The organism is Rhizobium sp. BK602, from assembly GCF_014195095.1.
Classification (GTDB): Bacteria; Pseudomonadota; Alphaproteobacteria; order Rhizobiales; family Rhizobiaceae; genus Rhizobium.
Genome location: NZ_JACIBC010000007.1, coordinates 288,357 through 344,291, shown reverse-complemented (window position 1 = coordinate 344,291; position 55,935 = coordinate 288,357). Strand labels below are relative to the sequence as shown.

Annotated in this window: 55 protein-coding genes (1 of these 55 cut by a window edge); 34 read left to right on the top strand and 21 right to left on the bottom strand. The window is 63.2% G+C overall.

What is annotated here, in order from left to right; genetic code table 11:
• Positions 1-178 precede the first annotated feature (178 nt).
• Complete coding sequence (locus FHX11_RS23355) at positions 179-1,285, bottom strand: RHE_PE00001 family protein (RefSeq protein ID WP_184361537.1); 1,107 nt, start codon at positions 1,283-1,285, stop codon at positions 179-181.
• Between the two features lie 172 nt (positions 1,286-1,457).
• On the opposite strand from FHX11_RS23355, the gene FHX11_RS23350 reads away from it, so the two are divergent.
• Positions 1,458-3,977: a heavy metal translocating P-type ATPase gene (locus FHX11_RS23350; RefSeq protein WP_184361534.1), complete on the top strand. Its 2,520-nt coding sequence runs from the start codon at positions 1,458-1,460 to the stop codon at positions 3,975-3,977.
• Entirely contained in the window at positions 3,974-4,360 is a 387-nt protein-coding gene (cueR, locus tag FHX11_RS23345) for a Cu(I)-responsive transcriptional regulator (protein WP_184361531.1), read from the top strand. Before FHX11_RS23350 ends, cueR begins: the two co-directional genes overlap by 4 nt.
• Positions 4,361-4,643: 283 nt before the next feature.
• Here cueR and FHX11_RS23340 read toward each other — a convergent pair whose 3' ends face one another.
• Positions 4,644-5,834, bottom strand: a complete 1,191-nt coding sequence (locus tag FHX11_RS23340; RefSeq protein ID WP_184361528.1) for an acetyl-CoA C-acyltransferase — start codon at positions 5,832-5,834, stop codon at positions 4,644-4,646.
• Positions 5,835-6,029: 195 nt separating this feature from the next.
• Here FHX11_RS23340 and FHX11_RS23335 point away from each other — a divergent pair, with 195 nt between their 5' ends.
• Positions 6,030-6,239: a type II toxin-antitoxin system VapB family antitoxin gene (locus FHX11_RS23335; protein ID WP_184361525.1), complete on the top strand. Its 210-nt coding sequence runs from the start codon at positions 6,030-6,032 to the stop codon at positions 6,237-6,239.
• Entirely contained in the window at positions 6,239-6,634 is a 396-nt protein-coding gene (locus FHX11_RS23330) for a type II toxin-antitoxin system VapC family toxin (protein WP_184361522.1), read from the top strand. The genes FHX11_RS23335 and FHX11_RS23330 overlap by 1 nt, the downstream gene beginning before the upstream one ends.
• Positions 6,635-6,757: 123 nt before the next feature.
• On the opposite strand, the gene FHX11_RS23325 is transcribed toward FHX11_RS23330, so the two are convergent.
• The 4 genes from FHX11_RS23325 to FHX11_RS23310 all read right to left on the bottom strand — a co-directional run bounded on the left by FHX11_RS23325 (position 6,758) and on the right by FHX11_RS23310 (position 10,108).
• Positions 6,758-7,063, bottom strand: a complete 306-nt coding sequence (locus FHX11_RS23325; RefSeq protein ID WP_184361519.1) for a hypothetical protein — start codon at positions 7,061-7,063, stop codon at positions 6,758-6,760.
• A 97-nt stretch (positions 7,064-7,160) separates the two neighbouring features.
• A complete protein-coding gene (locus FHX11_RS23320; protein ID WP_184361516.1) occupies positions 7,161-8,606 on the bottom strand; it encodes an MFS transporter in 1,446 nt (481 codons plus the stop codon).
• A gap of 168 nt (positions 8,607-8,774) precedes the next feature.
• Complete coding sequence (locus FHX11_RS23315) at positions 8,775-9,437, bottom strand: sulfite oxidase-like oxidoreductase (RefSeq protein WP_184361513.1); 663 nt, start codon at positions 9,435-9,437, stop codon at positions 8,775-8,777.
• 92 nt (positions 9,438-9,529) lie between these two features.
• Positions 9,530-10,108 carry a HutD family protein gene (locus tag FHX11_RS23310; protein ID WP_184361510.1) on the bottom strand — a complete coding sequence of 193 codons (579 nt, stop codon included), beginning with the start codon at positions 10,106-10,108 and terminating at the stop codon, positions 9,530-9,532.
• Positions 10,109-10,183: 75 nt separating this feature from the next.
• Between FHX11_RS23310 and FHX11_RS23305 the strand changes: the two genes are divergently transcribed.
• Positions 10,184-10,453 carry a type II toxin-antitoxin system prevent-host-death family antitoxin gene (locus FHX11_RS23305; RefSeq protein WP_184361507.1) on the top strand — a complete coding sequence of 90 codons (270 nt, stop codon included), beginning with the start codon at positions 10,184-10,186 and terminating at the stop codon, positions 10,451-10,453.
• Entirely contained in the window at positions 10,453-10,839 is a 387-nt protein-coding gene (locus FHX11_RS23300; RefSeq protein ID WP_184361503.1) for a type II toxin-antitoxin system VapC family toxin, read from the top strand. Before FHX11_RS23305 ends, FHX11_RS23300 begins: the two co-directional genes overlap by 1 nt.
• Before the next feature lie 3 nt (positions 10,840-10,842).
• On the opposite strand, the gene hutU is transcribed toward FHX11_RS23300, so the two are convergent.
• From hutU to hutI, 3 genes are read right to left on the bottom strand one after another with little or no spacing between them, the layout of a single operon-like run.
• The gene (hutU, locus tag FHX11_RS23295; RefSeq protein WP_184361500.1) at positions 10,843-12,528 is read right to left on the bottom strand and encodes a urocanate hydratase; all 1,686 of its coding nucleotides are present in this window, start codon (positions 12,526-12,528) and stop codon (positions 10,843-10,845) included.
• 1 nt (position 12,529) lies between these two features.
• Complete coding sequence (gene hutH / locus FHX11_RS23290; protein WP_184361497.1) at positions 12,530-14,065, bottom strand: histidine ammonia-lyase; 1,536 nt, start codon at positions 14,063-14,065, stop codon at positions 12,530-12,532.
• Positions 14,062-15,318 carry an imidazolonepropionase gene (hutI, locus tag FHX11_RS23285; protein WP_184361494.1) on the bottom strand — a complete coding sequence of 419 codons (1,257 nt, stop codon included), beginning with the start codon at positions 15,316-15,318 and terminating at the stop codon, positions 14,062-14,064. Before hutI ends, hutH (FHX11_RS23290) begins: the two co-directional genes overlap by 4 nt.
• A gap of 101 nt (positions 15,319-15,419) precedes the next feature.
• Here hutI and FHX11_RS23280 point away from each other — a divergent pair, with 101 nt between their 5' ends.
• Together FHX11_RS23280 and hutC are read left to right on the top strand one after the other, a co-directional pair.
• Positions 15,420-16,763 (top strand): formimidoylglutamate deiminase, encoded by a 1,344-nt coding sequence (locus FHX11_RS23280; protein ID WP_184361491.1) that lies wholly within the window; start codon positions 15,420-15,422, stop codon positions 16,761-16,763.
• An 83-nt stretch (positions 16,764-16,846) separates the two neighbouring features.
• Positions 16,847-17,566, top strand: a complete 720-nt coding sequence (hutC, locus tag FHX11_RS23275; RefSeq protein ID WP_184361488.1) for a histidine utilization repressor — start codon at positions 16,847-16,849, stop codon at positions 17,564-17,566.
• Here hutC and FHX11_RS23270 read toward each other — a convergent pair.
• Positions 17,530-17,727: a hypothetical protein gene (locus tag FHX11_RS23270; RefSeq protein WP_184361485.1), complete on the bottom strand. Its 198-nt coding sequence runs from the start codon at positions 17,725-17,727 to the stop codon at positions 17,530-17,532. The two genes, hutC and FHX11_RS23270, sit on opposite strands and share 37 nt — an antisense overlap.
• A gap of 150 nt (positions 17,728-17,877) precedes the next feature.
• On the opposite strand from FHX11_RS23270, the gene hutH (FHX11_RS23265) reads away from it, so the two are divergent.
• From hutH (FHX11_RS23265) to FHX11_RS23250, 4 genes are all read left to right on the top strand, one after another.
• Positions 17,878-19,368 carry a histidine ammonia-lyase gene (hutH, locus tag FHX11_RS23265; protein ID WP_184361483.1) on the top strand — a complete coding sequence of 497 codons (1,491 nt, stop codon included), beginning with the start codon at positions 17,878-17,880 and terminating at the stop codon, positions 19,366-19,368.
• A gap of 222 nt (positions 19,369-19,590) precedes the next feature.
• Positions 19,591-20,181, top strand: a complete 591-nt coding sequence (locus FHX11_RS23260) for a hypothetical protein (protein WP_246781129.1) — start codon at positions 19,591-19,593, stop codon at positions 20,179-20,181.
• A gap of 89 nt (positions 20,182-20,270) precedes the next feature.
• Entirely contained in the window at positions 20,271-20,504 is a 234-nt protein-coding gene (locus FHX11_RS23255) for an AbrB/MazE/SpoVT family DNA-binding domain-containing protein (protein WP_184361608.1), read from the top strand.
• A 1-nt stretch (position 20,505) separates the two neighbouring features.
• Positions 20,506-20,913: a type II toxin-antitoxin system VapC family toxin gene (locus FHX11_RS23250; protein WP_184361605.1), complete on the top strand. Its 408-nt coding sequence runs from the start codon at positions 20,506-20,508 to the stop codon at positions 20,911-20,913.
• Positions 20,914-20,928: 15 nt separating this feature from the next.
• On the opposite strand, the gene FHX11_RS23245 is transcribed toward FHX11_RS23250, so the two are convergent.
• Together FHX11_RS23245 and FHX11_RS23240 are read right to left on the bottom strand one after the other, a co-directional pair.
• The gene (locus FHX11_RS23245) at positions 20,929-24,087 is read right to left on the bottom strand and encodes an efflux RND transporter permease subunit (RefSeq protein WP_184361477.1); all 3,159 of its coding nucleotides are present in this window, start codon (positions 24,085-24,087) and stop codon (positions 20,929-20,931) included.
• Positions 24,087-25,214 carry an efflux RND transporter periplasmic adaptor subunit gene (locus FHX11_RS23240; protein ID WP_246781120.1) on the bottom strand — a complete coding sequence of 376 codons (1,128 nt, stop codon included), beginning with the start codon at positions 25,212-25,214 and terminating at the stop codon, positions 24,087-24,089. Before FHX11_RS23240 ends, FHX11_RS23245 begins: the two co-directional genes overlap by 1 nt.
• A 240-nt stretch (positions 25,215-25,454) precedes the next feature.
• On the opposite strand from FHX11_RS23240, the gene FHX11_RS23235 reads away from it, so the two are divergent.
• The 3 genes from FHX11_RS23235 (at position 25,455) to FHX11_RS23225 (ending at position 27,730) form a co-directional block, all read left to right on the top strand.
• Positions 25,455-26,075, top strand: a complete 621-nt coding sequence (locus tag FHX11_RS23235; protein WP_184361471.1) for a TetR family transcriptional regulator — start codon at positions 25,455-25,457, stop codon at positions 26,073-26,075.
• A gap of 117 nt (positions 26,076-26,192) precedes the next feature.
• Positions 26,193-26,762: a TetR/AcrR family transcriptional regulator gene (locus FHX11_RS23230; RefSeq protein ID WP_184361468.1), complete on the top strand. Its 570-nt coding sequence runs from the start codon at positions 26,193-26,195 to the stop codon at positions 26,760-26,762.
• A 50-nt stretch (positions 26,763-26,812) separates the two neighbouring features.
• Complete coding sequence (locus FHX11_RS23225; protein WP_184361465.1) at positions 26,813-27,730, top strand: oxidoreductase; 918 nt, start codon at positions 26,813-26,815, stop codon at positions 27,728-27,730.
• Between the two features lie 57 nt (positions 27,731-27,787).
• On the opposite strand, the gene FHX11_RS23220 is transcribed toward FHX11_RS23225, so the two are convergent.
• Positions 27,788-28,258 carry an Lrp/AsnC family transcriptional regulator gene (locus FHX11_RS23220; RefSeq protein ID WP_184361462.1) on the bottom strand — a complete coding sequence of 157 codons (471 nt, stop codon included), beginning with the start codon at positions 28,256-28,258 and terminating at the stop codon, positions 27,788-27,790.
• Positions 28,259-28,407: 149 nt separating this feature from the next.
• On the opposite strand from FHX11_RS23220, the gene FHX11_RS23215 reads away from it, so the two are divergent.
• Positions 28,408-29,157 (top strand): tryptophan 2,3-dioxygenase family protein, encoded by a 750-nt coding sequence (locus FHX11_RS23215; RefSeq protein WP_184361459.1) that lies wholly within the window; start codon positions 28,408-28,410, stop codon positions 29,155-29,157.
• 15 nt (positions 29,158-29,172) lie between these two features.
• On the opposite strand, the gene mntR is transcribed toward FHX11_RS23215, so the two are convergent.
• Positions 29,173-29,628, bottom strand: a complete 456-nt coding sequence (gene mntR, locus FHX11_RS23210; protein WP_184361456.1) for a manganese-binding transcriptional regulator MntR — start codon at positions 29,626-29,628, stop codon at positions 29,173-29,175.
• Between the two features lie 390 nt (positions 29,629-30,018).
• Between mntR and FHX11_RS23205 the strand changes: the two genes are divergently transcribed.
• The 4 genes from FHX11_RS23205 (at position 30,019) to FHX11_RS23190 (ending at position 34,160) form a co-directional block, all read left to right on the top strand.
• Positions 30,019-31,374, top strand: a complete 1,356-nt coding sequence (locus FHX11_RS23205; protein WP_184361453.1) for an Nramp family divalent metal transporter — start codon at positions 30,019-30,021, stop codon at positions 31,372-31,374.
• Between the two features lie 148 nt (positions 31,375-31,522).
• On the top strand, positions 31,523-33,331 hold the full coding sequence (locus FHX11_RS23200) for a M23 family metallopeptidase (RefSeq protein ID WP_246781119.1): 1,809 nt from the start codon (positions 31,523-31,525) through the stop codon (positions 33,329-33,331).
• Between the two features lie 68 nt (positions 33,332-33,399).
• A complete protein-coding gene (locus FHX11_RS23195; RefSeq protein WP_184361447.1) occupies positions 33,400-33,702 on the top strand; it encodes a type II toxin-antitoxin system Phd/YefM family antitoxin in 303 nt (100 codons plus the stop codon).
• Positions 33,699-34,160, top strand: coding sequence for a type II toxin-antitoxin system VapC family toxin (locus FHX11_RS23190; protein ID WP_184361444.1), 462 nt, complete (start codon positions 33,699-33,701; stop codon positions 34,158-34,160). Before FHX11_RS23195 ends, FHX11_RS23190 begins: the two co-directional genes overlap by 4 nt.
• Before the next feature lie 76 nt (positions 34,161-34,236).
• On the opposite strand, the gene FHX11_RS23185 is transcribed toward FHX11_RS23190, so the two are convergent.
• Genes FHX11_RS23185 through FHX11_RS23175 form a run of 3 tightly spaced genes read right to left on the bottom strand, consistent with a single transcriptional unit; the run spans position 34,237 to position 37,969 of the window.
• Positions 34,237-36,525 (bottom strand): xanthine dehydrogenase family protein molybdopterin-binding subunit, encoded by a 2,289-nt coding sequence (locus tag FHX11_RS23185; protein WP_184361441.1) that lies wholly within the window; start codon positions 36,523-36,525, stop codon positions 34,237-34,239.
• Positions 36,522-37,505, bottom strand: coding sequence for a xanthine dehydrogenase family protein subunit M (locus tag FHX11_RS23180; RefSeq protein WP_184361438.1), 984 nt, complete (start codon positions 37,503-37,505; stop codon positions 36,522-36,524). The genes FHX11_RS23185 and FHX11_RS23180 overlap by 4 nt, the downstream gene beginning before the upstream one ends.
• Entirely contained in the window at positions 37,502-37,969 is a 468-nt protein-coding gene (locus FHX11_RS23175; protein ID WP_184361434.1) for a (2Fe-2S)-binding protein, read from the bottom strand. The genes FHX11_RS23180 and FHX11_RS23175 overlap by 4 nt, the downstream gene beginning before the upstream one ends.
• A gap of 322 nt (positions 37,970-38,291) precedes the next feature.
• Between FHX11_RS23175 and FHX11_RS23170 the strand changes: the two genes are divergently transcribed.
• Positions 38,292-38,924, top strand: coding sequence for a TetR/AcrR family transcriptional regulator (locus tag FHX11_RS23170; RefSeq protein ID WP_184361431.1), 633 nt, complete (start codon positions 38,292-38,294; stop codon positions 38,922-38,924).
• 106 nt (positions 38,925-39,030) lie between these two features.
• Positions 39,031-39,408 carry a DUF427 domain-containing protein gene (locus FHX11_RS23165; protein WP_184361429.1) on the top strand — a complete coding sequence of 126 codons (378 nt, stop codon included), beginning with the start codon at positions 39,031-39,033 and terminating at the stop codon, positions 39,406-39,408.
• On the opposite strand, the gene ugpC is transcribed toward FHX11_RS23165, so the two are convergent.
• The 4 genes from ugpC to FHX11_RS23145 all read right to left on the bottom strand — a co-directional run bounded on the left by ugpC (position 39,405) and on the right by FHX11_RS23145 (position 43,649).
• Positions 39,405-40,475 carry a sn-glycerol-3-phosphate ABC transporter ATP-binding protein UgpC gene (gene ugpC, locus FHX11_RS23160; RefSeq protein WP_184361426.1) on the bottom strand — a complete coding sequence of 357 codons (1,071 nt, stop codon included), beginning with the start codon at positions 40,473-40,475 and terminating at the stop codon, positions 39,405-39,407. The two genes, FHX11_RS23165 and ugpC, sit on opposite strands and share 4 nt — an antisense overlap.
• 20 nt (positions 40,476-40,495) lie before the next feature.
• Positions 40,496-41,344 carry a carbohydrate ABC transporter permease gene (locus tag FHX11_RS23155; protein ID WP_184361423.1) on the bottom strand — a complete coding sequence of 283 codons (849 nt, stop codon included), beginning with the start codon at positions 41,342-41,344 and terminating at the stop codon, positions 40,496-40,498.
• Positions 41,337-42,275 (bottom strand): sugar ABC transporter permease, encoded by a 939-nt coding sequence (locus FHX11_RS23150; protein WP_184361420.1) that lies wholly within the window; start codon positions 42,273-42,275, stop codon positions 41,337-41,339. Before FHX11_RS23150 ends, FHX11_RS23155 begins: the two co-directional genes overlap by 8 nt.
• Positions 42,276-42,347: 72 nt before the next feature.
• A complete protein-coding gene (locus FHX11_RS23145) occupies positions 42,348-43,649 on the bottom strand; it encodes an extracellular solute-binding protein (RefSeq protein WP_184361417.1) in 1,302 nt (433 codons plus the stop codon).
• Positions 43,650-43,869: 220 nt separating this feature from the next.
• On the opposite strand from FHX11_RS23145, the gene FHX11_RS23140 reads away from it, so the two are divergent.
• From FHX11_RS23140 to FHX11_RS23085, 12 genes are all read left to right on the top strand, one after another.
• Complete coding sequence (locus FHX11_RS23140; protein WP_184361414.1) at positions 43,870-45,075, top strand: ROK family transcriptional regulator; 1,206 nt, start codon at positions 43,870-43,872, stop codon at positions 45,073-45,075.
• A gap of 40 nt (positions 45,076-45,115) precedes the next feature.
• Positions 45,116-46,216 (top strand): Gfo/Idh/MocA family oxidoreductase, encoded by a 1,101-nt coding sequence (locus tag FHX11_RS23135; protein ID WP_184361411.1) that lies wholly within the window; start codon positions 45,116-45,118, stop codon positions 46,214-46,216.
• Positions 46,217-46,240: 24 nt separating this feature from the next.
• Positions 46,241-46,882 (top strand): ThuA domain-containing protein, encoded by a 642-nt coding sequence (locus tag FHX11_RS23130; RefSeq protein WP_184361408.1) that lies wholly within the window; start codon positions 46,241-46,243, stop codon positions 46,880-46,882.
• A 160-nt stretch (positions 46,883-47,042) separates the two neighbouring features.
• Positions 47,043-47,441: a VOC family protein gene (locus FHX11_RS23125; protein WP_184361405.1), complete on the top strand. Its 399-nt coding sequence runs from the start codon at positions 47,043-47,045 to the stop codon at positions 47,439-47,441.
• 121 nt (positions 47,442-47,562) lie between these two features.
• Positions 47,563-48,594: a CorA family divalent cation transporter gene (locus FHX11_RS23120; protein ID WP_246781118.1), complete on the top strand. Its 1,032-nt coding sequence runs from the start codon at positions 47,563-47,565 to the stop codon at positions 48,592-48,594.
• 818 nt (positions 48,595-49,412) lie between these two features.
• The gene (locus FHX11_RS23115; RefSeq protein WP_184361399.1) at positions 49,413-50,495 is read left to right on the top strand and encodes an ABC transporter ATP-binding protein; all 1,083 of its coding nucleotides are present in this window, start codon (positions 49,413-49,415) and stop codon (positions 50,493-50,495) included.
• Between the two features lie 12 nt (positions 50,496-50,507).
• Positions 50,508-51,578 carry an ABC transporter ATP-binding protein gene (locus tag FHX11_RS23110; RefSeq protein ID WP_184361396.1) on the top strand — a complete coding sequence of 357 codons (1,071 nt, stop codon included), beginning with the start codon at positions 50,508-50,510 and terminating at the stop codon, positions 51,576-51,578.
• A 2-nt stretch (positions 51,579-51,580) separates the two neighbouring features.
• Complete coding sequence (locus FHX11_RS23105) at positions 51,581-52,453, top strand: sugar ABC transporter permease (protein ID WP_184361393.1); 873 nt, start codon at positions 51,581-51,583, stop codon at positions 52,451-52,453.
• 38 nt (positions 52,454-52,491) lie between these two features.
• Positions 52,492-53,373, top strand: coding sequence for a carbohydrate ABC transporter permease (locus tag FHX11_RS23100; RefSeq protein ID WP_184361602.1), 882 nt, complete (start codon positions 52,492-52,494; stop codon positions 53,371-53,373).
• Between the two features lie 11 nt (positions 53,374-53,384).
• A complete protein-coding gene (locus FHX11_RS23095; protein WP_184361390.1) occupies positions 53,385-53,672 on the top strand; it encodes a DUF2160 domain-containing protein in 288 nt (95 codons plus the stop codon).
• 123 nt (positions 53,673-53,795) lie between these two features.
• On the top strand, positions 53,796-55,526 hold the full coding sequence (locus FHX11_RS23090) for an ABC transporter substrate-binding protein (protein WP_184361387.1): 1,731 nt from the start codon (positions 53,796-53,798) through the stop codon (positions 55,524-55,526).
• Between the two features lie 313 nt (positions 55,527-55,839).
• A protein-coding gene (locus tag FHX11_RS23085; RefSeq protein WP_184361384.1) for a 5'-nucleotidase, lipoprotein e(P4) family crosses the window boundary here: on the top strand, positions 55,840-55,935 show its start. Its footprint extends 765 nt past the window's final position; only the first 96 of its 861 coding nucleotides appear in the window; the start codon lies at positions 55,840-55,842; its stop codon lies beyond the right edge, outside the window.

Genomic DNA, 55,935 nt, shown 5'->3' with positions numbered 1-55,935 from the left:
TTTTCGCGTGGCCAGCTGCAACGAATCGTTACATTCGGTAAAAATCAGGGTTGTGGTTGTGATTGGACGAGCATTGGCCCACGGTTTCGTCATCTCCGGCAATCGGCGCCATCAGCCTCTGCATCCTGTGGTAGCAGGGCGACGGCGTGACCTCAGATTCCTCATCCGAGGGTCGGGATCAGAGCACACCCCAGCCGCGATACCGTCCGCGCCCTGTCATCTCGCGCACGCCGAGTTCCGACACCAGGTTCAAGGCGCCGCGGGAGGTGACGCCGACATGGCGGGCAATCATCTTGGCGGAAACGATCGGTCGCGACAGAACGATGTCGATGACGCCGGGCAGGCTGCTGTTCGAGCGCCGGTCCTTCAGCCGCCGCTCCATCTGCAGCTTGGCAAGCGACAGGCGGTCCAGCTCCTTCAGCCCACTATCGGCCGACAGCGCCATGGCTTCGAGAAAGGCTGTCAGCCGCGTGGTGCGGTCCGGCGAGCGGCGGCGTTCGTGGCGGATCGATTTCAGGCCGACATTCAGGCAGAAGAGATGCGAGGCGACCTTTTCCCGGCTGCGCAAATAGGCGCTGACCAACAGGCTGCCCAGCCAATGCTGCCGCCTCAGCGGCTCGATCCGCTCCCAGGCGTCGAAGAGCACGGCCGCGCCCAAGGCAGGCGGCAGAAGATCGGCCTGACGAATGACGGCGCGCCAGCTCTCCAGCCGCTCGTCCTCGTCCCAGTCCTCGTCATGGATCAGGCCGAGCGGATCGTTCACGGTCACCGCGCGGGGCTCCGGCACCTCACCGTTCAGCACCCGGTCGGATCGGGCAATGACGGCATCGATCTCGGAAAAGTCGACGCCGAAATCATCCTCTTCCTCCGGATCCTCGTCTTCGGTTTCCGCGATCTCTAGAGGCGCGGGACGGAAGATGCTGCTTTCCTCGGCCTCGCCGAGATCGCCGCGCAGGACGGCAAGGCCGGCCGTTTCCAGCCCCCAGTTGGGCTCGGCGTTCCACAGTCGCCGCCGCGACCGCAGCACGGCATGGGCGATGGTCAGCTCATGCGTCGGGGTGCGCGTATCCATGCGCGCATCATGCAGCACCAGATCCTCGACATGCACCAGCTCGCCGCCGACCCAGAGTGCGCCGACCGCATCGAAAAAATGGCCGCGCTCGCGAAAACCATCGCCAACCGCATGCCGCAGGACGCGCTCGTCCAGCCGCGCCAGCATGTCCTCCGCCCTGGCAATGGCAGGCAGGAGCGTCGTCAGCGGCAGATTGGAAATATCATATCGCATTGGAATCGCATGGCTGGTTCGATCTTGCGGAACTTATCATCCTCGCCCGCATCGAGATAGAAAGCACCCTCTTCCATCTGTGGACGGAGATCACTATTTTCCTCTTGACCTTCCAGTGACTGGAAGGTCCATAAGCCTATCCGACGCTCACATCCGGGCACTGGAGTCTTTCATGGCATTGCATGACGAACACGACCACAGCCATCACGGCCACGATCACCACCATCATCACGGCACGGACCAGGATGCGGTGATCCGCGATCCCGTCTGTGGCATGACCGTCGATCCGAACGCCGGCAAGCCGTCGCTGGACTATCAGGGCCGCACCTTCCATTTCTGCTGCGACGGCTGCCGCAAGAAATTCGAGGCCGCGCCGGAAAATTATCTGAGCGCGAAGGACCCGGTCTGCGGCATGACTGTCGACCGCGCCGCCGCGCGCCACTTCCTGAAGCACGAGGGCGAGAAATTCTACTTCTGCTCCGCCGGCTGCAAGAGCAAATTCGAGGCCGATCCGGCTGCCTATCTCAACGGCAACCGCCCGGCGGCGAAGCCCATGCCCAAGGGCACGCTCTATACCTGCCCGATGCATCCCGAGGTCGTCAGCGACCATCCGGGCGATTGCCCGAAATGCGGCATGGCGCTGGAGCCGATGGGCGTGCCCGCCGCCGATGAAGGTCCGAACCCGGAGCTTGTCGATTTCACCCGCCGGCTCTGGATCAGCGCCGCCCTGTCATTGCCGCTGCTTGCCATCAGCATGGGTCCAATGCTCGGCCTGCCACTGCGCGACCGGATCGGCGAATCCATCGCCACCTGGATCGAGCTTGCGCTGGCGACGCCGGTGGTGCTGTGGGCGGCCCTGCCCTTCTTCCGCCGCGCCTGGAATTCGCTCGTCAACCGCAGCCCCAACATGTGGACGCTGATCGGCCTCGGCGTCGGCACCGCCTATCTCTACAGCCTCGTCGCCACGCTGGCGCCCGGCCTGTTCCCCATGAGTTTCCGTGGCCATGGCGAAAGCGTGCCGGTTTATTTCGAGGCGGCCTCCGTCATCGTCGCGCTGGTCTTCGTCGGCCAGGTGCTGGAATTGAAAGCCCGTGAGCGCACGGGGTCCGCTATCCGCGCGCTGCTCGATCTCGCACCCAAGCAGGCCCGGCGCATCGGCGCCGATGGCAGCGAGGCGGATGTGCCCGTCGACGAGATCCAGGCCGGCGACCGGCTGCGCGTGCGCCCCGGCGAGCGTGTGCCCGTCGACGGTTCCGTGATCGACGGGCAATCGACCATCGATGAATCGATGATCACGGGCGAACCCCTGCCGGTCGAAAAGGCCAAGGGCGATGCCTTGACCGGCGGCACCATCAACAAGAACGGCACGCTGGTCATGCTGGCCGAAAAGGTCGGCACTGAGACGACGCTGTCGCGCATCGTCGAGCTCGTCGCCAAGGCACAGCGCTCGCGCGCCCCGATCCAGACCATGGTCGACCGCGTCTCCGCCGTCTTCGTGCCCACCGTCGTCGCGGCCGCCATCGTCGCCTTCGCCGTCTGGGCCTTTGTCGGACCGGAGCCGCGGCTGGCGCATGCGCTGCTGGCCGCCGTCGCCGTGCTGATCATCGCCTGCCCTTGCGCGCTCGGGCTCGCAACGCCGATGTCGATCATGATCGCCACTGGCCGTGGCGCGCAGGAAGGCGTGCTGGTGCGCGACGCCGAGGCGCTGGAGCGCTTCGCCAAGGTCGACACGCTGATCGTCGACAAAACGGGCACCCTGACCGAAGGCAAGCCGAATCTGACCGACATCGCCACGGCCGCCGGCATCGAGGAAGCGCGTCTTCTGTCGCTCGCCGCCAGCCTGGAGCGCGGCTCGGAACATCCGCTGGCCGAGGCTATCGTTGCCGGGGCCGAGGAACGTGGCGCGCGCTTCGTCGATATTTCCGGCTTCTCGGCGGTAACCGGTAAGGGCGTCAAGGGCCGCGCCGGCGACACCGTCATCGCGCTCGGCAATGCCGCGATGATGGCCGATCTTGGTGTCGCGACCGACGCCCTGAAGGCCGAGACCGAGCGTCTGCGCGGCGAAGGCAAGACGGTGATGTTCATCGCCATCGACGGCAAGCTCGCCGGCCTTGTCGCCGTCGCCGACCGCATCAAGCCGACCACGGCGGCCGCCATCAAGGCGCTGCATGAGAGCGGGTTGAAGATCGTCATGGCGACCGGCGACAATGGCAAGACCGCCGCCGCCGTTGCCAGAACACTCAACATCGACGAGGTGCGCGCCGACATGCTGCCCGAGAGCAAGAAGGCCCTGATCGACGAGCTGCGGGCCAAAGGCCATATCGTCGCCATGGCCGGCGACGGCGTCAACGATGCGCCGGCGCTCGCCGCCGCCGATGTCGGCATCGCCATGGGCACCGGCGCCGATGTCGCCATGGAAAGCGCCGGCATCACGCTGGTGAAGGGCGATCTCAACGGCATCGTGCGGGCACGCCACCTGTCGGAAGCGACCATCCGCAACATCAAGCAGAATCTCGCCTTCGCCTTCGGCTATAATGCGCTCGGCGTGCCGCTGGCCGCCGGCGTGCTCTACCCGGTCTTTGGCCTGCTCCTGTCGCCGATGATCGCGGCGGCGGCCATGAGTCTGTCCTCGGTCTCGGTGATCGCCAACGCGCTCCGGCTGCGGCTGGCAAAATTGGGAGTGTCCAGATGAATATCGGCGAAGCATCCGGCCGCTCCGGCCTGCCGGCCAAGACGATCCGCTACTACGAGGATATCGGCCTCATCCGCCCGGACCGGAGCGACAACGGCTATCGCGACTACGGCGCCGACGACGTGCACAAGCTGCGCTTCCTGCACCGCTCCCGCAGCCTCGGTTTCTCCGTCGACGAATGCCGGCAATTGCTGGCCCTCTACGAAGACAAGAGCCGCGCCAGCGCCGACGTCAAGGAGATCGCCAGCACGAAGCTCACCGAGATCGACCGCAAGATCCGCGAACTCACGGAACTGCGCCAGACGTTGGAGCATCTGGTGCACGCCTGCCATGGCAACGAGCGGCCGGATTGCCCGATCTTGGAGGAACTGTCGGAGGGGTGAGGCCTATCTCGCCCCTTGCGGGCGAGAAAGCAAAATCAGCATTTAGCTTTAGCTAAGTGCTAGATTTTGCAAGAGAGGGGGTAGGCAGGGACGCACATACTTTCCAGAAGCACAACGAACAAGACACGGACCCCCGCTCTTGCAATTTCAATGGCTTAGAAATTGCGCTGAGCTTTTGAAGCTGCCGAACCTATCGTGTCGCAATTCCTAAACCAGTGAAATTGCTTTCTCGCCCGCCAGGGGCGAGATAGGCCCCGCTTTTGCCGCCCCTATATCACTCCCCTCACCCAACCCTCTCCACCGCAATCGCCGTCGCCTCGCCGCCGCCGATGCAGAGCGCCGCAACGCCGCGACGCGCGCCCTGGCGCTCCAGCGCATGCAGCAGCGTCACGATCAGCCGTGCGCCGGTGGCGCCGATGGGGTGACCCAGCGCGCAGGCGCCGCCGTTGATGTTGAGGCGGTCGCGGGCGATGCCGAGGTCCTTGGCGGCGGCCATGGCGACGACGGCGAAGGCCTCGTTGATCTCGAAAAGGTCGACATCGCCGACCTTCCAACCGCTCTTGTCCAGCACCTTGCGGATCGCCGGGATCGGCGCGGTCGTGTACCAGGCGGGCTCCTGGGAATGGGTGGCATGCGCCTTGATCTCGGCAAGGATCGGCAGTCCCTCGCGCTCGGCGACCGAACGCCGGGTCAGGATCAGGGCGGCGGCGCCATCGGCATTGGCCGAGGCGCTGGCGGCAGTGATCGTGCCGTCCTTGCGGAAGGCCGGCTTCAGCGTCGGGATCTTTTCCGGCGAAACCTTCTGCGGATGCTCGTCCTTGGCGATCGTCACCGGCCCGCCCTTGGCGGCGACGGAAATCGGGGTGATCTCGGCCTCGAAAGCACCGGTCTCGGCGGCGTTGCGGGCACGCGACAGCGTCTCCACAGCATAGGCATCCTGATCGTCGCGGCTGAACTGATAGGCCTCCACCGCCAGCTCGCCGAAATCGCCCATGGAGCGGCCCTTCTCATAGGCATCCTCCAGCCCGTCGAGCATCATGTGGTCGAAGATGCGATCATGACCCATGCGATAGCCGCCGCGCGCCTTGGCCAGCAGATAGGGAGCGTTCGACATGGATTCCATGCCGCCGGACACCGCGATCGATGCCGAACCGGCGAGGATCAGGTCATGCGCCAGCATCGTCGCCTTCATGCCGGAGCCGCAGACCTTGTTGATGGTCGTGGCGCCCACCGCGTCCGGCAGTCCCGCGCCGCGCGCCGCCTGACGGGCCGGCGCCTGCCCCTGACCCGCCGGCAGCACGCAGCCGAACAGAACCTCATCCACCTTTTCCGCCGCCAGGCCTGCGCGCTCCAGCGCGGCGCGGATCACATGCGCACCAAGCTCCGGCGCCTGCAGGGAGGACAACTCGCCCTGGAAGCGCCCGAGCGGCGTGCGCGTGGCGGAAACGATGACGACGGGATCGATTGCGGACATGATGGCTCCTCCCAGTCTGCAGATACGGTGTCGATACTATTGCTAGCACGTTAGATGATGTTCGTCATATATAATATGCCGAAAATGCTCCCCCGGCAAAAGCTCCTCCCTCCCGATGCGCGATGACCACTGAGACGATTGTTCTCTCCGGCGATTTGCCCTATGGATATCCGTGTTTCACACATCGGATATCCCATGCCCCTCTACATCAAGGACGACGCCATCGATCGGCTGGCGCGACGCTATCAGGCGCTGACGAAAAGCTCCACCAAAACCGAGGCCGTGCGGCTGGCCTTGCAAAAGGCGCTGGACGAGGAACTCGCCAAGCCCGCGCTTGCCGATGTCGCCGCCGCCTTCTGCCGCAATCTGAAACAGAAGGCGGCCGAAAAGGCCGGGGAAGCCTGATGTTCATCGACGCATCCATATTGTCCGCCATGATGACCGATGAAGAGGAAGCCCGTCGCTTCGCCGCGCGCATGGAGGCGACGACGACCCGCATGACCTCGCCGATGGCGGCGGCGCGCGCGGCGATCGATGTCGCCGCCCGCCTCGGATTGCCGGCTATCGACGCCGGCGACGCCGTCCGCACCTTCCTGCAGCTGATGAACATCCAGCTGCTCGCCATTCCGCCGCGCGCCGCCTTTATCGCGGTCGAGGCGCAGGCGCTTTACGGCGAGGGCCACCATCCGGCAGCCCTCGGCTTCGACGATTGCATGACCTATGCCTGCGCCCGCTATTATCGCCAGCCGCTATTGTCGAAAGGCGAGCGGTTCAGCCGGACCGATATCGAACTGGCTTAAAGCAATTCCAGGAAAAGTGCGCAGCGGTTTTCCGTCCGGAGTTGCGTAAAAATAAAAGTTAGAACGTCTCAGCGATTCGATGAAGCGCTGAGACGTTCTAAACCACCCGATACGCCAGGGCCATCAGGGACAAAGCGAGGCCGGACCTGCGGTATATGTGTTCGAGCGCACGCCGACGGAGGCCGGCGCGGCCGCGCATTGCAGCCGGGAAATCGAATCGCCGGCGCGGATCGGGCCGGTGACCGAGGGATCGGTATTGATGGTGCCGTCCGGAAGGATCGCGTCCTTGGAATGGTCGACATTGCCGATATCGGTCTCGATCGTGTCGACCTTCAATCTCTTGGGATGATGCTTGTGCACCGGTTCGGCCATGGCGGCGCCGGACATTGCGATGACGAGGGCCGAAATAGCGAGAGTTTTGAGCAGCATGGGACTGCCTCCTATGGGAGTTGATGCCCCGTTTATATGGGAGCGGCCAAGCCGATTTACAGCGGCCGTCGGAGCAAATATCGCATGCTTTTGAACATCACGATCGCATCTTGATCCGATGCCGCGACACTTCCGCGCCGGCATCGGGCGGCAGGCTGAGAAAGCGCAGCGACGAGACCGCACCGATCAAAGCAATGACCAGGAAGGCCCAGCGAAAATCGACGAGCGCCAGCGTCTCGCCGCCATGGGCCGTGCGCGACAGATTGAGCACGGCCGCCGCGACCGCGACACCCAGCAACAGCGAGACCTGCTGCAGCATGCTGGACAAGGTCGAGGCGGAACTGCGTTGTGCGGCGTGGATATCGGCAAAACCGAGTGTATTCAGCGCCGTGAAGTTCATCGAGCGCGACAGGCCGGCCGCCAGCAGGAGACAGTAGATCAGCCAGTTCGAGGTCGACGGCGACACGAGCGCGAAGCCGCCGATGCTGGCGGACGAGATCAGACCGTTGACGACGAGCACATTGCGGAAACCGAAGGCTTTCAGCGTCTGCGTCGTGATCGCCTTCATGCCGAGATTGCCGGCGAAATAGACGAGCAGATAGGTGCCGGCATCGATCGCCGACTGGCCGAAGCCCACCTGGAAGAGCAGCGGCAGCAGGAAGGGCGTGGCGTTGATCGCCACCCGGCTCGCCGTGCCCGCCGAAAGCGTCGACATGGCGAACGTCTGGACCTTGAAGGCGGAGAGATCGAGAAGCGGTGCCTCGACCCGCATGAAATGCCGGGTAGCGACGACGGAAAACACCACGCCGGCGGCGATCAACCCGATGCTGGCCACAAGACCCGTCGTGCCCTGGACAATGAATTCCAAGCCGGCAAGCAGGAAGGTCAGCCCCGCCGCCGATTGAAAGAAGCCGGTAAGATCGAGCGGTGCGACCTTCTCTTCGCGCTGATCGGGAACAAAGCGCAGGACCAGCGCAAGCCCGACGATGCCGATCGGGATGTTGATCAGAAAGTTCCAGTGCCAGCTGAAATAGGTGGTGATGAAACTGCCGAGCACCGGGCCGATGACGGGGGCGGTCAGCGCCGGCCAGGTGATCATCGACATGGCATGCACGAGTTCCGACTTGCGCGCGTTTTTCAGCACGATGATGCGTCCCACGGGCGTCATCAGCGCGCTGCCGATGCCCTGCACGGCCCGCGCGATGACGAATTCGGTGAGATTGCCGGAGAGGCCACAGAACAGCGAGGCGACGGTGAAGAGGGTGATCGAGGCCAGGAACACCCGTTGGGCGCCGAAACGGTCGCCCGCCCAGCCGGCCAGCGGCACGAAGGCGGCCATGGTCAGCAGATAGACCGTGATCCCGATGCTCATGGACACCGGTTCGACGCCGAATGTCCTAGCCATCTGCGGCAGCGATGTCGTGACGATGGTGCCGTCGAGGATCTGCATGAAGAAGGCGACGGCGACGACGAAGGCAATGATGCGGGATTGCCGGCCGAAGCTCTCTTCGGCGGACGGTTCTGTTGTCTGGACAGCGGTCATGACATGGGATTTCAGGCGATGGCGTTGAAGGATCGCCGGATCCTGCCGGCGGCAATCATATGATCAATGCATACGCCCATTGCCGCCGGTTGCAAAGCCGCAATCGAACCCCGGAGCTATTAAAAAGATGCCCAACTCCATAAGAAAGGCGGCGGCGGAACGACGACCTCAATCGTCGGAATAACGCTGCTCGCGCCAGGGATCGCCATACATGTGATAACCGTTCTCCTCCCAGAAACCAGCCTTGTCGGCGCCGATCAGCTCGATGCGGGTGAGCCATTTGGCGCTTTTCCAGAAATAGAGATGCGGCACGACCAGCCGCATCGGCCCGCCATGCTCGCGCGTCAATGGCTGACCTTCCCAGGCAGTGGCGAGGATCGCGTCTTCGGCGGCAAAATCGGCGAGCGGCAGATTGGTCGTATAGCCGTCATAGCTGGTCAGCATGACGAAATGCGCCTCCGCCTTCGGCATGGCGAGATCGAGCAGGTCACGCGTCGACACGCCTTCCCAGCGGTTGTCATAGCGCGACCATGTGGTGACGCAGTGGATGTCGCTGACCTTGCTGCTCTGCTCGATGGCCTGGAAAGCCGCCCAATCGAGACTGAGCGGCGTCTCCACAAGCCCGCGCACATCGAGCCTCCAGCTCGACAGCGAGATCCGTGGCTGCTGGCCGAGATCGAGCACCGGCCAGTTCTTCACCAGATGCTGTCCCGGCGGCAGCCGTTCCGTCTCCGGCCGGCTGATCCGCCCCGTCAGGAATTTGCCCTCCGCCGCCCAACGGCGCTTGGAGGTGGTGAGCTTGCTGTCGGCGGGGATCTGGTCGTCGCTCATCAGGGCATCCCTTTGCTATGCGGCGATAGGATATCGGAGGCTGGCAGGTGTCAAGCGGGAGAGCGGAAGCCCGCCGACTGGCCATGCACTCCCTATACCGGCTCGATCTCGATCACAAACATCTGTGCTGATCCAGACACTGCAAATCGTGTCGCAGCAACCGCTTCAGCCACAAGGCAATCGCCCTCTGAAAGCTGTCGGCCGGCAATATCGACTTGGCCGCGATGGCAGAGAACCAGCACCGTCTCACCATGGACCGCAAGCTCGCCGGAACCATCGACGCCGACGCGGCGCACCGAATGCGACAACCGCCCCCGCCGCGTCATCACGTTGAGATCGGTGATTGTTCCGTCGATCAAGGTCGCCGTGGTCGGCGCGTCGGCCGCAAAGGGCAGCGGCTCGCTCGCCTGCACCAGACGCTCGGGCGCGCGCCCCTCGATGAAGAGGGTCATGCCCGCGCCATCGAGAATGGATAGCGTACGATCGATGCCCGGAAAGACCGAAAACGGCCCATCCGTGGCAACGGTCGCCATGCTGACGCGCCAGTCGAAGTCGGCAAGCCCGGCGCCGTCAGGCGAAACGGCGATCTCCACCGTCTCGCCACCGCCGTTTTTCCAGGGCATGCGACGGTGACTGTCGTGGCGGAGGATGGTGAATGTCTGAGCTACCATAGGTTCAAGTCCAGTCGTTGCAATTCGGGCAAGAGTAAACTAAGTTCAGCGGACTAAGTCCGCTTGGAGACCATCATGGAAACCGTCAATATACACGAGGCGAAGACGCACTTGTCGCGGCTGATCGAAAAGGCCGCCAAGGGTGAAGCCTTCATTATCGCCAAGGCGGGTAAGCCGATGGTGAAGGTTGTGCCTCTTGAAGAAAAGGAAGCGCCAAAGAAGCGCCGCATCGGCTTCATGGATGGCGAGATCGTGGTTCCCGAGGATTTCGACATCATGATGGCCGATGAAATCGAGGAGATGTTCCATGGTAATCTCAATGATTTCAAAAGCATCAAAGATTGATGAGATTTCTCCTGGACACACATATTCTGCTCTGGGCGACGGTCGCTTCCCAGCGACTGCCGGAGAAAGCCCGCGACCTGATTGAAGACCTCGACAATACGATTGCATTTTCGACCGCCAGCATATGGGAAGTGGCGATCAAGACAGGGCTGGCGCGATCCGACTTTGCAATCAACCCTCGCAGGCTCTATGAAAATCTGCTCGAAAACGGATATGAAGAACTACCCGTTCTCGGACAGCACGCAGCCGCGGTCGCGGATCTGCCCGATATTCACAAAGATCCTTTCGACCGAATTCTCGTCGCTCAAGCCTTTGTTGAAGGTATTTCCCTGATCACCGCCGACAAGACCGTCGCAAGCTACGGCGGTCTTGTGCGGTTGGTGTAGGCTTCAGTTCCCCAAAATCCCCGGCAGGCGCAGACCCTGTTGCTTGGCCCAATCAAGGGCGATGTCGTAGCCGGCATCGGCGTGGCGCATGACGCCGGTTGCCGGGTCGTTCCAGAGGACGCGCTCCAGACGGCGGGCGGCATCATCCGTGCCGTCGGCGCAGATGACCATGCCGGAGTGTTGGCTGAAGCCCATGCCGACGCCGCCGCCGTGATGCAGCGATACCCAGGTCGCACCCGAGGCGGTGTTGAGCAGCGCGTTCAGGAGCGGCCAGTCGGACACGGCGTCCGAGCCGTCCTTCATGGCTTCCGTTTCGCGGTTCGGCGAGGCGACCGAGCCGGAGTCGAGATGGTCGCGGCCGATGACGACCGGCGCCTTCAACTCGCCGTTCCTGACCATTTCGTTGAAGGCGAGACCGAGGCGGTGACGATCGCCGAGACCGACCCAGCAAATGCGTGCCGGCAGACCCTGGAAGGCGATGCGCTCGCGCGCCATGTCCAGCCAATTGTGCAGGTGCTTGTTGTCGGGCAACAGCTCCTTCACCTTGGCGTCGGTCTTGTAGATATCCTCCGGATCACCCGACAGCGCCGCCCAGCGGAACGGACCGATGCCGCGGCAGAACAGCGGGCGGATATAGGCCGGCACGAAGCCGGGGAAGGCGAAGGCATTTTCAAAGCCTTCTTCCTTGGCGACCTGGCGGATGTTGTTGCCATAGTCGAGCGTCGGCACGCCGGCATCCCAGAAGGCAACCATGGCCTCGACATGCAGCTTCATCGAGGCGCGGGCGGCGGCTTCGACGGCCTTCGGATCGCTCTCGCGCTTGGCCTTGTGTTCGGCCACCGTCCAACCGATCGGCAGATAGCCGTTCAGCGGGTCATGCGCCGAGGTCTGGTCGGTGACGATATCCGGGCGCGGACCGCCGGCCTTCATGCGCTTTACGAGTTCCGGGAAGATTTCGGCGGCGTTGCCGAGCAGGCCGACGGACTTGGCCTGACCGGCCTTCGTCCACTTCTCGATCAAAGCAAGCGCCTCGTCGAGCGTCTTCGCCTTCTCGTCGACATAACGCGTGCGCAGGCGGAAATCGATGCGGGTTTCGTCGGATTCGACGGCGAGGCAGCAGGCGCCGGCCATGACGGCCGCCAGCGGCTGTGCGCCGCCCATGCCGCCGAGACCGCCGGTCAGGATCCACTTGCCCTTGAGGTTGCCGTCATAATGCTGGCGGCCGGCTTCCACGAAGGTCTCGTAGGTACCCTGCACGATGCCCTGCGTGCCGATATAGATCCACGAGCCGGCCGTCATCTGGCCGTACATGGCAAGGCCCTTCTTATCCAGCTCGTTGAAGTGATCCCAGGTCGCCCAGTGCGGCACGAGGTTGGAGTTGGCGATCAGCACGCGCGGCGCATCCTTGTGGGTGCGGAAGACGGCGACCGGCTTGCCGGACTGCACCAGCAGCGTCTCGTCTTCGTTCAGCGTCTTCAGCGTCGCGGCGATACGGTCGAAATCGTCCCAGGTGCGGGCGGCGCGGCCGATGCCGCCATAAACGACCAGCTCGTTCGGATTTTCCGCGACGTCCGGATCGAGGTTGTTCATCAGCATGCGTAGCGGCGCTTCGGTCAACCAGCTCTTGGCGTTGAGTTCCGGGCCGCGCGGCGCGCGGATCTCGCGGATGTTATGGCGTGGGTTGGTCATGTCATATCTCCAGGGAAGGCAGGATATCAGCGGAAACGGATGCATTGAGTGCGCCGGAGGCGACGAGGTCGCTGGCGGCCTTAAGGTCGTTTGCCATGTAACGGTCCACCTCCAGCGTCGGCACGGCGGCGCGGATGGCGGCTATGGCAAGCGTCAGTTCAGAACTGGTGGTCAGCGGCGCGCGAAACTCGACACCCTGCGCCGCCGTCAGCGCCTCGATGCCGACGATAGCAAAGAGATTGTCGGTCATCTGCAGCAGGCGGCGCGCGCCATGGCAGGCCATGGACACATGGTCTTCCTGATTGGCCGACGTCGGCGTCGAATCGACGGAGGCCGGATGCGACATCTGCTTGTTTTCCGACATCAATGCCGCCGAGGTCACTTCGGCGATCATCAGGCCGGAATTCAGGCCGGGCTTCTTGGCGAGGAAGGCGGGAAGGCCGTAGCTCAGCGCCGGATCGACCAGCAGCGCGATGCGGCGCTGCGCGATCGCGCCGATTTCGCAGACGGCGATGGCGATCTGGTCGGCGGCGAAAGCCACCGGCTCGGCATGGAAGTTGCCGCCGGACACCACGGAATTGTCCGACAGCACGAGCGGATTGTCGGTGACCGCATTGGCCTCGATTTCAAGCGTACGGCCGACGGACCGCAGGAGGTCGAGGCAGGCGCCGTCGACCTGCGGCTGGCAGCGGATGCAATAGGGATCCTGCACCCGCTCATCGCCCTCGATATGGCTTTGACGGATGACGGAACCGGCGAGCAGGCCGCGAAGGGCGGCTGCGGTATCGATCTGGCCCTTGTGGCCGCGCAGCGTATGGATGTCGGGATGGAACGGCGCGGAAGAGCCCATGGCGGCATCCGTCGACATGGCGCCGGTAATGAGAGCGGCCTGTGCGGCCCGATGGGCGCGGAACAGGCCGGCCAGCGCGAGCGCGGTCGACACCTGCGTGCCGTTGATCAGGGCCAGGCCTTCCTTGGCGGCGAGCACGACCGGCGTCAGCCCGGCCTTTTCGAGTGCCGTGGCACCATCCAGCCGTTCACCGGCATAGAAGGCCTCGCCATGGCCCATCATCACGGCGGTCATATGGGCGAGCGGCGCGAGATCGCCGGATGCGCCGACGGAGCCCTTCTCCGGGATAACCGGCACGACGCCCTTTTCCAGCATGGCCTCGATCAGCCGCACCAGCTCGAGCCGCACGCCGGAGGCGCCACGACCGAGCGAGACCAGCTTCAGCGACATGATCAGGCGGACGACATTGTCAGGCAGCGGCTGGCCGACGCCGCAGCAATGCGACAGGATGAGATTGCGCTGCAGCGTGGCGACATCGGCGCTGTCGATCTTGATGGAGGCCAGTTTGCCGAAGCCGGTATTGATGCCGTAGACCGGCGCGTTGCCGGCCGCGATCTCGGCGATGCGCGCCGCCGCCTTGGCGATGCCGGCATCGAAGGACGCATCGAGCCTGGCCGGCTCGCCCGTCCAGTAGATCGTCGCCAATTGCTGCAGTGAGACGGAACCCGGATGAAGAGTGACGGTCATCGATCGAACCTTTCGCCCTTGAAGACATGCGCATGCAATGGATTGAAGCCGATGCGATAGACAAGCTCGGCAGGGCTTTCGATATCCCAGATGGCGAAATCGGCCGATTTGCCGGCTTCCAGCGTGCCGGTTTCGGCCAGCAGCCCGAGCGCACGGGCACCTTCGCGCGTGGCACCGGCGATGCATTCCTCGACGGTGAGGCCGAAGAGGGTCGCGGCCATGTTCATGGTCAGCAGCAGCGAGGTCAGCGGCGAGGTGCCGGGATTGCAGTCGGTGGCGATGGCGATGGCGACACCGGCCTCGCGCAACGCCTTGACCGGCGGCTTCTGCTTTTCATGGATGGCATAGAAGGCGCCAGGCAGCAGCACGGCGACCGTGCCGGCCGCCGCCATGGCCTTCACGCCGTCCTCGTCGAGATATTCGACATGGTCGGCAGACAGGGCGCCATAGGAGGCGGCAAGCTTGGCGCCACCGAGATTGGAGAGCTGTTCGGCATGCAGCTTCACCGGAATGCCGAGCGACGTCGCCAGATCGAAGACGCGGGCGATTTCGGCCGGAGAAAAGGCGATCCCCTCGCAGAAGCCGTCGACGGCATCGACCAGACCCTTGGCATGCGCCTGTTCCAGACCCGGCAGCACGACATCGGCAATATAGTCGCCGTTGCGGCCCTTGTAGTCGGCCGGCGTCGCATGCGCGGCAAGATAGGAAGTGACGATGCGAACCGGACGAACCTTTTCCAGTCCGCGCGCCGCCTGCAGCATCTTCAATTCGGATGGGATGTCGAGACCATAGCCGGACTTGACTTCGACGGTGGTGACGCCCTCGGCAAGCAGCGTATCGAGGCGCGGCAGGGCGGCTTCGATCAGCCCGTCGACGGACAGAGCCCGCGTTGCGTTGACGGAAGAGACGATGCCGCCGCCGGCGCGCGCGATCTCTTCATAGGTCGCGCCCTTGAGCCGCATTTCGAACTCGCGGGCGCGATTGCCGCCGTGAATGATATGCGTATGGCAATCGACGAGACCGGGTGTCACCCAGCGTCCCTCAAGATCAACGATCTCGGCATTGCCGACATCGGGCAGATCGCTTTCGCTGCCGGCGAAAACAATGCGGCCGCCCTTGGTCAGGATCGCGCCCTTCTCGACAAGGCCGAGTCCTGGCCCATCCTCTTTCAAGGTCGCCAGGCGGGCATTGCGCCAAAGGCGGCTCACGCCGTCGGACTTTATGCTCTCTTCGGAAAAATTGTTCCCACGCATCAGCTTTACGCCTTTCCTCATGGGGTCATAATGTATATACATAATAAAAAGGCTGACAAGAGGGATTTTGGACTCGGCATCCAAAAGGAAAGGGTTGGACCATGACGAAACTACACGCACGTTCGGCATTGCTTGGCGACGGCTGGCGGGAGAATGTCCGGCTGACGCTCGACGCCGGCCGTATTGCCGGCATCGAGGCCGGGGTTGCGGCGCAGGCCGGCGACGAGCGGCACGATGTCCTCGTGGCCGCCATGCCCAACCTGCACAGCCACGCCTTCCAGCGCGCCATGGCCGGCCTTGCCGAAGTGCGCGGCCCGGCGAATGACAGCTTCTGGAGCTGGCGCACCGTCATGTACAAATTCGCTCTGTCCATGACCCCGGATCATGTCGAAGCGGTCGCCGCCCAGCTCTATATGGAAATGCTCGAAGCCGGTTTCTCCCGCGTCGGCGAGTTCCACTACCTGCACCACGACAAGGACGGCAGCCATTATGCCAATATCGCCGAACTGGCCGAGCGCATCGGCGCGGCCAGCGCCGAGACCGGCATCAACCTGACGCTTCTGCCCGTCTTCTACGCCCATTCCGGTTTCGCAAGCGCCGCCCCCATCGACGGCCAGCGGCGTTTCATCAATTCGCTCGACAGCTTCGAGGCGCTGATGGCCGGATGCCGCACCGTCGTTAGCCGGCTTCCCGGCGCCGAGCTCGGCCTCGCGCCGCACAGCCTGCGGGCGGTGAATCCCGAGGAATTGACGGCACTCGTGCCGTTGGCGGGCGACGGGCCGATCCATATCCATGTCGCCGAACAGGTAAAGGAAGTCGAAGACTGCATCGCCTGGTCGGGCGCACGGCCGGTGCAATGGCTGCTCGATCACGCCCCGGTCGACGGACGCTGGTGCCTCATTCACGCGACCCATATGACCGACGACGAGACCCGGCGGATGGCAAGGAGCGGCGCGATCGCCGGCCTCTGCCCGATCACCGAAGCCAATCTCGGCGACGGCGCCTTTTCCGCACCGCTGTTCCTGCAGGAAGGTGGCCGCTACGGCATCGGCTCGGATTCCAACATCCTGATTTCCGTTCCGCAGGAGCTGCGGCAGCTCGAATATTCGCAGCGCCTGGCGCTCAAGGCCCGCAATGTCGTCGCAGCCCCCGACGGATCGACGGCGCGCGCGCTGTTCGACCACGCGCTGTCCGGCGGCGGCGCAGCGCTGAAGGCGCCGGCGCGACTTGCCGTCGGCCATCATGCCGATATCGTCTCGCTCGACGTCAGCGCCGTACCCTATCTCTCCGGCGATCAGATCCTTGACCAATGGATGTTTGCAAGCGGCGTCGCCGTCGATTGCGTCTGGACGCGCGGCGACAAGCAGGTCGAGGGCGGCCGGCACGTCAAGCGGCAGGCGATCTCGAGCCGGTTCCGCGCGGCCATGTCCGAACTCATCGGTTGAAAAGAACTTTTCCTCGCGGCGATTTGAGACTTAAATAAATCGGGCGGCGAATACCCGGATCTTACGAGGGAACGATCGGCGGCATGACCACAAGCAAAGAGGCGACCCTGCATCAGCGTATCCTCAGCGATATCGAGGGCCGAATCGTCTCCGGCGACTGGCCCCCCGGCTATCGCATTCCTTTCGAGCTGGCGCTGGCCGAGCAATATGACTGTTCGCGCATGACGGTGAACAAGGCGCTGACGCAGCTTGCCCGCGCCGGCCTGATCGAGCGGCGCAAGCGCTCGGGCAGCTTCGTCACCCAGCCGCGCGCCCAGTCGGCGGTTCTGGAAATCCACGACATCAAGTCGGAAGTCCTGTCACTGAACCTGCCCTACTCCCACGAGATCGTGAAACGGTCGCGGCGCAAGGGCCGTTCCGATGATGCACGGCGATTGGAATATGCCGGCTCGGTCTCGGTGCTGGAGGTGATCTGCGTTCACTATGCCGGGCGCCAGCCCTTCTGCCTGGAGGATCGCGTCATCAATCTCGACGCAGTCCCGGAGGCCGACGCGGTCGATTTCAACAAGCTACCGCCGGGGCCATGGCTGCTCAACCAGGTGCCCTGGAGCACGGCAGAACATCAGATCCGCGCCATTTCGGCGGAGAACGACGCGGCTTCCAGCCTGGATATCGCCAGGGGAACCGCCTGCCTCGTGGTCGAACGACGCACCTGGAGCGGCCTCGGCCCGATCACCCATGTCCGGCTCACCTATCCGGGTGACCGTCACTCGCTGGTGGCGCGCTTCACGCCCTCGAGCTGAGCGCCACCGCCGTTGGTTCCGCCGGGATCGGTCTGCATGGGAATGAGGCTTCCGGATTGGCGGGGCGGCTGCACGGGATTGACCAGCAGGATGCTGAGCGCAATCAGCACCAACGCAAGAATGAGGGTAAGGCCGATCAAAAATGGGCGGATCGCGATCATTTTGGTCCTCCAATTTCCCACGCCCAAAGTCGTAGCACGGCGGGAAGGGCATTTCGAGGCGAAGGCCTGTTGTGCGGCCAAACTCTCTACGAAACCTTAAAATTTGAACCATGACCCGGATTCCCGGGATTTCTCAAAGGCAATGCGGCCATGACCGTGACGATCGAAACCACCCTCACCTGGCGAGATATCGCCGATGTCGCAGCCGGCGAGACGCTCGCTCTGGACGATGCCGCCTGGGCCCGCATCGCACATGCGAGCCGCATCGTCGAAAGCATCGTCGAACGCGGCATACGCGCCTACGGCATCAATACCGGCGTCGGCGCCCTGTCGGATACGGTGGTCGATCGCCCTTCCCAGAGCCGCTTGTCGCGCAACATCATCCTCAGCCATGCCTGCGGCGTCGGCAGCCCGCTCGCGACCCGCGAGGTGCGCGCCGTCATCGCCGCCCAGATCGCCAATTTCGCCCACGGTCATTCTGGCATCAGGCGGGAAATCGTCGAGCACCTGCTCTTCTTCCTGCAACGGGATTGCGTGCCGGATGTTCCATCGAAAGGTTCGGCTGGCTATCTGACGCACAATGCCCATACGGCGCTGGTGCTGATCGGCGAAGGGTCGGCCCGGGTCGGCGGCAAATCTCTGCCCGGCCGCGAGGCGCTGGCGGCGATCGGTCTCGAGCCGCTGGTGCTCGGCGCCAAGGAGGGCCTGAGCCTCGTCAACGGCACGGCCTGCGCCACCGGCCTCTTCAGCCTGGCGCTTGCCCGCGCTGAGCGCCTTCTCGCCTGGGCCGACGCTGTCGCGGCGCTGACGCTGGAAGCCACTGGCGGACAGATGGCGGCCTTTGACGAGACCGTACTGAATCTGCGCCAATCGGCAGGCATCGCGGCCGTCGGCAGCGCCCTGCGGGAGCGGCTTCATGGCAGCGGGCTGATTGCCGCCGCTGTCGGCCGGCGCACGCAGGACGCGCTCAGCCTGCGGGCCATTCCGCATGCCCATGGCGCGGCGCGCGACGTCTTCGATTTTGCCGCCGGCGTCGCCGACCGCGAGCTTGCCTCCGTCACCGACAATCCCGCCATTTCGGGCACGCCGGAACGGCCGGTCGTCTCCTCCGAGGCGCATGCGGTCGCCCCCGCACTCGGCCAGGCCGCCGACAGCCTGGCGGTCGCGCTCGCACAGATCGCCGCGATGAGCGAACGGCGCATGGACCGGCTGGTCAATCCGCTCGTGAGCGGCCTGCCGCCATTTCTGGCAAGCGACGCCGGCAGCCATTCCGGCTTCATGATCGCGCAATATACGGCGGCGGCTCTCGCCAACGACAACCGCCGGCTCGCCGCGCCCGCCAGCCTCGACGGCGGCATGACCTCCGGCTTGCAGGAGGATTTTCTCGCCCATCCGACGGCAGCGGCCAACAAGCTGCTCGCCATCCTCGACAATGCCGAGCATATCCTCGCCATAGAGCTGATGGCGGCGGCACAGGCCCATGACTTCCTTGAAGCGACCGCCAGCCGTGCCCCCGGCACCGATGCGATCTACCGGCTGGTGCGCTCGCAGGTCGCCCATTATCACGACGACCGACCGCTGAACCGCGATATCGACGCAGTGCGGCAGCTCATATCCGAACGCGATCCTCCATCCGCGTAGGGTGACATGAACACCCGCGCGACGGAACACGCCGCTCTCACACTTGTTTGATTGGCGGCGCCGAGGGGCGATGCATAAGATCGCCCCGTTGTCGCCATTGCGCTGCCCGCCGGGCGATCCCCTCACGCAATGCAGCCTCGGCTGCCCGTCAAAACCCGCCAATCAATTGATGTCTCAAGGAGACTGCCCATGGACCGCAAGCTTCTGACGAAGGGCGCATTGATGCTCGCCGCCGGTGCCGCCGCAACGCTCCTGGCGCTGCAGGACGCCAATGCCGCCGAGCGCGTGCGCGTGCGCGGCACGATCGAAAGCCTCAGTGGCGATACGCTCGCGGTCAAATCCCGCGACGGCAAGGATGTCACCGTCATGCTGAAATCCGGCTGGACCGTCACCGGCGTCGTCAAGGCTTCGGTTGCCGATATCAAGCCAGGCGACTTCATCGGCGCCGCCTCGCAGCCGACCGACAGCGGCATCAACGGCGCCATCGAAGTGGTGATCTTCCCGGCCGCGATGAAAGGCACCGGTGAAGGCGACCGCCCCTGGGATTCGCAGCCGAACAGTTCCATGACCAACGCCACGGTTGCCAACGCCGTCAGCTCGGTCAACGGCCCGACGCTGACGCTGACCTACAAGGGCGGCGAGCGCAAGATCAGCATACCCGACGGCACGCCGATCGTGACGCTGACCTCGGCCAGCAAGGACGACCTGAAGGCCGGCGCCGGCGTCTTCATCACTGGCGAAGCCTCCGACGACGGCATGGTCTCCGCCGACCGCGTCGCCGTCGGCCTCAACGGCACGGTTCCGCCGATGTAAGCGGCTGCAAGCCCCCACCATGGACGACCGCCTTGAAAGCATGCCTCGAAAGTAATACCTCTATTGCAGAGATCATTACCGAGGCGCTTATGAGCACGACCGTAACAGCAAAAGGGCAGGTCACGATCCCGAAGGCCGTTCGCGAGTTGCTCGGGATCGGCCCTGGAAGCCGTATCGATTTTCGCCGCGCGGCCGATGGCAACGTCGTGGTCGTTCCGATCGATGAGGACAGGCAGCATAGCCGGTTCGCCAAATTTCGCGGCCATGCCGGCAAAGGCATGAGCACGGACGAGATCTTGGCCCTGACCCGCGGTGACGATTGAGGTGATCCTCGTCGATTCCAACATCCTGCTGGATATCATCACCGATGACCCCGTCTGGTACGGCTGGTCCCTTGACCAGCTCGACAGCGCCACCCTTCTCGGCCCGCTTTACATCAACGATGTGATCTATGCCGAAATCTCGGTACGCTACGACCGCATCGAGGATCTCGACGAGATGCTTGCCGAGACCGGCGTCAGCCTGATGCCGATCCCTCGCGAAGCGCTATTTCTGGCTGGCAAGGTTTTTGGCCAATATCGCAAATCGGGCGGGACGCGCAGCGCCGTCCTGCCCGATTTCTTCATCGGTGCTCATGCGGCGGTCGGCAGTCTAACCCTGCTGACACGTAACACGAGCCGCTTCCGGACCTACTTCAAATCCGTGACGCTGATCAGTCCGGCAGCGGAATGACGACGGCATGATCCGTTACTCCGCCGCCTGCGCATGCGTGCGGTGGCCGATGTCCTCATCCTCGTCGTCCACCTCGGGCTTCGGCTGTTTCCAGGCAATCAGGCGGTAGAACATCGGAATGAAGAAGGTAGCGATGAAGGTCGCCGCCAGCATGCCGCCGATGACGCCGGTGCCGATGGCATGGCGGCTGGCCGAGCCGGCGCCGGTGCTGATCGCCAGCGGCACGACGCCGAGGATGAAGGCGAGCGAGGTCATCACGATCGGGCGGAAACGCAGTCGCGCCGCCTCGAGCGCGGCTTCCGCCGCACTCATCCCGTCCTTGCGCTTCAGCACCGCGAACTCGACGATCAGGATGGCGTTCTTCGCCGCCAGGCCGATCAGGGTCACCATGCCGATCTGGAAATAGACGTCGTTGGTGAGCCCGCGCAGATAGGTGGCGAGCAGTGCACCGAACAGCGCGAAGGGGATCGCGGTGATGACGGCGAGCGGCAGGCTCCATTTTTCGTACTGCGCCGCGAGAATCAGGAACACCATGATGATGCCGAAGATCATCGCCTGCGTGCCCGCGCCACCGGTTTCCAGCTCCTGGTAGGCCGAGCCCGTCCAGGCGATCTGGAAGCCTTCCGGCAGGGTTTCCGCCGCCACCTGCTGCATCGCCTTGATCGCATCGCCCGAGGTATAGCCGGGCGCCGGGTTGCCGGTAATCTTGGCGGCGTTGAAGGCGTTGTAGCGTTCGAGCTGGTCCGGTCCGATGACGCGCGTCACCTTGATCAGCGTGTCGAGCGGAATCATCTTGCCGCTGTCGGAGCGGACGAAGACCTGACGCAGATCGTCGGGCGATTCGCGGAACGGCGCTTCCGATTGCAGGTTCACCTGATAATTGCGGCCGTACAGCGTGAAATCGTTGACATAGAGGCTGCCGAAGGTCGCCTGCATGGCATCGAAGACCGAGTTGATCGGCACGCCGAGCGCCTTGGCCTTCTCGCGGTCGAGATCGGCGCGGAACTGCGGCACGTTGGTATCGAGCGTGGTGCGCACGCCCGCCAGCTCCGGCCGCTTGGACGCAGCCGCCACGAGCTTCTGCGCCTGTTCGGAAAGCCCCGCGACACCCTTGCCGGAGCGGTCCTGGACATAGACCTCGAAGCCGCCGGTCGTCGAAAGACCCTGGATCGGCGGCGGGTTGAAGGCGAGCACCATCGCGTCCTTGATACCCATATTGGCCCCGATGATCGGCCCGGCCATGTTGCGGGCGTCGAGCTCCGGCGTCTTGCGCTCGCTCCAGTCCTTCAGCGTCACGAAGGCGACGCCGGCGCTGCTTTTCAGGCCGCCCGACAGCAGGTCGAAACCGGCGACGGCAAAGACATTCTCGACGCCGGGGATCTTCTGCGTGTTGACGACAGCCTGATCCATCACCGCCTGCGTGCGCGTCAGCGACGCCGCCGGCGGCAGGATGGCGATTTCGAACAGCGAGCCTTGGTCCTCGTCCGGCACCAGCGACCCCGGCAGGGTATAGAAGAGATATCCGGTCGCCCCAAGGAGGCCGGCGACCAGCAGGCAGCCGAGCACCATGCGCTTGAGGAAGAAGGCGACGCCGGCCGTATAGCCCCGCGTCAGCCGGTCGAAGGCACGGTTGAAGATACGGAAGGGCAGTACCGGCTCGTGATGGCCGGGCTTCAGGATCAGCGCGCAGAGCGCCGGCGTCAGCGTCAGCGCCACGATGCCGGAAATGGTGACCGAAATCGCGATGGTGACGGCGAACTGCTTGTACATCTGGCCGGCCAGCCCGCCCATGAAGGAGACGGGAATGAACACGGCGCAGAGCACCAGCACGATGGCGATGACCGGACCGGTCACTTCGCCCATCGCCTTGATGGCCGCCTTCCTGGGCGACAGTTTCTCCGTCGTCATCAGGCGCTCGACGTTTTCGAGCACCACGATGGCGTCGTCCACCACGATGCCGATCGCCAGAACCAGGCCGAACAGCGTCAGCAGGTTGATCGAGAAGCCGAGCATGTACATGCCGGCGAAGGTACCGATGATCGAGATCGGCACGGCGATGACCGGGATCAGCGTCGCGCGCCAGTTCTGCAGGAAGACGAAGACGACGATGATGACGAGCAGGATGGCTTCGATGAAGGTCTTGACCACCTCCTCGATCGATACCTGGATGAACTTCGTCGTGTCATAGGGGATCTGGTAGGAGATGCCCTGCGGGAAGGACTTCTGCAGCTTGTCCAGGCGCCCCTTGAGCGCCTTCATCGTATTCAGCGCGTTGGCGCCGGGCTGTAGATAGACGGCGATCGGGATGGCCGGCGTGCCGTTGAGGCTGCTTTGTACCGAATAGCTCTTGGTGCCGAGTTCGATGCGCGCCACGTCCTTCAGCCTGAGCGTCGCGGCATTGGCCGTCGAGCGCAGGATGATCTCGCCGAAGGCATCGACATCGGGCAGGCGTCCCTGCGTCGTCACCGTATAGGTGAAGGGCTGGGCGGTGTTGCTCGGCTGATCGCCGAAGCGGCCGGCGGCAAATTGCGAATTCTGCTCCTGGATGGCGGTCGCAACGTCGCTCGGCGTCAGATTATACTGCGCCAGCTTGTCCGGCCGTAGCCAGATGCGCATCGAATAATCGACATCGCCAAGCAGGTTGACATCACCGACGCCCGGAATGCGCTTGAGGTCGTCGATGACGTTGAGCAGCGCGTAGTTGCCGACATAGGCGCGGTCGTAGCGGCTGTCGGTCGAATACATCGCCACGAAGCCGAGGATCGAGGTCGAGCGCTTGGTGACGACGACGCCGAGGCGGGTCACGTCCTGCGGCAGGGTCGTGACGGCGCGCTGCACGCGGTTGTTGACGTTGATCGCGGCCTGGTCCGGATCGGTGCCGAGCGCGAAGGTGACGGTGATCTGCATCGCGCCGCTGTTGGAGTTCGTCGACTGCATGTAGAGCATGTCTTCGACGCCGTTGATCTGCTGCTCCAGCGGAGCGGCAACGGTCTGGGCCACCGTCTCGGCGCTGGCGCCGGGATAGGTGGCCGTGACGACCACCTGCGGCGGCGTCAGCTCCGGATATTGCGCGATCGGCAGGATGCGGATGCACACGGCGCCCGCAAGCAGGATGACGATCGAGATCACCGCCGCGAAAACGGGGCGATCGATGAAGAATCTGTTTCCCAACATCAGTTCTGCGCCACCTTGTTCGCGTCGCCAGGGGCGGCGGCTGCCGCCGCCTGCACGGGCGCGCCGGGGCGCACCTTGATGATGCCTTCGGTGATCAGCCTGTCACCGGCCTTGAGCCCGGAAAGCACGAGCCAGTTGCTGCCGACCTTCTGGCCGAGCGTCACCGGATTGACACGCGCATTGCCGTCCTTGTCGAGCGTGTAGACGAACTGGCCCTGCGGGCTCTGCATCAGCGCCACTTCCGGAATGGTGATGGCGTTGTCGAGCGAAACGCCGGTGACCTTGGCGCGCACGAACTGGCCGGGCAGCAGCCGGCGGTCGGGATTGTCGACCACGGCGCGGGCCTGCAGCGTGCCTGTCGAGGCATCGATGGTGGACGAGGTAAAGTCGACGGCGCCGTCATGATCGTAGGTCGAACCGTCGCCGAAGGAAATCTTCACGCCGAGATTGGGCGCCTCGCCCTTGGCCTTCTTCATGTCGATCAGCCGGCGCACTTCGGCGGCTTCCGTGTCCGAGAAGGAGAAATTGACATAGACGGGGTCGAGCTGGGTGATGCTGGTGAGCAAGCCGGTGTCGCCCGTCGTGCCGATCAGGCTGCCCTCGGAGACCTGCTCCAGGCTGGTGATGCCGCCGACCGGGGCGGTAACCTTGGTATAGTCGAGATTGAGTTGCGCCGTCTGCACCTGCGCCCTGGCTTGCGCCACCGAGGCTTCGGCCAGCTGGCGCGTGGAAATCGCATCGTCGCGCGCCTTCTGCGTGGCGGCATTCTGGTCGAACAGGCTGATGTTGCGCTTTTCCTCGCGCTGCGCCTGCGTCAATTGCGCCTCGGCCTGCTGCAACTGTGCCTGGGTCTGGGCCAGCGTCGCCTCGAAGGAAGCGGGATCGATGAGGAACAGGACGTCGCCCGCCTTGACCTCCGCACCCTCGACGAAATTTCTTTTCAACAGGATACCGCCGACACGCGCCCGCACGTCGACTTGCCTATAGGCCGCGATGCGCGCAGCATATTCATAAGTGAGCTGCACGGTTTCCGGCTTGACATCGACCACCGTCACCTGCGGTGGCGGCATCTGCCTGGCCTGCTGGGCAAGGGAGGGGAATGCGCCGAGAAACAGGAACCCGGCCATAAGAAAGCTGCTGCGCAAAAGGGAAAGGGGATGCGCCGTCATAAAAATCACCACGAGTTTCGACATTTTTATTGCGTCGCAGCATACAAACATACATGAATGATTGTAAACATCAAATTCACGTGACCTTTTGCATGAGCTCCGGGACGGCGCTGAAGTTTCCGAAGAATATCGTGTGAAATCAAACGAATGAGGCGGAATAAAATAAAACTGCCGCCTCCCGGAAGTGGGGAAGAACGAATGCGCAGAACCAAGGAAGATGCCGCCAAGACCCGCGAGGAGGTTCTGGCCGCAGCCGCAGCCGTGTTTTACGAGCACGGCGTCAGCGGCTCCAGCCTGGAAAAGATCGCAAGCCGTGCCGGCGTGACGCGCGGCGCGATCTACTGGCATTTCAAGGATAAGGCCGAGGTGCTGACGGCGCTGCACAGCGAAATTCGCCTGCCGCAGGAGACGATCGTCGATGGCGCCCTCGAACATGGGCATGACGATCCGCTCGGCCTGATCGAGGAGCAGTCGATCGGCGTGGTGCAGCTTCTGGCCGATGACGAACATCAGCAACGCATCTTCGCCATCATGATTCTCGGCTGCGAGTTCACCGAAATCCGCTCCGATGCCGCCCAGCGCATCATCACTGCCAATGCCGAGATGTACGAGAAGCTGAAGAAGCTGATCGACATGGCCGACCGGCAGGGCACGCTCGCCTCCTGCTGGACGGTCGACACCGCCGCACGCGCCTTCCAATGCTCCATGAACGGCCTCTTCGGCGAATGGCTGCGAACCAACAAGTCCTTCTCCGTGGTCGATGTCGGGGAAAGGCTGGTGCGCAGCCTGATCGGATCGATGCGGCGGCAAGCCGCCTGAAACGCGACGATCTGCCGAATTGAGCCGCGATCCGCATGATCGGGTCGCACCTCTTGACACCGGATGATCCATATCCATATAAATGAGTGACCACATACTCATTAATCCTGGAAGATCATGGCGCGCCCCCTCAGCGAAGAAAAACGACAGGCCCTTCTGACATCGGCCGCCGAATTGATCGCAACGCTGGGCACCGGTGCGTCCACCGCCAGGATCGCGCAAGCCGCCAATGTCGCCGAAGGAACGCTGTTCACCTACTTCGCAACGAAGGACGAGCTTCTGAACCAGCTGTTCGTCGAGATCGAAACCAATCTTGCCGGGGTCATGACGGCGCCCTATCCCGAGGATGCCGGGCCGCGCGAGCGTATCCGGCATGTCTGGACCCGGCTGATCGATTGGGGGTTGGCAAACCCGGTATGGCGCAAGGCGATACGCCATCTCAAGGTATCGGATCGGATCGCCACCGAAAGCCAGCATCGCTGCAATGCCATGCTCCATGAGACGCGCGCGATGGTCGAACAAAGCCTGTCCGGTCATGCCGATCCCGAGCGCGTCGCCTTCTATATCGACACGGTCCTGTTCGGGCTGGCCGAAATCGCGATCGAGGCCATCGAGGCCAACCCTGGGAATCACGAGCATGTCAGCCAGGCCGGCTTCGATTTGTTCTGGAAAGGCACCGCGGCCTAATTTTTTCATCAAAAAATGAGCATGTACTCACTCAATAAAAAGGTATCACCATGGCAAAACGGAGCGGATTCACGGAAGCCGATGTTTCCGACCAATCTGGCAAATGCTTCATCGTTACAGGCGCCAATACCGGCATCGGCTTCGAGGTTTCCCGCGTGCTGGCGGCGCGGGGAGCGCGGGTGCTGCTCGCCTGTCGCAACCAGGCAAAGGCCGAAACCGCAATGGCTGCGATCCGGCGGAAAGCGCCTGGAGCCGACCTCTCCTTCCTGCCGCTCGATCAGGCCGATCTTGCAAGCGTCAGGACCGCCGCCGAAGCGGCGGCCAGGGAGCCGCGCATCGACGCGCTCATCAACAACGCCGGCGTGATGACCCCGCCGCTTACCCGCACCAGGCAGGGTTTCGAGCTTCAGTTCGGCGTCAATCACCTCGGAACCTTCGCGCTGACCTCCCTGCTCCTGCCCAAACTGGCACAAACGCAGGGGTCTCGGGTCGTGGTCACCTCGAGCATCGCACACAGGGGCGCCAAGATCGACTGGGATGATCTGAACGCTGAGGTCAACTATTCCCGGATGCGGCGCTATTCCGCGAGCAAGCTCGCCAATGCCCTGTTCTTCCTTGAGCTGGACCGCCGACTTCGCGCCGACGGTTCGCCGGTCACGGCAGTCGGTTGCCATCCGGGAATGGCCGCCACCGAGTTGGGACGCTACATGGGGCCGGCCCAGTTGCTGCTGCCGCTGGCCAGGTTGCTCCTCAACACTGCCGCGATGGGAGCCTGGCCGGCGCTGCAGGCGGCCACCGCGCCCGTAGCGCCCGGCGGCTATTACGGACCAATCGGATTTCGCGAGGTGAGAGGCGTTTCCGGCGCGGCTTCGCGATCCGCCGATGCGCGGAATCCGGAGACCGCGCGGCGGCTCTGGGATGCATCCGTCGCCATGACGGGCATCGATCCCGGCCTGCGACCCGCGTGATGATGAGCCAGGTCTGCCGGACTGGTGTTATCGAACGGTCGGGAAGGGACTGCGTCTTTACTCGCCCACATGCCGCGCCGCCTCGGCCAGCGAGATCTCCGACTTGATCTCCCTGGTCGACATCGACGTCACGGTATGGCGCACGCCCGGCAGCCGGTTCAGCTCCTGACGCAGCAGCCGGTCGAGAGCCGCCATGTCGGTCGCCAGTATGTGCAGGAGATAATCGGCCTCGCCGGTCGTGGCGTGACAGCGCCAGATCAACGGGTGGCGGCGGACTGCCGCCTCGAAGGCATCGAAGCGCTCGACATCGATCGACACCTGCACGAAAGCCTCCAGTCCGAAGCCGAGCCGGGCGGGATCGAGCAGCGCCCGGTAGCCCCGGATCACGCCCGCCTCTTCCAGCGCCTTCACCCGCTTCCAGCACGGCGTCTTGCTGAGACCGACCAGATCGGCGAGCGCGGCAAAGGAGATGCGCGCGTCGGCCTCGAGAGCAGAGACAATCTTGTGATCGAGCGCGTCCAGTTCCATCGTTCCCTCCAGCTTAACATGAGGTAACAATCGTACTCCAGATATCCAATTTTGGATAACAAATAGGAACAATGTTCAAGCGGAAATTTCGTATCCTTCAGGAAGGCAAACATGCTTGGCGGCCGAAGGCCGGGATAAAGGGAACGAAGATGCTGAAAGAGGATTATTACGCGCGCATCGAATCGCCTGACATGCGCGACTATGGCGTTTACCTGCAATGCGACAAGCTGCTCGCCTGTCAGAAGCCACTGACCGGCATGGTCAATGGCGACGAGCTGCAATTCCAGATCGTCCACCAGGTGGAGGAGCTGTGGATGAAGCTCATCGCCTATACGCTGGTCGACGTGATCGCCTTCATGGAGGAGCACAACACCCACCGCGTCGTGACGCTGATGGGCCGTGTGCACCGCCTGATGCGGATGATGACGGCGCAGCTCGACCTGCTCGAAACCATGTCGCCCAAGGAATACCAGCAGATCCGCCTGCAACTGGGCAATGGCAGCGGCCAGGAATCGCCAGGCTTCAAGTTCCTGCTGCACATGCCGCCGGATCTCTGGCGGGTCTTCAAGGCCCATTACCTCGATGCGCCCGGCCTGACCGTCGAGGATGTCTATGACGAGAAATACGACCACGGCGACAGCTATGTCGTCGCCGAAGCGCTGGTGGAATATGACGAGCTATTCCAGAAATTCCGCGCCAACCACGTCTATCTGATCCAGCGCTCGATCGGGCTTGGCTCGAAATCGCTGAAGGGCCGGCCGGTCGATCTGCTGCAGGCCGGCGCCCGCCATCGCTTCTTCCCCGAGCTTTGGGACATCCGCGCCGAGATGACCGACCGCTGGGGCGGCCGATATGGCGTGGTGCGCGATTCCATTTCCAAGCCCCACGCCGCCGAATAACCTCCGGCCCGGCGATCAGCCGTCGCGCTGCATGGCGCGGCGGAAAGCCTCCAGCGTCTCGGCGCTGACGTGATGCTCTATGCCTTCGGCGTCGATGCGCGCCGTTTCGGCGCTGACGCCGAGCCAGCGCAGGAAGGCTTCGACCGTATGGTGGCGCGCGCGGATCTCCTGGGCGATCCTGTTGCCCGCATCCGTCAGGAAAACCCCGCGATAGGGCCGACGCGACACCAGCCCGTCCTCGCAAAGCCGCGCCAGCATCTTGGCGACCGTCGGCTGCGACACGCCGAGCCTTGCGGCGATATCCACCTGCCGCGCCTCGTTGCCGTCATCGATGAGATCGGCGATCAGCTCGACATAATCCTCCACCAGGGCGCCACGACTGGCCTCCCTGGTATGGCGGAACCCCTCGGAATGCGTTTCCGCATCCAGCAAGGGTTCGTCTCGTTGGATCGGCGGCTTTCTCGTCGGCAATCGGATGGGCTCCCAACTGAATAAAACTCGCTTTCATCTTTATAGCACCGGCTTCAAACTTGAAAGCGTCGGCATATGCGGACGAAGGCAATGCCCGTGGTTCCGCCACGGACAAATTCGCCGCCCAGTTACCCGCTCCCGGTCCGTGCCGCAACCGTCGAACCAGCTTTACCGACCGCCGGCCGTGGAGAACCATCGCGGCGCGATAGCAGCGACACCGACGCGGCAGCAGCTGATGTAGACCGGAAAACGCAACGACAGGACTGCGACAACAGCGCGATTCTGTCGCACCACAATGCCGAACCTATAAAATATAGCCTATTGCATAATGTTGATATCCGGCATATTTCTTTAGTCACCCCATAGTCCGATCCCCCCGGAGCCCCAAGTATGACGCAGATTCAGGATGCCGCGGCGCAGCGCGCATGGAAATTCGCCAGTCCGGACGAGGACGCCCGTCCAAGTCTTCCCGAAGTCAACGCCACGGTCCACGTCCCGCATACGGGCACCTGGATTCGCCGTCTGCTCGCCTTCATGGGGCCGGGCTACATGGTCTCGGTCGGCTATATGGACCCGGGCAACTGGGCGACCGATCTCGCCGGCGGCGCGCAATTCGGCTATACTCTGCTTTCGGTCATCATGCTGTCGAACCTGATGGCGATCCTGCTGCAGGCGCTCTCCGCGCGTCTCGGCATCGCGACCGGCCGTGACCTGGCGCAAGCCTGTCGCGATCACTATTCCAGGCCGGTCAATCTCGCCCTGTGGTTCGCCTGCGAACTGGCCATCATCGCCTGCGACCTTGCCGAAGTCATCGGCACGGCAATCGCGCTGCAATTGCTTTTCGGCATTCCGCTGATCGGCGGCGCGCTGATCACGGCGCTCGACGCCTTCCTGCTGCTGCTTCTGATGAACAAGGGCTTCCGCTTCCTCGAAGCCTTCGTCATCGCGCTCTTGATCGTCATCGCCACCTGTTTCGCCATCCAGATCGCCGCGGCCGCCCCGCCGGTCGCCGCCATTCTCGACGGCTTCGTCCCCTCGACGGAGATCGTGACCAATCACGAGATGCTCTACATCGCCATGGGCATCATCGGCGCCACCGTCATGCCGCATAATCTCTACCTGCATTCCTCGATCGTGCAGACGCGCGCCTACAAGCGCACCGACGAGGGCCGCCGCGACGCGATCAAATGGGCCACCACCGACAGCACCATCGCCCTGATGCTGGCGCTCTTCGTCAATGCCGCCATCCTGATCGTCGCCGCCGCCGCATTCCATGGCACCGGACATTCCGATGTCGGGGAAATTGGCCAGGCTTACGAACTGCTGTCGCCGCTGCTCGGCCTCGGCATTGCCTCGACCCTGTTTGCCGTGGCGCTGCTTGCCTCCGGCCTCAATTCCACCGTGACGGCGACGCTTGCCGGCCAGATCGTCATGGAAGGGTTCCTGCGCCTGCGTATTCCACAATGGGCAAGGCGACTTTTGACCCGTGGTCTCGCAATTATTCCGGTTGTGTTCGTAACCGCATTTTATGGTGAAAAAGGAACTGCCGACCTGCTCGTGCTGAGCCAGGTCATCCTGTCCATGCAGCTCCCCTTCGCGGTCATCCCGCTGGTCCAATTCGTCACGAACCCCGAGAAAATGGGCAGATTCGTCGTTCCGCGCAGCGTCGCCATCCTCTCCTGGCTGGTCGCCGCCATCATCCTGGCGCTGAACTTCAAGCTTCTCTACGACACTATCTTCGGTTGACGAATCACCCACGAGGCGCGATTTTGCGCCTCGTGGGTGATCACGGTAATTAACAGGCTGGTAATATTTGCCTAGATTTTGCCATGATTCCCCCTAGTTTGGGCCCACCGCTATCTGCAGGGTTTCCCAATTCATGGCCGAAAGTCCATTGCGCGTTCAATTTCCTGCAGAGGCTGCCATCCAGGCGCGGCCGCATCATGACTTTCATATCCCCTTCCTGCCTCGCTCCGCCCATCTTCGCCACCTGATCGCCATCGGCCTTGCCGGCACGGCCTCCTTTGGCCTTCTCGCGACCGTTCTCTATCCTTTGCTCGCCCATCATACGATCGAGCAGGCGGTGCCGGTGGCGCCGGCCCAGCTCGTTCAGTCGGAACCGGCCATGCCCAAGAGCAACCGGCTGGCTGCCAAGCAGCGTTTCGACGGCGCCCGCTTCGCGCAGGTGGCGGAAAAGCTGTCGAGCGGCGAGACCCGCATCTTCACCTATCACCGCACGACACTGGTCTTCAAAGCCGAGGATGGCGAAACGGCCAGCGGCGGCGCCACGGCCGTCAACGCCTCCTATGCCAATGAAGGCAAGGCGCAAGCCGCCCTGTTCTCGCCGCCGGCGCTCGGGGATATCCGCCAGGGCATCTATCCGCAGACCGCCCATTACGATGCCGTCCGGCGCTCGCGCTTCCCGGTCCGGGGCGTGCCGTTGAATGTCAGCGTGTCGAGAGCGACCGCGGGCGAGCCCGGCCGCGAATTCAAGCGCCTGGTTTCCATGCCGAAGGACCGGCAGGAACTGCAGGACATCCTCGCCTCCGCCGGCCTTGGCGGCGATGCCGGCGACGAGCTGCAGCGCGCTCTGGAGACCGATACGGTTTCGCCCGGCGACAGCCTGGAACTGCTCCTGGAAAAGAAGACCGCCGAGGCTCGGCCGAAACTGATCATGGCACGCCTGAGCGGCGAGAAAACGCGCGAACGGATCGTCGCCCGCGACGACGCCGACAGTTTCGTGCCGCTTTCGGACGACCGGCTGTTTTCCACCCTCTATAGCGAGAGCCAGGCCGAAGCCCCTGCCTCCACGGATGTGGCGGCCGTCGATCTCAAGGGCATCGACAGCGACGACCAGCGGACGATCGACGCCAAGCTGGAAAAGGCCGGCCTTTCCGAGGCGAGCGCCACCCAGCTCATCAAGCTCGCCAAGGCCAACGGCGTTTCCCTGACCGGCGGCGACAATGGCCCCGACAGCGTCGACTTGCTGTTCCGCAAGGCAGAGAACGACAAAAGCGAGCTGATGTTCATCGAATTCCATACCGATGGCGACACGCACCGCTATTATCTGCATAAGAACACCGGCGAAGGCTCCTCGGAATTCTACGACGAGGGCGGCCATTCCGTCGCCAAGGTGCTCGGGCATCGCCCGGTGCCCAACGGCAAGCTCGGCGATGGCTTCGCCTGGCGCATCCATCCGATCCTCGGCGTCAAGAAATTCCACAACGGCGTCGATTTCCGCGCGCCGATGGGCAGCCCCATCCAGGCCGCCGGCGATGGCATCGTCGAAAAGATCTCCTGGGAAACCGGCTATGGCAAATATGTCCGCATCCGCCATGACGGTGGCTACGAGACCACCTATGCCCATATTTCCGCGACACCGTCCGACCTGCATGTCGGTGAACGTGTGACGCAGGGCCAGGTCATCGCCTATGTCGGCTCCACCGGCTATTCCACCGGCCCGCATCTCTACTACGAACTGCGCGTCAACGGCCGTTACGAAAACCCGCTGACCACCGACCTTCCCGCCGGCACCAATCTGACCGGCAAGTCGCTCGACAGCCTGCGCTCGCAGGTGAGCCACGTCGACAATATCATGAGCTATCTCGACGTCCCCGGCCGCGACGCTCCGCCCCCACCCCCGCCCTTCTCGGGCTTCGATCAAGGCCCGGAAGCAGGCCCCGGTCACTTCGGCCGGCCGTGAGCCGCAATCATTTCTGGAAAATTGCCGCCACTCGGGCTATCATCTGACTATCTGATCAGTTGGAAGCCATGAGCAAACAAGACCGACAATTGCCGACAACCAAGAAGGCCGGCCCTCATCAGGGTGGCCGATGGAACCTGGAAACCGCAAAAGCGCGGTTCAGCGAGGTCGTGCGGCATGCCCGTGACGACGGTCCCCAACGCGTCAGCGTTCGCGGGCGCGAAGCCGTGGTTATCATGAGCGTCGAGGATTACGACCGGTTAGTCCCTGCCAAGCCCAGACTGCCCCTTGTCGAATTCATGGAAAGCCTCAGCCTTTCCGCATTGGATGTGGAGCGCGAAAGCGACACCGGCAGGGATGTCGAGCTTTGATCGGCTGGCTACTCGATACAAATGTCGTGTCCTCCCTGATCAACGCCAATGGAGCGCCCTCCGTGAAGAGTTGGGCGCGTTCCCAGCCGGAAGAGAGCCTCTTCATCAGCATCCTGACCATCGCGGAATACGACAAGGACATCTACAACTTGCCCGGCAACCATCCCGACCGGTCTCGCCATCTGGCATCCCGCGATGCCTTGCTGGAACGTTTTGGAGAACGAATTCTACCGGTCAGCAATCCCATCGTCCGGCGATGGGGCGTGATCTCAGGCACGATCAAGCGCGAGACGAAGCAGTTTCCATCCGTCATCGACACGATGCTGGCTGCAACCGCTCTGGAATTCAATCTGTTTTTCACGACCCGCAACGTTGCCGACGTGAATCACACCGGGGCGGCGCTTTTCAATCCATGGAGCGACGATCCGTCCAACTTCCCCCTAAACCGGGGAACGTGAACAGAAATTGAGTCCCTTCCCATGAAGCGGTCAGGCGCACATATCGCGCGCCTGACCGTCCTCCGGCTCCTCCGGCCTACAGCAGCTTCTCCAGCGTGATCGGCAGGTCGCGGATGCGTTTGCCCGTGGCGTGGAAGACGGCATTGGCGATGGCCGGCGCCACGCCGACGATCGCCAGCTCGCCGACCGCCTTGCCGCCGAGCACGGAGGCGTGGTGGTCGGGAATGCCGACATTGATCACCTCGATATCCGGGATATCGGCATTGGTCGGCACGAGGTAATCACCGAGATTGTTGTTGATGACGCGCGCATGACGCTCGTCGACGATGCCCTCCTCGAGCAGCGCCTGGCCGATGCCCATGATGATGCCGCCCTTCCACTGGCTTTCGGCGAGCTTCGGATTGTAGAGCCGGCCGGAATCCAGCGCCGAGACGACGCGCGAGACGCGCACCGTGCCGAAATCCTCATCGACCCGCACCTCGATGAAATGGGCGCACCAGCTATGCAGCGAATACTCGCCCTCGGTCGGAGAGCGCATGGTCGCGACCGTCGAGAAGTTGCGGTAGATATCCGCCTTGCTCTGCTTGTCCTCCGGCAGCGTATTGCGCAGCACCTCGATCTTGTCGCGGCCGATCTGCCGCAGCAGTTCGGCAATGGCGATGCCGTCGCCGCCTTCGCGCGGCGGCAAGATGCGGCCTTCGGAGACGGTCAGCGTGTTGGCCTGCAGGTCGCGCAACGGCGACTTCGGATCGTTGATCGCCAGCCCCACCAGTTCGTCGCGGGCCGCGATCGCCGCCTTGTAGACGGCGCCTGTCATCAGATTGGCAAGCTGCGAGCCGCCGGCGACGGGCGCTCGCGGCAGCGCCGAGTCGCCGAGCTTGACGCGGATCTGCTCGACCGGAATGCCGAGCGTTTCCGCCGCCGTCTGCGCCAGGATCGTATAGGTGCCCTGGCCCATGTCGATGCCGCTGCTTGCCACTTCCGCCGAACCGTCGGCGAGGATGCGCACCAGCGCCTCGCCCGGCGTGCGGCGCACCGGATAGGTGCCGGCGCCCATGCCCCAGCCGATCAGGTGTTTGCCGTCGCGCATCGAGCGCGGCGCATGCGAGCGCTTCGCCCAGCCGAAAGCCTTCGCACCGGCCTCGAAAGCTTCGCGCAGCTGCCGCGTCGACCAGGGCTTGTCGGCCTCCTGATCGTATTCGGCATAGTTCTTCAGCCGGATTTCCAGCGGGTCCATGCCGAGTTCGTAGGCAAGCTCGTCCATGGCGCTCTCGATGCCCCAGGCGCTTGGATTTTCGCCAGGAGCCCGCAGGGCGCCCGGCGTCACCGTATTCACCCGCACGACATTCTGCCGCGACGACAAATTGGGCGTCGCATACATGATCGCCGTGACGACACCGAGCGGCTCGACCGCCATGCCATCCATCGAGGTCTCATTGGCGCCGTTATGGACGATGGAGACAAGCTTGCCGTCCTCGGTCGCACCCAACGCGATCGTCTGGCGCGTAGCCGGCCGGCCGCCGAATGAGGTGAAGGTCTGCGGCCGCGTGATGGCCAGCTTCACCGGGCGGCCCACCATCTTCGCCGCCATCACGCCGACCGCGCCATGCGGCAGCGCAAATGCCTTCGAGCCGAAGCCGCCGCCGATATAGGGCGAGATCATCCGCACATTCTCGAAGGGAATGCCGAACCACTCCGCATAAGTGCGCGCCATGCCATCGATCCACTGGCTCGGCTCCCAAAGGGTCAGCCTGTCGCCGTCCCATTTGGCGATCAGCCCATGCGGCTCGATCGGCACGTTATATTCACGCGGCGTCCGGTATTCGGCCTCGATCCTGACGGGGGCCGCCGCCAAGGCCGCCGCGGCATCGCCCCATTCCTTGGTCATCGGATCGAGCGGCAAGCCTTCGCCGCCCCTGCTGTCCTCAAGGCTGAAGATCGCCGGCATTTCCTCGTAGGTGACCTTGACCAACGCCGCGGCGGCCGTCGCCTGTTCGAAGGTCTCGGCAACGACGGCGGCGATGTGCTGGCCGCTGAAGCTGATCTCGCGCAGCAGCGGCCGATAAGGACCTTCCGGACCGGGCGTATCCATCCAGGTGGTTGCCGAATTCAGCGCCATCTGATTGTCCGGTGTCAGGATGAGCAGGACGCCCGGTGCTTTCTCCGCGGCCGACGTGTCGATGTCGATGACCCGGCCGGCGGCGATCGTGCTCTGCACCATCACCGCATGGGTGAGCCCCTCGAGATCACGCTCGACGGCATAATCGGCCTCGCCCTTGATCTTCGCGGTTCCGTCGAGGCGCGACAGCCGTCCGCCGAGGGCGCCATCCGCCGCGCCGCGCTTTCTGGTTTCCACAATGGTCATGCTATCTCTCCCATCGTCAGGATGGCGCGCTCGACGACACGCGGCGCAAGCGCAATCTTGTAGTGATTGCCGCCATGATAGACGGCACCTTGGACAGCGAGCAGGCAGGCGCGCTTCACAGCGACTGGCTCCAGCACCTTGCCCTTCAATGCGTTTTCAACGGCGCGGGCACGCCAGGGCTTGGTCGCCACACCGCCAAGCGCCACCCGGATATCGCGGATCGTCCGGCCATCCGCCTCCAGCTCAAGGCCGACAGCGGCGCTCGCCGCCGCGAACTCATAGGACTGGCGGTCGCGGACCTTGAGATAGATCGAACGGCGCGCCGCGGCCGATGCCGGAATGGCAATCGCCGTGATCATCTCGCCGGGCGAGATCGCATGCTCCCGCTCCGGCGTCGCGCCCGGCAGCAGGAAGAAATCATCAGCCGCAATGGAACGCTCGCCGAGATGCACGACGGCATCGAAGGCCACCAGCGCCACGGCGAGATCGCCGGGATTGGTGGCGATGCAGGCCTCGCTCGTGCCGAGAACCGCATGGTTGCGCGTGACACCGCCGATCGCCGAACAGCCGGAGCCGGGCGCGCGCTTGTTGCAAGCCGCAAACGTGGCGGGATCGCGGAAATAGGGACAGCGCGTGCGCTGCATCAGATTGCCGCCGATGGTCGCCATGTTGCGGATCTGCGCCGAGGCCGCCAGCGACAAGGCCTGCGAGACGGCCGGGAACTGCGCCTTGATATTGGCGTCGTCGGCAACGCGGCTCATCTTCGCCAGCGCGCCGATGCTGACGCCCTGATCAGTGAAAGCGATAGCATCGAGACCGGAGAGATGGGAGATATCCACCACCGTTCCCGGCGCGGCCACGCCGCATTTGGCGAGATCGAGCAGCGTCGTGCCGCCGGCGAGCAATGCCGTGGCCGAAGATGCGGCAGCCTGCCGGGCCTCATCGATCGAGCCGGCGCGGAGATAGGAAAACTCTTTCATCGGGCGGCCTCCGCGGCTTCGCGCACGGCGGCGACGATATGCGGATAGGCGCCGCAGCGACAGAGATTGCCGGCCATATATTCGCGGATCTCGTCGTCGGTGCCGGCATGGCCCTCGCGGATACAGGCGACCGCCGACATGATCTGGCCCGGCGTGCAATAGCCGCACTGAAAGGCGTCATGCTCGAGGAAGGCGGCCTGCACCGGATGCAGGTCGCCGTTTTCTTTGGCCAGCCCCTCGATCGTGGTCACCTTGCGACCCTCGGCCTGGGCGGCCAGCATCAGGCAGGACAGCACGCGCTCGCCATCGACATGGACGGTACAGGCGCCGCACTGGCCCTGGTCGCAGCCCTTCTTGGTGCCGGTCAGACAGAGATGCTCGCGAAGGGCATCGAGAAGCGTGACACGCGGATCGAGCGAAAGCTCATGCGCATGCCCGTTGATATCGAGATGGACGGTGGTCATCAACTCACTCCCTGTTCGGGTCATCATCGTGGAATTATCGGATTGCGCCGGCATGACGCTCATCCTTGACGTTTGCGGACGTTTGCGTTGCCGGCCGAAGATCATCAGCCTACGGCGCCTTCGCTGGCGCATGCGGATTTCGATGGGACATCGGATTACGCCGCGCCCTTGCCATCCTCGATCCTCCTTGCAGACGGCAATGGCATCACGGCGCATTATGCGATAACAATCCTCCGGTACTCCAGAATAAACGGAGGCGCCTCCGTTTAATATTTAGAGACTTGGCCGATGCCGTCAAGTCGCAATCCGCGTGGAGCGAAAATTGGCCGCCAAGCCGCCGCCAGAACCGAAGGATACCACACCGCCAGGCGGCAAGACCCTGCGCGCCGATGCACGCCGCAACCGCGACAAGCTCATCGAAACCGCGGCGCAAGCCTTCGCCGATCACGGCACCGCCGCCTCGCTCGAGGAGATTGCCCGGCGCGCAAGCGTCGGCGTCGGCACGCTTTACCGGCATTTCCCGACCCGCGAACATCTGGTCGAGGCCGTCTATCGCCATGAGGTCGAGGTGCTTTGCGACGCAGCCGGGGAGCTCGCCGGCGAGCTGACACCGGATCGCGCGCTGGAGGAATGGATGCATCGTTTCGTCGGCTACATCGCCACGAAGCGTGGCATGGGAGACAGTCTGCGCATCCTGCTCAACAGCAATTCCGAACTCTTCGCCGACAGCTACGGCAAAGTACCGATCGTGCTCTCCGGCCTCATCGCAAGGGCCGTCGCCGCCGGCTCGATCCGCGCCGATGTCGACAGCACCGACGTGCTGCAGGCGCTTTCCGGCACCTATTCCATGCCCAACTCGCCGGAATGGCACGACCGCTCCCGCCGCCTCGTCGGCCTGTTGATGGACGGATTGCGCTGGGGTGCACCGAAAGCTCAAGGGCCGCAGGGGGCCTGATATTCGGCTGGATGCGTCCTATATGCTTTTGAATGAGAGTGTCAGGCGAGTTCGGTTTCGCGAAACTTATGTGCCTGGCCCCTCACCAAAGCCGAGGAGAGTCCAAATGCCCGAAAAGCCGATCAAGATTCCCGGCCCCGATCATCCCATCACCATCGAGAACAAGCGGGCGCATGTCACCGTTTCGGTTGCCGGCAAGGTCATCGCCGATACGCGCGACGCCCTGTCCCTGAAGGAAGCCTCCTATCCGCCGGTCCTCTACGTGCCGCGCAAGGATGTCGACATGTCGGCACTCGAAAGGACCGACCATGCCACATACTGTCCCTACAAGGGCGACTGTTCCTATTACAACATCCCGGCCGGCGGCGAGCGGTCGGTGAACGCGGTCTGGACCTACGAAAACCCTTATCCTTCCGTAGGCCGGATCAAGGACTACGTGGCCTTCTACCCGGATCGGGTCGACGCCATCAGCATTGACGCCTAAAGCGCCAGCCCGCTCGATGCATCGAAGACATAGACCTGCTCGGGGCTGACGGCGACCCTCAGCGGCTCGCCATAGCGGACCGGCGCCTCGCCATCGACGACGGCGGTCACCTGCTCGCCGGCCAGATCGAACAGCACATGCGTCTGCGCGCCGGTCGGCTCGACCAGCAGCGTCTGCCCGGTCAGCGGCGAACCATTGCCGGCAAGGCTCAGATGCTCCGGCCTGAGGCCGATCTTCACGCTCTGCCCGGATTTCACCTTACGCGCGCCGGCGATACGCACCGGCGTGCTGTCCTTCAGGCGCACGGCGGGCGAACCATCGAGGCCCTCCACCACGCCGTCGAGGAAATTCATGGCGGGTGAGCCGATGAAGCCGGCGACGAAGAGGTTGGCCGGCTGGCGGTAGAGCTCGATCGGCGTGCCCTGTTGCTCGATCTTGCCCTGATTCAGCACGACGATGCGGTCGGCCAGTGTCATGGCCTCGATCTGGTCGTGGGTGACGTAGATCGAGGTGGTCTGCACCTTCTGATGCAGCGCCTTGATCTCCGAGCGCATCTGCACACGCAGCTTCGCATCGAGGTTCGACAGCGGTTCGTCGAACAGGAAGACGGCGGGATTACGCACGATGGCGCGCCCCATGGCGACGCGCTGACGCTGACCGCCGGACAGTTGCGCCGGCTTGCGGTCGAGCAGCTTGGTGAGGTCGAGCATGCGCGCCGCCTCGTTGACCCGCTGCTCGATGACCGGCTTGGTCTCGCCCGAGAGCTTCAGGTTGAAGCCCATGTTCTCGGCCACCGTCATATGCGGATAAAGCGCATAGGACTGGAAGACCATGGCGATGTTGCGCTCGCGCGGCGTCATGGCGTTGACCACCTGCCCGCCGATCGACACGTCGCCCTCGGTGATTTCCTCCAACCCGGCGATCATCCGCAAAAGGGTCGATTTCCCGCAGCCGGAGGGACCGACGAGTGCGATGAACTCGCCGTCCTCGATCGAAAGCGAGATATCGTGGATGACGGTGAGCGCCCCATAGGCCTTGTGGATGTTGTGCAGTTCGACGGATGCCATGCTCTTTGCTCCAGTAAGGCTCAGGACTTCACGGCACCGGCGGTGAGGCCGGCGATGATGTGCTTCTGCGCCAGGAAGAAGACGATGATGGTGGGTAGGATGGTGAGCGTGATGAAGGCCAGCACCAGTTCCCATTCGGTACCGAATTCGCCGCTATAGACCATCATGCCGAGCGGCCAGGGATAGATCGAATCCGAGTTCAGCATGATCAGCGGCAGGATGTAGCTGTTCCAGCTGCCGACGAAGGAGATGATACTGACGGTGGCGATGATCGGCCGCGAGAGCGGCAGCGAGATGTGCCAGAAGAAGCGGATATAACCGCAACCATCGACGAAAGCCGCCTGGAACAATTCTTCCGGAAGGTTGCGAAAATAATTTCGGAACAGAAGGATGCTCATGCCGAGGCCGAAAGCCACCTGCGGCAGCACCACGCCCCAATAGGTATTGAGCAGGCCGAGATCGCGGATGCGGATGAACAGCGGCAGGATCGCCGTGGCCGCCGGAAACATCAGGCCGATGAGGAAATAGTTCAGCAGGAAGTTCGAGCCGAAGAATTTCACATGCGCGAAGGCGAAGGCGGCCATCGCCGAGACCGACAGCGTCAGGAACACGGTCAACACGGCGATGATCAAGGAGTTCATCATCTGCCGCCAGTAGCGATCGCCGAACAGGATGCCGGTATAATTCTCGAAATGCCATTCGGCCGGCAGGCCGAAGGGATTGACCCGGAGATCGCCCAGCGTCTTGAAGCCGCCGAGTGCGGTCGTCAGAAGCGGGATCAGCACGATGGCGGCGATGATGGTCAGCGACACGTAGAGATAGATCTTCGTGCCGGTGCTCAGTCGAACGGATGAAGCCATATCAGTCATTGCGCATAAATATCCGTTTGTAGCCGAAGGCGAGAGTGACGCAGATCACGAACAGCACGACGCCGACGGCGCTGCCGAGACCGACCTGCATGCGGGTGACACCGAAATTGTATAGGAAGGTCACCATCGTCTGCGTCGAGTTGAACGGTCCGCCGCCGGTGAGCGGCATGATCATGTCGAAGAGCTGCAGCGATCCGACGACCGCGAAGAAGACGGAGAGACGCAGCGTCGAGCCCAGCAGCGGCAAGGTGACGTAGCGGAACTTCTGCCAGCCGGTGGCGCCATCGATCTCGGCCGCCTCCAGCACGCTCTTGTCCAGGGATTGCAGTCCGGCGATGAACAGCATCATGTGGAAGCCGAAATATTTCCACACGATGACGCCGAGCACGGCATACATCGCCAGGTCCTTGTCGGCGAGCACATAGGGCGTGGCGGTTCCGAGGAAATGCGCGATCGCGGCAAACAGGCCGTAGTCGCCGTCATAGACGAAGCGCCAGATCAGGCCGGCGGCGACTTCCGCCAGCACATAAGGCAGGAAGAAGATCAGCCGGAAGAGCACGACGCCGCGAACGCGGTTCGCCAGCATCGTCGCCAGCCAGATGGCAAGCGGCACCTGGATGGCGATCGACACCAGGATGATGAGCGCATTGTTCTTGAGCGAGGTCAGGAACGCGGCGTTCTTGAACAGAACCTGGAAATTGCGCAGCCCCACGAATTCCGTCGGCGGGCCATAGCCGTTCCAACGATAGAGGCTGTACCAGGCGGCCTCGCCCATCGGCAGGATGACGAAGATGGTGAAGAGCAGCAATGCCGGCGGCAGGAACAGCAAAATAACAGGCATGCGGCCGCGCGCGGCCGGCGATTTTCGTTTCGCTGCGGGCCTCGCTCTTGCGATGGAGGGCATGGCAGTCGTGGCGCTGACATCGGTCATGGGCGGTCTCGACAATTGCAATTCAAAGAAAAACCGGCGCCGGCACAAGGGAGCGGCCGGCGCCGGATGCCGCTAGAGCTGGTCCTGCTCGAAGGCGTCCTGGACCTGCTGCGCGCCATCCTTCGGCGCGATCTGGCCGGAGACGATGCCGACGGCCACATCGTTGACGACACGGCCGACCGAGGGGCCGAGATCCTGGTCGAAGAAGTTCTGGTGCCAGGTCGAATGCGCCAGCTGATCGGCGGCATCGCGCATCAGCGGACCCTTGACGCCATCCTCCGCGCCGGTCGCGACCGGAATGAGCATGCCGGCCTGCGCCATGGTGCGCTCATTGTCGGCATTGGTGAGATAGGCGAGGAAATCGAGCGCTTCTGGCGGCGCCTTCTTGGTGACGGCCCAACCGTTCAAACCGCCCAGCGTATCGGTCGCAAGGCCGGCGCCGCCGGTGACCGCCGGGAAGGCGAAGCGCCCGACATTGTCGTCCGCCAGGCCCTTGCCGTCGCCGGCATTGGTGCGCTGGTTGGCGACGGTGTTTTCGAAGCCGAGGATCATTGCCGCCTTGCCGTCGCCGAAGACGCCGAGCGCCTGCGGCCAGGTGGCGCCGAGATAGCCGGGCTGGAAGGGCTCGAGCTTGCCGAGTTCGGCCAGCTGCTCGCCCGCCTTGATGATGGCCGGATCGTTGAAACCGTTGCCTTGGCCGGTCTTGGCGGCGGTGAAAACCGGCTGACCGCCGTCACGCATCACCAGATAGCTCCAGTAGAAATGGATCGGCCACTTCTCGCCGCCGCCACCGGCGATCGGCGCGATGCCGGCCGCCTTGAGCTTCTTGACCGCGGCCAGATAGTCGTCCCAGGTCTTGATGGAAGCCGCGTCGACGCCGGCCTTGGCAAAGAGCGCCTTGTTGTAGAAGAAGGAAACGGTGCCCATCTTGTAGGGCACGGCGCTGATCTTGCCGTCGAAGGTCAACCCCTTGACGGCAGCCGGATTATAGCTCTTCAGCCAGGCGCCATCCTTGGCATTCATCGCCTCGGTCAGATCCATCAGCGTGCCGGTTTGCTGCTGCTGTTTCAGCACGCCGCCGCCCCAGCTGAAGAAGAAATCCGGCGCGTCCTTCGATTGCAGCAAGGTCGGCAGCTTGGCCTTGAAGGCCTCGTTGGCCAGGAACTGCATCTCGATCTTCGTGCCGGGATGCTTGGCCTCGTACTGATCGGCGAGCTTGCGCCAGACGGCGACGTAATTCGGATCGGTTTCCAGATGCAGCCATTTGACGACGGTGTCGGCGGCGGCACCCGTCGCGCCGGCCAAGATCGCCAGCCCGGTCGTGGCGGCAACAGCGGCGATGCGAAGGGCTTTGGCCCCACGTAGATGGATCATGATTTTCTCCTCCCAAGGGAACCAAGAGCCTCAATATTTTTTCCCTTATGCGGAATAATTCAGCGGAGCTTTGCCGAAATGTCAACCGCCATTGCTAAATTTTCGGCAGACAGCCCCTAAAACGGCTTGACATTGGGCAATGACCATAGGTTATTTAATTCGCAACCCGTCAAAAATATCAGGCCGTGGCCGAACGGACTCATCATTCGGCACCATTCTCATGAAAACAGCAGATCCCGAGCTTATGCGGGCGATAAACCGCTTCAACGTGCTGGATACGATCCGGCGGGCGGGCTCCATCGCGCGCATCGAAATCAGCGAAAGCACCCAGCTTTCGACCACCACGGTGTCGGCGATCACTGCATCGTTGCTCGACGACGGACTGATCCTGGCACGCACGGAAGGCGACCTGCGCGAGGCCGCCGCCCGCGGCCGGCCACGCGTCATGCTGGAGCTCAATCCGGATGCCGCCCGCGTCGTCGGCGCCAAGATCGCCGCCAACCGCATGGTCTTCGTCGTCACCGATTTCCGTGGCGAGGTCTTGTCCACGCTGACGCTGGCGCTGCGCGTCGACCGGCAGCCGATCAGCGTCATCGCCGATCTCATCGAGGACGGCGTGCGCCGCTGCGTCGTCGATGCCGGCCTGGCGCTCGACGAGATCGATTCGGTCTGCCTCGGCCTTCCCGGCGTCGTCGAACATCGCACCGGCCATGTGCGCTCAAGCCCGATCTTCCGCGAAAGCGGCGTCGATTTCGCCAAGGAGATGTCGGAACGCCTGGGCGTGACCACCATCGTCGAAAGCGACGCGCATGCCATCACGCTCGCCCATCACTGGTTCGGCAAGGCGCGAGATCTTGACGACATGGTGCTGGTATCGCTGGAGCAGACGCTGGGGCTTGGCGTTCTGCATGGCGGCCAGCTGTTTCGCGGCGCCGGCGGCCTCAGCCACAATCTCGGCGACCTGGTTCTCGGCATGGGACCGCAGGGCACCGTCCGCCTGGCAAGCCTTGCCGGCGAAAGCGCCATTCTCGGCGATCAGCCGAGCGGCGGCCGTTTCGCCGAAGCCATCCGTCTCGGCCGCGGCATGGCGCATGCGCAGACCCTGATCGCGGCCGAGGACAATACGCTGATCAGCGCGGCGATCCGCGCCGGAGAAGCCTGCGGCATGGCGCTTGCCAATATCGTCACGCTGTTCGCACCGCCGCGCGTCATCCTCGTCGGCTCCAGCCTGGCGCTCGGCCAGCCCTTCCTCGACAGCCTGAGGGAGGCCTATTCGCTCGCCATCCCGCCGTCGATCCAGGGCGTGACCGAACTGGTCTTCGACCAGTCGACCGACGAGACCTGGGCGCAGGGCGCCGCCGTCGTGGCGCTGCGCGAACTCTACGAATCGCCCTGGGGAACGACGGGACCGGCACCGGCGCTCTGATTTCACAGGACAGCAAAGACAATTCATCTGGAGGAAGCTTATGAACAAGGTCGGCATCGGCATTATCGGCTGCGGAAACATTTCCGGCGCCTATCTCACCGCGATGAAATCTTTTCCCATCCTCGACATCAAAGGCGTGGCCGATCTCAACCGTGAGCTCGCCGAGGCCAAGGCCACCGAGTTCGGCCTGAAAGCCGTCGATATTGAGGCCCTGTTCGCCGATCCCACCATAGAGATCATCGTCAACCTGACCATCCCGAAGGCGCATGTCGCCGTCGGCCTCCAGGCGCTGGCGGCCGGCAAGCATACCTATTCGGAGAAGCCGCTCGGCATCACGTTCGCCGAGGGCAAGACGCTCGCGGACGCGGCCGCCGCCAGGGGCCTGCGCATCGGCGCCGCACCCGATACCTTCCTCGGCGGCGGCCACCAGACGGCGCGCGCCATCATCGACGAGGGCGCGATCGGCATCCCGGTCGGCGGCACCGCCACCTTCATGTGCCCCGGCCATGAGCGCTGGCATCCGAATCCGGCTTTCTATTACGAAGTCGGCGGCGGCCCGATGCTCGACATGGGTCCTTATTACATCACCGACCTCGTCAACCTGCTCGGCCCGGTCTCGCAGGTCGCCGGCTTTGCCGTGACGCCGCGCAAGGAGCGCATCATCACCAGCGAGCCGCGCAACGGCGAACATATTCCCGTGCATGTGCCGACCCATGTGGCCGGCGTCATGGCCTTTGAGAGCGGCGCCGTCGTCCAGATCGGCATGAGCTTCGACGTGGCCGGCCACAAGCATGTGCCGCTTGAGGTCTACGGCACCGAGGGCACACTGATCGTACCCGATCCGAACCATTTCGGCGGCACGGTCGAATACCTCAAGAAGGGCAGCCAGTTCGAGGGACGCGAGGTCACCGCCCCCTATGCCGACGGCAACTACCGCTCTCTCGGCGTCGCCGATCTCGCATACGCCATCCGCTCCAACCGGCCGCACCGCGCCAATGGCAGCCTGGCGCTGCATGTGCTCGAGGTCATGGAGGCCTTCCAGACGGCCTCCGACACCGGCCGCACCGTCACCATCACGACGAAAACCGAACGCCCGGCGCCTCTGTCCGAATCGCTGGTGGACGGAAAACTCGGCCGCTAATCGAAAAAATTCAGGAGGATCATCATGCGTGAAGCACTTATCGTCTGGGGCGGCTGGAGCGGCCACGAACCACAGGAATGCGCCCATATCATCCGCGACATGCTGGAGGAGGACGGTTTCAAGGTCTACCTCGAAAACAGCACCGAGGCTTTCGCCGACCCTTCGATCCACGATCTCAGCCTGATCGTACCGATCGTCACCATGTCGAAGATCGAGAAGGAAGAGGTGAAGAACCTCGCCGAGGCCATCGAAAGCGGCGTCGGCATCGCCGGCTATCATGGCGGCGCCGGCGACAGTTTCCGCGACAGCGTCGAGTACCAGTTCATCATCGGCGGCCAGTGGGTCGCCCATCCCGGCAACATCATCGATTACAAGGTCAACATCACCCGTCCGGACGATCCGATCATGCAGGGGATCACCGATTTCCCCTACACGTCCGAGCAATATTACATGCATGTCGATCCCTCGAACGAGGTGCTGGCCACCACCACCTTCACCGGCGACCACGCCTACTGGATCGACGGCGTCGTCATGCCGGTCGCCTGGAAGCGCAAATACGGCAAGGGCCGCGTCTTCTATTCCTCGCTCGGCCACCAGGCCAAGGAATTCGACGTGCCGCAGATGAAAACCATCTTCCGCCGCGGCGCCAACTGGGCGGCGCGTTGATATCCGGCCGCCTCCACCGATAGTAACCATTTTTAGATCGATATCTGGAACCGTCCGAAGGCTTGCTGCTGCGGACGGTTTCCATATTGGTAAATGAAATCTATGGTCTCGCCTTGCATATGCGTGCGAGAATTGGTCCGAAAACGGAGTTTCCGAACATATGCTTCATCATATTTCCTTCGGCGTCTCCAACATTGAACGCGCGGCAGCATTCTACGACGCCGCTCTTGCCCCACTCGGATATGTTCGCGTTTGGGAGGATCTCAGACCGGGAGAAATGGATCAGGCCGTTGGCTATGGCATTGCCGGCGGTGGCGACAAACTGGCTCTGAAGTTTTGTCCGGAAGGTCAACGGCCGCCTGGCCCTGGGTTTCATCTGGCTTTGGCAGCCCCAAACAGACAAGCCATTATCAATTTTCATGAGGTGGCTATCCAACACGGCGGTACGGACAATGGCTCTCCCGGCCTCCGCCCCCATTACGGGCCGCATTATTTTGCGGCCTTCGTGATCGATCTGGATGGCCACCACATCGAAGCCGTCTTCAATTCCCCTGAATGATCGCAGGACGCCGACATCTTGCCACCCTGATCCGAACTGGTAGAATATCGCCAGCACGCCACAAACTCTTGTGCTGCTTGCGCTTTTTTGCTGCCATGGAGGATGGATGGATCAAGGCGCCATGGAAGCAACGGACACCTCGACGGTCAGCTACGGCATCGAACCGGGGTTGCGCTTCGCCTCGCTGCTCGACGGCCATGGCGGCTGCAAGCGGCAGCTCACCATGGAGGAGGTCTGCGCCTGGAAGCCCGGAGAGGGCGTCATCTGGCTGCACCTCGAACGCGACCATCCCGCCACCGCCGACTGGATCGCCCATAAGAGCGGCCTCGACCCCTTCGTCATCGAAGCCCTGCTGGAAGAAGAATCCCGCCCGCGCGTCGAGCCGGTGGGCGACGGGCTGCTGATCATCCTGCGCAGCGTCTGCGCGACCTCGCCGGACGGCGTGACGCAGAAGCCCGCCGATATCGACCTTGTGCCCCTGCATCTCTGGATCGACACCGATCGCATCATCTCCTTGCGCGATAGCGGCCATTACATCACGGCGCTGCGCGATATCCGCCTGTCCTTGGAAAAGAAGAAGGGGCCACAGCGCTCCGGCGACCTGCTGGCCCTGATCGGCGACAAGCTGGTGCGCGATCTCGAACCGGTCCTCGATGCCATGGACGAAGAGGTGGATGAGCTCGACGAGCTGATCTTTCATGGCGAGGCGGGCGAGGTGCGCGGACGGCTGAAGCTGCTGCGCCGGCGCGCCGTGCAGCTTCGCCGCTATCTCGCCCCGCAGCGCGACGCGCTGAACCGCATCGAGCATGACGATGCGCCCTGGCTTGCCGAACGCGACAAGCTGCGCATGCGCGAGGTCATCGACAAGCTGATGCGCTACATCGAATATCTCGACGCCATCCGCGACCGCACCAGCATCCTGCATGACGACCTGTCGACCGTCATCAGCGAGCGCATCGCCCGCAATTCCAACCGCCTGGCGGCGCTGGCGGCTCTGCTGCTGCCGCCGAGCGTGGTGGCCGGCCTTTTCGGCATGAATGTCGGCGGCATCCCCGGCGTCAACGACACCTGGGCCTTCATCGTCATCGTCGCCTTCGTCACGATCACCTCGATCGCGACGCTTTGGGTGCTCAAACGCATCAATTGGCTCTAAAGCAATAGCAGGAAAAGTGCGCGGCGGTTTTCCGTCCAGAATTGCGTCACAACAAAGAGATTGGGCGGTTCAATGATTCCAGGAAACATTGAACCGCTCCAAGCCCGCCCCACGGTTTCGGCCACGCACGGCACAAAGGCAGCCCTTTCGAATGGCGAAATAGCCGCTCTCGTCGGCAAATCTCGCACCCGTCATGCTGACAAGACGGCAAGGGAAACCCGAAACCATGGCCTTATTTTCCGGGTTTGACGCAAGGATTTCGAGCATTTCCAATCCCGATCAAGCGTTTACCGATTTCACCGCCGCCTGCGGCACTATCGTCCGCTGATACGGCTTTCGGCGGGCAATCGGGATTCGCTGAATTTTCGTTTGACATTCCTTTAGCTTCATTTATCGTCATTATAGTTTCGGTTTTAGCTTGAGGGGTAGAAACCGAAACAGGGGGAGAGATCATTGTCCAAAGCTCGAAACGACAAGACAGACGGCATCGGTTGCGCCGCAGGCCGCAACCCTGTCGAGCAGGCTTGCCGTATCCTTCAAGAGCAAATGAGCACCTCCGTTTCGCATGGCGTAACGCCTGTCCGCCACGATCGTCCGCGGCGCGAATCGGCCGCATGCGGATCACGGCAATTCGCGTCTGCTCGCCTATTTAATTTCTATCAATTTGTTGAAAACACACGGCATTCTGCCCCTATGCCGGTTTTGGCCGAAGGCATCGCCCCGTGACGCTGCCGATCGCCATTCAGTGGGCAACAAACGGGCCTTGCGGCCAGCAGTCCGTCGCGGCTCCGGCATGCGGCGCGTAGAAGGAGCCTATCGTGCTTGAACTCAGAAACGTGTCGAAATCGGTCAGCGGCGAAACGCATATCGCGGAAACGAACCTGACGCTGCAGCGCGGCACGCTGAACGTCCTGCTGGGACCGACGCTTTCGGGCAAGACCTCGCTGATGCGGCTGATGGCGGGCCTCGACAAGCCGACGACCGGCACGATCCATGTCGACGGCCATGACGTGACGGGCCAGCCCGTACAGCGCCGCAACGTCGCCATGGTCTACCAGCAGTTCATCAACTACCCGGCGATGACAGTCTATGACAACATCGCCTCGCCCATGCGGCTGAGCGGTAAAAGCGCAGCGATTATCGACAAGGAAGTGAAACAAGCCGCCGATCTCCTTCGGCTCGGCCCCTTCCTCGATCGCCTGCCGCTCAGCCTTTCCGGCGGCCAGCAGCAGCGCACGGCGCTCGCCCGCGCCATCGTCAAGAAGGCCGGCCTGGTGCTGCTCGACGAGCCGCTCGCCAACCTGGACTACAAGCTGCGCGAGGAACTGCGCGCCGAACTGCCGAAAATCTTCGCCGAATCCGGCGCAATCTTCGTCTATGCGACCACCGAGCCGTCGGAAGCGCTGCTTCTCGGCGGCAATACCGCGACGCTCTCGCAGGGCCGCATCACCCAGTTCGGCCCGACGATCGACGTGTTCCGCAGTCCCAAGGATCTGATCACCGCCACCACCTTCGCCGATCCGCCGCTCAACATCATCGCCGTCGACAAGCGCGGCAAGGAATTCGTGCTCGACGGCAATATCCGCCTGCCCGTGCCGAACGGCCTAGAGGCGCGGACCGACGGCTCCTATACGATCGCCTTCCAGCCGCATCACCTGGCGCTGGCGCCGCAGACGCCGGAAGCCGTCGCCGCACCGGCGCGCGTGATGGTGACCGAAATCACCGGCTCCGAGAGCTTCATCCATATCGATTTTTCCGGCCATCGTTGGGTGATGCTGACCCAGGGCGTCGAGGACATCGATGTCGACGACGCGATCAGCATCTACATCGACCCGCGCCACATCATGGTGTTCGACACCGATGGCGCCGCGGTCACACCTGCCCTGCAACGGGCCGCCTGAGGAGACACGGCCATGGCCCGCATCGACCTTGACCATATCAGACACGCCTATAACGACCATCCGAAGTCCGACGCCGACTATGCGCTGAAGGAAGTCAACCACAGCTGGGAAGACGGCAGCGCCTATGCGCTGCTCGGCCCGTCCGGCTGCGGCAAGACCACGCTGCTCAACATTGTCTCCGGCCTGGTGCAGGCTTCCGAGGGCCGCATTCTCTTCGACGGCAAGGACGTGACCCGCCTGTCGACGCAGGAGCGCAACATCGCCCAGGTGTTCCAGTTCCCGGTCGTCTACGACACGATGACCGTCTACGAGAACCTCGCCTTTCCCTTACGCAACCGGCATGTTCCGGAAGCCGATGTGAAGCGCAAGGTCGATGAGATCATCGAGATGATCGGCCTTTCCGACAGCGCCCACCGCAAGGCGCGCGGGCTGACGGCCGACGCCAAGCAGAAGATCTCGCTCGGCCGCGGCCTGGTGCGCTCCGACGTCAACGCCATCCTGTTCGACGAGCCGCTGACCGTCATCGACCCGCATATGAAGTGGGTGCTGCGCTCGCAGCTGAAGCAGCTACACCGCCGCTTCGGCTTCACCATGGTCTATGTCACCCACGACCAGACGGAGGCCCTGACCTTCGCCGACAAGGTGGTGGTCATGTACAATGGCGAAGTCGTGCAGATCGGCACGCCGAACGACCTGTTCGAGCGGCCGCGCCACACCTTCGTCGGCTATTTCATCGGTTCGCCCGGCATGAACGTCATGCCGGTCGAGATCGAAGGCCGCAATGCCCGCATCGGTAGCCGCACGATCGCGCTGCCCGGCGCGCCGGCGAAAAAGCAAGCGGGCCGCTCCGAACTCGGCATCCGCCCGGAATTCGTCCGCATCGGCCGCGAGGGCATGCCCGCCACCGTCACCAAGGTCGAGGATCTCGGTCGGCGCAAGGTGGTGCGCGCCAAGCTGGACGGCCAGGACATCGTCGCCGTCATCGGCGAGGACCAGACGGTGCCGGCCGAGCCGCATATCGCCTTCGATCCCGCCGGCATCAATATCTATGCCGACTCCTGGCGCGTCGAGATGGGAGCCTGATCATGGAGAAGACCTGGAACAACAAAGCCTGGTTCATGCTCATCCCCGTCCTGGTGCTGGTCGGCTTCTCGGCCGTCATCCCGCTGATGACGGTGGTGAACTATTCGGTGCAGGACACCTTCGGCAACAACGTCTTCTTCTGGGCGGGGACCCAGTGGTTCGAGGAAATTCTTCATTCCGGCCGCTTCTGGGATTCGATGATCCGCAACCTCATCTTCTCCTTCGTCATCCTGGCGATCGAGGTGCCGCTCGGCATCCTCATCGCCCTCAACATGCCGAAGAAGGGGATCGGCGTCCCCGTATGCCTCGTGCTGATGGCGCTGCCGCTGCTGATCCCGTGGAACGTCGTCGGCACGATCTGGCAGGTCTTCGGCCGCAGCGATATCGGCCTGATGGGCTACGTGCTGGTCAATCTCGGCATCGACTATAATTACGTCTCAGATCCGGCCGATGCCTGGGCGACGATCATCATCATGGATGTCTGGCACTGGACCAGCCTCGTCGTGCTCTTGTGCTATGCCGGCCTCGCCTCGATCCCGGATGCCTTCTACCAGGCGGCCAAGATCGACGGCGCCTCGCGCTGGTCCGTCTTCCGCTACATCCAGCTGCCGAAGATGAACCGCGTGCTGCTGATCGCCGTGCTGCTGCGCTTCATGGACAGCTTCATGATCTATACCGAGCCCTTCGTCGTCACCGGCGGCGGCCCCGGCAATTCCACGACCTTTCTGTCGATCGACCTCGTCAAGATGGCGCTCGGCCAGTTCGACCTCGGCCCGGCGGCTGCCATGTCGCTCGTCTACTTCCTGATCGTGCTGCTGTTGTCCTGGGTCTTCTACACCGTCATGACCAATTACGATGCGGGAGCGTCCCGATGAGCGCCAAATCCCTTTCGACCTCCGTGGACGATACCGCCATGCACAAGGCCGCCGCTTCCGGCCCGGCCAGCGGCGCTGCCGCCGCAACCGATACCAGGGCCGCACGCCGGCATGGCGAAAAGGACCGCTGGTCCTGGCTGGTGCCGACGCTCTACATCGTCTTCCTGCTGCTGCCGATCTATTGGCTCGTCAATATGAGCTTCAAGACCAACGAGGAGATCGTCACCGGCCTGACGCTCTATCCGCATCAGCCGACACTACGCAATTACACGATCATCTTCACCGATCCGTCCTGGTACAAGGGCTATATCAACTCGATCACCTACGTCGTCATGAACATGGTGATCTCGGTTGCCTGCGCGCTTCCCGCGGCCTATGCCTTCTCGCGCTACCGCTTCCTCGGCGACAAGCACGTCTTCTTCTGGCTGCTGACCAACCGCATGGCGCCGCCGGCGGTCTTCGCGCTTCCCTTCTTCCAGCTCTATTCGGCCTTCGGCCTGATCGACACCCATATCGCCGTGGCGCTGGCACATTGCCTGTTCAACGTGCCGCTCGCGGTCTGGATTCTCGAAGGCTTCATGTCCGGCGTGCCGAAGGAAATCGACGAGACGGCCTATATCGACGGCTATTCGTTCCCGCGCTTCTTCATCAAGATCTTCATTCCGCTGATCGCCAGCGGCATCGGCGTCGCCGCCTTCTTCTGCTTCATGTTCTCATGGGTGGAATTGCTGATCGCCCGCACGCTGACGACGACCGACGCCAAGCCGATCGCCGCCATCATGACGCGCACGGTCTCGGCCGCCGGCATGGACTGGGGCCTGCTGGCCGCCGCCGGCGTGCTGACCTTGGTGCCCGGCGCGCTCGTCATCTATTTCGTCCGCAACTACATCGCCAAGGGCTTCGCGCTCGGCCGCGTCTAAGGGAGACCATCATGAATACCGACTTCTCCTGGATGGCCTGGACACTGCCGACGGTGCTGTTCTTCGTGACCATCCTGGCACTGCTGATCGGCATGGCCGTCTGGGAATATGTCTCGCCCGGCGGCAATCCACGGGTCGGCATCCTGCATTTCGAAACGACGCGCGGCGACCGGCTGTTCATTTCGCTGCTCGGCGCCGCCTTCATCCATATCGCATGGCTGGGTCTCGTGGGACCTAACCTGTGGTGGGCGCTTGCCCTCTCCGTGGTCTACGCCATCGGCGTCTTTCGCCTGGTCTGACGCGGTTTCAAGGAGTTACGGCGCCCAGGCCCATCCGGCACACGGCGCAGTAAGACAAGCCGATACAGATGGCCGGAGATCCGGCCGGCTGACAATGCACTCGCAACCTGTAGGGAGGAATATATGCGACGGCATCTCTTGACTACGACGGCAGTTGCCCTGCTGGCCTTGGCCGGCACGGCGCATGCCGGCATGAACGAAGCAAAGACATTCCTGGACAAGGAGATCGGCGATCTCTCGACGCTCTCGCGCGCCGACCAGGAAAAGGAAATGCAGTGGTTCGTGGATGCGGCCAAGCCTTTCCAGGGCATGGAAATCAAGGTCGTCTCGGAAACCCTGACGACGCACCAGTATGAATCGCAGGTTCTCGCCCCGGCCTTCACCGCCATCACCGGCATCAAGGTCACCCACGACGTCATTCAGGAAGGCGACGTCGTCGAGAAGATCCAGACGCAGATGCAGACCGGCCAGAACCTCTATGACGGCTGGGTCAACGATTCCGACCTGATCGGCACCCATTGGCGCTACAAGCAGGTCCGCAACCTGACGGACTGGATGGCCGGCGAAGGCAAGGACGTCACCAATCCCGGCCTCGACCTTGCCGATTTCATCGGCACCAGCTTCACCACCGCGCCGGACAAGAAGCTCTACCAGCTTCCCGACCAGCAGTTCGCCAACCTCTATTGGTTCCGCTACGACTGGTTCAACGACCCGAAGAACAAGGCCGACTTCAAGGCCAAGTACGGCTACGAGCTCGGCGTGCCGGTCAACTGGTCGGCCTATGAGGACATTGCCCAGTTCTTCACCGGCCGCGATGTCGACGGCAAGAAGGTCTTCGGCCACATGGACTACGGCAAGAAGGACCCGTCGCTCGGCTGGCGCTTCACCGACGCCTGGCTCTCCATGGCCGGCAACGGCGACAAGGGCCTGCCGAACGGCCTGCCCGTCGACGAATGGGGTATCAAGGTCGACGCCAACTCCCGTCCGGTCGGCTCCTGCGTCGCCCGCGGCGGCGATACCAACGGCCCGGCCGCCGTCTACTCCATCCAGAAATATCTCGATTGGCTGAAGGCCTATGCACCGCCGGAAGCCCAGGGCATGACCTTCTCCGAATCCGGCCCGGTTCCGGCACAGGGCAATGTCGCCCAGCAGATCTTCTGGTACACCGCGTTTACCGCCGACATGGTCAAGCCCGGCCTGCCGGTCATGAACGCGGACGGCAAGCCGAAATGGCGCATGGCGCCGTCTCCGCATGGCGTCTACTGGAAGGACGGCATGAAACTCGGCTATCAGGACGTCGGCTCCTGGACGCTGATGAAGTCGACCCCGGTCGACCGCGCCAAGGCCGCCTGGCTCTATGCGCAGTTCGTGACCTCCAAGACCGTGGACGTGAAGAAGAGCCATGTTGGCCTCACCTTCATCCGCGAGTCGACCATCCGCGACAAGAGCTTCACCAAGCGTGCGCCTGAACTCGGCGGTCTGATCGAGTTCTATCGCTCGCCGGCCCGTGTCCAGTGGTCGCCGACCGGTACCAACGTTCCGGACTATCCGAAGCTGGCGCAGCTCTGGTGGCAGGCGATCGGCGATGCCGCATCGGGTGCCAAGGATGCTCAAGGCGCGATGGACGCGCTTTGCGCCGACCAGGAAAAGGTGCTTCAGCGCCTCGAGCGTGCCGGCGTCCAGGGCGATATCGGCCCGAAGCTCGCCGAGGAGCATGATCTCGCCTACTGGAACGCCGATGCCGTCAAGAACGGCCATCTCGCTCCACAGCTGAAAATCGCCAACGAGAAGGAAAAGCCGGTCACCGTCAACTATGACGAACTGGTCAAGAGCTGGGCCGACGCGGCGAAATAAGCTGGAGCAATTCCAGGAAAAGCGCGCAGCGGTTTTCCGTCCGGAATTGCATCAAAACAATGGAATAGAGCGGTTCAGCGATCCCGTGGAACGCTGAACCGCTCCAGGCCCATCGCACGACATCGATGCCGGAGCCCGAAAGGGCCTCGGCATTTTTCGTCTGGACGAAAGTTTCGCAAAAGTGACGCTGCGACCACTGTCACAGGCTTGACACATTTCCCGCGAGCACGAACTATCCTTATCCGGATCATGACATCGGCATACATCAGAACCCGTTGATATGCTTCATGGATTTTCACATAAGGAGAACAGCGTGAGAAATGGATATCCAGGGCGCAGGGCGCTCTTCACCGCTATCGGCCTTGCTGCCGCCTTGCCGGCCTTGGCCGCCGATCTGCCGGCGCCGCTG

What these genes read in the sequence shown, in the direction of transcription:
- FHX11_RS23355 (WP_184361537.1), bottom strand. Translation starts at nt 1,285, where the DNA reads ATGCGATATGATATTTCCAATCTGCCGCTGACGACGCTCCTGCCTGCC.
- FHX11_RS23350 (WP_184361534.1), top strand. Translation starts at nt 1,458, where the DNA reads ATGGCATTGCATGACGAACACGACCACAGCCATCACGGCCACGATCAC.
- cueR (WP_184361531.1), top strand. Translation starts at nt 3,974, where the DNA reads ATGAATATCGGCGAAGCATCCGGCCGCTCCGGCCTGCCGGCCAAGACG.
- FHX11_RS23340 (WP_184361528.1), bottom strand. Translation starts at nt 5,834, where the DNA reads ATGTCCGCAATCGATCCCGTCGTCATCGTTTCCGCCACGCGCACGCCG.
- FHX11_RS23335 (WP_184361525.1), top strand. Translation starts at nt 6,030, where the DNA reads ATGCCCCTCTACATCAAGGACGACGCCATCGATCGGCTGGCGCGACGC.
- FHX11_RS23330 (WP_184361522.1), top strand. Translation starts at nt 6,239, where the DNA reads ATGTTCATCGACGCATCCATATTGTCCGCCATGATGACCGATGAAGAG.
- FHX11_RS23325 (WP_184361519.1), bottom strand. Translation starts at nt 7,063, where the DNA reads ATGCTGCTCAAAACTCTCGCTATTTCGGCCCTCGTCATCGCAATGTCC.
- FHX11_RS23320 (WP_184361516.1), bottom strand. Translation starts at nt 8,606, where the DNA reads ATGACCGCTGTCCAGACAACAGAACCGTCCGCCGAAGAGAGCTTCGGC.
- FHX11_RS23315 (WP_184361513.1), bottom strand. Translation starts at nt 9,437, where the DNA reads ATGAGCGACGACCAGATCCCCGCCGACAGCAAGCTCACCACCTCCAAG.
- FHX11_RS23310 (WP_184361510.1), bottom strand. Translation starts at nt 10,108, where the DNA reads ATGGTAGCTCAGACATTCACCATCCTCCGCCACGACAGTCACCGTCGC.
- FHX11_RS23305 (WP_184361507.1), top strand. Translation starts at nt 10,184, where the DNA reads ATGGAAACCGTCAATATACACGAGGCGAAGACGCACTTGTCGCGGCTG.
- FHX11_RS23300 (WP_184361503.1), top strand. Translation starts at nt 10,453, where the DNA reads ATGAGATTTCTCCTGGACACACATATTCTGCTCTGGGCGACGGTCGCT.
- hutU (WP_184361500.1), bottom strand. Translation starts at nt 12,528, where the DNA reads ATGACCAACCCACGCCATAACATCCGCGAGATCCGCGCGCCGCGCGGC.
- hutH (WP_184361497.1), bottom strand. Translation starts at nt 14,065, where the DNA reads ATGACCGTCACTCTTCATCCGGGTTCCGTCTCACTGCAGCAATTGGCG.
- hutI (WP_184361494.1), bottom strand. Translation starts at nt 15,318, where the DNA reads ATGCGTGGGAACAATTTTTCCGAAGAGAGCATAAAGTCCGACGGCGTG.
- FHX11_RS23280 (WP_184361491.1), top strand. Translation starts at nt 15,420, where the DNA reads ATGACGAAACTACACGCACGTTCGGCATTGCTTGGCGACGGCTGGCGG.
- hutC (WP_184361488.1), top strand. Translation starts at nt 16,847, where the DNA reads ATGACCACAAGCAAAGAGGCGACCCTGCATCAGCGTATCCTCAGCGAT.
- FHX11_RS23270 (WP_184361485.1), bottom strand. Translation starts at nt 17,727, where the DNA reads ATGATCGCGATCCGCCCATTTTTGATCGGCCTTACCCTCATTCTTGCG.
- hutH (WP_184361483.1), top strand. Translation starts at nt 17,878, where the DNA reads ATGACCGTGACGATCGAAACCACCCTCACCTGGCGAGATATCGCCGAT.
- FHX11_RS23260 (WP_246781129.1), top strand. Translation starts at nt 19,591, where the DNA reads ATGCTCGCCGCCGGTGCCGCCGCAACGCTCCTGGCGCTGCAGGACGCC.
- FHX11_RS23255 (WP_184361608.1), top strand. Translation starts at nt 20,271, where the DNA reads ATGAGCACGACCGTAACAGCAAAAGGGCAGGTCACGATCCCGAAGGCC.
- FHX11_RS23245 (WP_184361477.1), bottom strand. Translation starts at nt 24,087, where the DNA reads ATGTTGGGAAACAGATTCTTCATCGATCGCCCCGTTTTCGCGGCGGTG.
- FHX11_RS23240 (WP_246781120.1), bottom strand. Translation starts at nt 25,214, where the DNA reads ATGGCCGGGTTCCTGTTTCTCGGCGCATTCCCCTCCCTTGCCCAGCAG.
- FHX11_RS23235 (WP_184361471.1), top strand. Translation starts at nt 25,455, where the DNA reads ATGCGCAGAACCAAGGAAGATGCCGCCAAGACCCGCGAGGAGGTTCTG.
- FHX11_RS23230 (WP_184361468.1), top strand. Translation starts at nt 26,193, where the DNA reads ATGGCGCGCCCCCTCAGCGAAGAAAAACGACAGGCCCTTCTGACATCG.
- FHX11_RS23225 (WP_184361465.1), top strand. Translation starts at nt 26,813, where the DNA reads ATGGCAAAACGGAGCGGATTCACGGAAGCCGATGTTTCCGACCAATCT.
- FHX11_RS23220 (WP_184361462.1), bottom strand. Translation starts at nt 28,258, where the DNA reads ATGGAACTGGACGCGCTCGATCACAAGATTGTCTCTGCTCTCGAGGCC.
- FHX11_RS23215 (WP_184361459.1), top strand. Translation starts at nt 28,408, where the DNA reads ATGCTGAAAGAGGATTATTACGCGCGCATCGAATCGCCTGACATGCGC.
- FHX11_RS23205 (WP_184361453.1), top strand. Translation starts at nt 30,019, where the DNA reads ATGACGCAGATTCAGGATGCCGCGGCGCAGCGCGCATGGAAATTCGCC.
- FHX11_RS23195 (WP_184361447.1), top strand. Translation starts at nt 33,400, where the DNA reads ATGAGCAAACAAGACCGACAATTGCCGACAACCAAGAAGGCCGGCCCT.
- FHX11_RS23185 (WP_184361441.1), bottom strand. Translation starts at nt 36,525, where the DNA reads ATGACCATTGTGGAAACCAGAAAGCGCGGCGCGGCGGATGGCGCCCTC.
- FHX11_RS23180 (WP_184361438.1), bottom strand. Translation starts at nt 37,505, where the DNA reads ATGAAAGAGTTTTCCTATCTCCGCGCCGGCTCGATCGATGAGGCCCGG.
- FHX11_RS23175 (WP_184361434.1), bottom strand. Translation starts at nt 37,969, where the DNA reads ATGACCACCGTCCATCTCGATATCAACGGGCATGCGCATGAGCTTTCG.
- FHX11_RS23165 (WP_184361429.1), top strand. Translation starts at nt 39,031, where the DNA reads ATGCCCGAAAAGCCGATCAAGATTCCCGGCCCCGATCATCCCATCACC.
- ugpC (WP_184361426.1), bottom strand. Translation starts at nt 40,475, where the DNA reads ATGGCATCCGTCGAACTGCACAACATCCACAAGGCCTATGGGGCGCTC.
- FHX11_RS23155 (WP_184361423.1), bottom strand. Translation starts at nt 41,344, where the DNA reads ATGACTGATATGGCTTCATCCGTTCGACTGAGCACCGGCACGAAGATC.
- FHX11_RS23150 (WP_184361420.1), bottom strand. Translation starts at nt 42,275, where the DNA reads ATGACCGATGTCAGCGCCACGACTGCCATGCCCTCCATCGCAAGAGCG.
- FHX11_RS23145 (WP_184361417.1), bottom strand. Translation starts at nt 43,649, where the DNA reads ATGATCCATCTACGTGGGGCCAAAGCCCTTCGCATCGCCGCTGTTGCC.
- FHX11_RS23140 (WP_184361414.1), top strand. Translation starts at nt 43,870, where the DNA reads ATGAAAACAGCAGATCCCGAGCTTATGCGGGCGATAAACCGCTTCAAC.
- FHX11_RS23135 (WP_184361411.1), top strand. Translation starts at nt 45,116, where the DNA reads ATGAACAAGGTCGGCATCGGCATTATCGGCTGCGGAAACATTTCCGGC.
- FHX11_RS23130 (WP_184361408.1), top strand. Translation starts at nt 46,241, where the DNA reads ATGCGTGAAGCACTTATCGTCTGGGGCGGCTGGAGCGGCCACGAACCA.
- FHX11_RS23125 (WP_184361405.1), top strand. Translation starts at nt 47,043, where the DNA reads ATGCTTCATCATATTTCCTTCGGCGTCTCCAACATTGAACGCGCGGCA.
- FHX11_RS23120 (WP_246781118.1), top strand. Translation starts at nt 47,563, where the DNA reads ATGGAAGCAACGGACACCTCGACGGTCAGCTACGGCATCGAACCGGGG.
- FHX11_RS23110 (WP_184361396.1), top strand. Translation starts at nt 50,508, where the DNA reads ATGGCCCGCATCGACCTTGACCATATCAGACACGCCTATAACGACCAT.
- FHX11_RS23105 (WP_184361393.1), top strand. Translation starts at nt 51,581, where the DNA reads ATGGAGAAGACCTGGAACAACAAAGCCTGGTTCATGCTCATCCCCGTC.
- FHX11_RS23100 (WP_184361602.1), top strand. Translation starts at nt 52,492, where the DNA reads ATGCACAAGGCCGCCGCTTCCGGCCCGGCCAGCGGCGCTGCCGCCGCA.
- FHX11_RS23095 (WP_184361390.1), top strand. Translation starts at nt 53,385, where the DNA reads ATGAATACCGACTTCTCCTGGATGGCCTGGACACTGCCGACGGTGCTG.
- FHX11_RS23090 (WP_184361387.1), top strand. Translation starts at nt 53,796, where the DNA reads ATGCGACGGCATCTCTTGACTACGACGGCAGTTGCCCTGCTGGCCTTG.